Annotated in this window: 48 protein-coding genes, 1 tRNA gene and 1 pseudogene (1 of these 50 running past the window's edge); 18 read left to right on the forward strand and 32 right to left on the reverse strand. The window is 71.2% G+C overall.

Translation table 11 applies throughout. The annotated features are described in order from the left end of the window. The 5 genes and pseudogenes from ACYVKZ_RS04985 to ACYVKZ_RS05005 all read right to left on the reverse strand — a co-directional run. Positions 1-155: pseudogene (locus ACYVKZ_RS04985) on the reverse strand (methylmalonate-semialdehyde dehydrogenase (CoA acylating)); the annotation flags it as partial. 106 nt (positions 156-261) lie between these two features. Continuing rightward, complete coding sequence (iolD, locus tag ACYVKZ_RS04990) at positions 262-2199, reverse strand: 3D-(3,5/4)-trihydroxycyclohexane-1,2-dione acylhydrolase (decyclizing) (protein ID WP_460991089.1); 1938 nt, start codon at positions 2197-2199, stop codon at positions 262-264. Between the two features lie 14 nt (positions 2200-2213). Then, positions 2214-3179, reverse strand: coding sequence for a Cgl0159 family (beta/alpha)8-fold protein (locus ACYVKZ_RS04995; RefSeq protein ID WP_460990971.1), 966 nt, complete (start codon positions 3177-3179; stop codon positions 2214-2216). After that, positions 3176-4165, reverse strand: a complete 990-nt coding sequence (iolC, locus tag ACYVKZ_RS05000) for a 5-dehydro-2-deoxygluconokinase (RefSeq protein ID WP_460990972.1) — start codon at positions 4163-4165, stop codon at positions 3176-3178. The genes ACYVKZ_RS04995 and iolC overlap by 4 nt, the downstream gene beginning before the upstream one ends. A gap of 141 nt (positions 4166-4306) precedes the next feature. After that, a complete protein-coding gene (locus ACYVKZ_RS05005; protein WP_460990973.1) occupies positions 4307-4711 on the reverse strand; it encodes a tautomerase family protein in 405 nt (134 codons plus the stop codon). A gap of 195 nt (positions 4712-4906) precedes the next feature. Between ACYVKZ_RS05005 and ACYVKZ_RS05010 the strand changes: the two genes are divergently transcribed. From ACYVKZ_RS05010 to ACYVKZ_RS05020, 3 genes are all read left to right on the forward strand, one after another. Then, complete coding sequence (locus ACYVKZ_RS05010) at positions 4907-6196, forward strand: MFS transporter (RefSeq protein WP_460990974.1); 1290 nt, start codon at positions 4907-4909, stop codon at positions 6194-6196. Positions 6197-6283: 87 nt separating this feature from the next. Then, positions 6284-7039 (forward strand): flavodoxin family protein, encoded by a 756-nt coding sequence (locus tag ACYVKZ_RS05015; RefSeq protein WP_307008588.1) that lies wholly within the window; start codon positions 6284-6286, stop codon positions 7037-7039. 32 nt (positions 7040-7071) lie between these two features. Next, positions 7072-8031, forward strand: a complete 960-nt coding sequence (locus ACYVKZ_RS05020; RefSeq protein ID WP_460990975.1) for a DMT family transporter — start codon at positions 7072-7074, stop codon at positions 8029-8031. A gap of 19 nt (positions 8032-8050) precedes the next feature. Here ACYVKZ_RS05020 and purU read toward each other — a convergent pair whose 3' ends face one another. Genes purU through glyA form a run of 6 tightly spaced genes read right to left on the reverse strand, consistent with a single transcriptional unit; the run spans position 8051 to position 15442 of the window. Further along, a complete protein-coding gene (purU, locus tag ACYVKZ_RS05025) occupies positions 8051-8938 on the reverse strand; it encodes a formyltetrahydrofolate deformylase (protein WP_460990976.1) in 888 nt (295 codons plus the stop codon). 3 nt (positions 8939-8941) lie between these two features. Next, a complete protein-coding gene (locus ACYVKZ_RS05030) occupies positions 8942-9613 on the reverse strand; it encodes a sarcosine oxidase subunit gamma (protein ID WP_460990977.1) in 672 nt (223 codons plus the stop codon). A gap of 13 nt (positions 9614-9626) precedes the next feature. Further along, positions 9627-12584: a 2Fe-2S iron-sulfur cluster-binding protein gene (locus ACYVKZ_RS05035; protein WP_460990978.1), complete on the reverse strand. Its 2958-nt coding sequence runs from the start codon at positions 12582-12584 to the stop codon at positions 9627-9629. Continuing rightward, the gene (locus ACYVKZ_RS05040; protein ID WP_460990979.1) at positions 12581-12883 is read right to left on the reverse strand and encodes a sarcosine oxidase subunit delta; all 303 of its coding nucleotides are present in this window, start codon (positions 12881-12883) and stop codon (positions 12581-12583) included. The genes ACYVKZ_RS05035 and ACYVKZ_RS05040 overlap by 4 nt, the downstream gene beginning before the upstream one ends. Positions 12884-12905: 22 nt before the next feature. After that, complete coding sequence (locus tag ACYVKZ_RS05045; protein ID WP_066496360.1) at positions 12906-14123, reverse strand: sarcosine oxidase subunit beta family protein; 1218 nt, start codon at positions 14121-14123, stop codon at positions 12906-12908. Then, a complete protein-coding gene (gene glyA / locus ACYVKZ_RS05050) occupies positions 14123-15442 on the reverse strand; it encodes a serine hydroxymethyltransferase (RefSeq protein ID WP_460990980.1) in 1320 nt (439 codons plus the stop codon). The genes ACYVKZ_RS05045 and glyA overlap by 1 nt, the downstream gene beginning before the upstream one ends. A 121-nt stretch (positions 15443-15563) precedes the next feature. Between glyA and ACYVKZ_RS05055 the strand changes: the two genes are divergently transcribed. Further along, positions 15564-16226: a GntR family transcriptional regulator gene (locus ACYVKZ_RS05055; RefSeq protein WP_307008573.1), complete on the forward strand. Its 663-nt coding sequence runs from the start codon at positions 15564-15566 to the stop codon at positions 16224-16226. 115 nt (positions 16227-16341) lie between these two features. Here ACYVKZ_RS05055 and ACYVKZ_RS05060 read toward each other — a convergent pair whose 3' ends face one another. Next, the gene (locus ACYVKZ_RS05060) at positions 16342-17148 is read right to left on the reverse strand and encodes an IclR family transcriptional regulator (RefSeq protein WP_460990981.1); all 807 of its coding nucleotides are present in this window, start codon (positions 17146-17148) and stop codon (positions 16342-16344) included. A gap of 252 nt (positions 17149-17400) precedes the next feature. Here ACYVKZ_RS05060 and ACYVKZ_RS05065 point away from each other — a divergent pair, with 252 nt between their 5' ends. The 4 genes from ACYVKZ_RS05065 (at position 17401) to ACYVKZ_RS05080 (ending at position 25152) form a co-directional block, all read left to right on the forward strand. Next, positions 17401-21255, forward strand: coding sequence for a hydantoinase B/oxoprolinase family protein (locus ACYVKZ_RS05065; RefSeq protein WP_460990982.1), 3855 nt, complete (start codon positions 17401-17403; stop codon positions 21253-21255). A gap of 136 nt (positions 21256-21391) precedes the next feature. After that, positions 21392-22741, forward strand: coding sequence for an MFS transporter (locus ACYVKZ_RS05070; RefSeq protein ID WP_460990983.1), 1350 nt, complete (start codon positions 21392-21394; stop codon positions 22739-22741). A 160-nt stretch (positions 22742-22901) separates the two neighbouring features. Beyond that, positions 22902-23681 carry an N-carbamoylsarcosine amidohydrolase gene (locus tag ACYVKZ_RS05075; RefSeq protein WP_460990984.1) on the forward strand — a complete coding sequence of 260 codons (780 nt, stop codon included), beginning with the start codon at positions 22902-22904 and terminating at the stop codon, positions 23679-23681. Positions 23682-23793: 112 nt separating this feature from the next. Continuing rightward, on the forward strand, positions 23794-25152 hold the full coding sequence (locus ACYVKZ_RS05080; RefSeq protein WP_460990985.1) for an MFS transporter: 1359 nt from the start codon (positions 23794-23796) through the stop codon (positions 25150-25152). 106 nt (positions 25153-25258) lie between these two features. Here the strand turns inward: ACYVKZ_RS05080 and ACYVKZ_RS05085 are convergent, their stop codons facing one another. Both ACYVKZ_RS05085 and ACYVKZ_RS05090 read right to left on the reverse strand, forming a co-directional pair. Next, complete coding sequence (locus ACYVKZ_RS05085; protein WP_460990986.1) at positions 25259-25720, reverse strand: DUF2087 domain-containing protein; 462 nt, start codon at positions 25718-25720, stop codon at positions 25259-25261. A 177-nt stretch (positions 25721-25897) separates the two neighbouring features. Beyond that, entirely contained in the window at positions 25898-27403 is a 1506-nt protein-coding gene (locus ACYVKZ_RS05090; protein ID WP_460990987.1) for a PucR family transcriptional regulator, read from the reverse strand. Between the two features lie 166 nt (positions 27404-27569). Between ACYVKZ_RS05090 and ACYVKZ_RS05095 the strand changes: the two genes are divergently transcribed. From ACYVKZ_RS05095 to ACYVKZ_RS05115, 5 genes are all read left to right on the forward strand, one after another. Beyond that, entirely contained in the window at positions 27570-29132 is a 1563-nt protein-coding gene (locus ACYVKZ_RS05095; RefSeq protein ID WP_460990988.1) for a purine-cytosine permease family protein, read from the forward strand. A gap of 89 nt (positions 29133-29221) precedes the next feature. Then, positions 29222-30013 carry a creatininase gene (locus ACYVKZ_RS05100; RefSeq protein ID WP_460990989.1) on the forward strand — a complete coding sequence of 264 codons (792 nt, stop codon included), beginning with the start codon at positions 29222-29224 and terminating at the stop codon, positions 30011-30013. 109 nt (positions 30014-30122) lie between these two features. Then, positions 30123-31496 carry an MFS transporter gene (locus tag ACYVKZ_RS05105; protein ID WP_460990990.1) on the forward strand — a complete coding sequence of 458 codons (1374 nt, stop codon included), beginning with the start codon at positions 30123-30125 and terminating at the stop codon, positions 31494-31496. 56 nt (positions 31497-31552) lie between these two features. Continuing rightward, positions 31553-32803: a M24 family metallopeptidase gene (locus tag ACYVKZ_RS05110; RefSeq protein WP_460990991.1), complete on the forward strand. Its 1251-nt coding sequence runs from the start codon at positions 31553-31555 to the stop codon at positions 32801-32803. 185 nt (positions 32804-32988) lie between these two features. Next, complete coding sequence (locus tag ACYVKZ_RS05115) at positions 32989-33798, forward strand: IclR family transcriptional regulator (RefSeq protein WP_460990992.1); 810 nt, start codon at positions 32989-32991, stop codon at positions 33796-33798. 45 nt (positions 33799-33843) lie between these two features. Here the strand turns inward: ACYVKZ_RS05115 and ACYVKZ_RS05120 are convergent, their stop codons facing one another. The 10 genes from ACYVKZ_RS05120 to ACYVKZ_RS05165 all read right to left on the reverse strand — a co-directional run bounded on the left by ACYVKZ_RS05120 (position 33844) and on the right by ACYVKZ_RS05165 (position 44295). After that, positions 33844-34275: a nucleoside deaminase gene (locus tag ACYVKZ_RS05120; RefSeq protein ID WP_460990993.1), complete on the reverse strand. Its 432-nt coding sequence runs from the start codon at positions 34273-34275 to the stop codon at positions 33844-33846. Beyond that, positions 34272-35354 (reverse strand): zinc-dependent alcohol dehydrogenase family protein, encoded by a 1083-nt coding sequence (locus ACYVKZ_RS05125; RefSeq protein ID WP_460990994.1) that lies wholly within the window; start codon positions 35352-35354, stop codon positions 34272-34274. The genes ACYVKZ_RS05120 and ACYVKZ_RS05125 overlap by 4 nt, the downstream gene beginning before the upstream one ends. Positions 35355-35680: 326 nt before the next feature. Continuing rightward, complete coding sequence (gene sucD / locus ACYVKZ_RS05130) at positions 35681-36616, reverse strand: succinate--CoA ligase subunit alpha (RefSeq protein ID WP_460990995.1); 936 nt, start codon at positions 36614-36616, stop codon at positions 35681-35683. A 14-nt stretch (positions 36617-36630) separates the two neighbouring features. Further along, positions 36631-37806: an ADP-forming succinate--CoA ligase subunit beta gene (sucC, locus tag ACYVKZ_RS05135; RefSeq protein WP_460990996.1), complete on the reverse strand. Its 1176-nt coding sequence runs from the start codon at positions 37804-37806 to the stop codon at positions 36631-36633. Positions 37807-38024: 218 nt separating this feature from the next. Beyond that, the gene (locus ACYVKZ_RS05140; protein ID WP_460990997.1) at positions 38025-39500 is read right to left on the reverse strand and encodes an NCS1 family nucleobase:cation symporter-1; all 1476 of its coding nucleotides are present in this window, start codon (positions 39498-39500) and stop codon (positions 38025-38027) included. Between the two features lie 97 nt (positions 39501-39597). Beyond that, positions 39598-42123, reverse strand: a complete 2526-nt coding sequence (gene pcrA / locus ACYVKZ_RS05145) for a DNA helicase PcrA (RefSeq protein ID WP_460991090.1) — start codon at positions 42121-42123, stop codon at positions 39598-39600. Between the two features lie 101 nt (positions 42124-42224). Next, on the reverse strand, positions 42225-42470 hold the full coding sequence (locus ACYVKZ_RS05150; protein WP_460990998.1) for a hypothetical protein: 246 nt from the start codon (positions 42468-42470) through the stop codon (positions 42225-42227). Between the two features lie 23 nt (positions 42471-42493). Continuing rightward, positions 42494-43003, reverse strand: a complete 510-nt coding sequence (locus tag ACYVKZ_RS05155) for a DUF892 family protein (RefSeq protein WP_307008682.1) — start codon at positions 43001-43003, stop codon at positions 42494-42496. Between the two features lie 122 nt (positions 43004-43125). Then, complete coding sequence (locus ACYVKZ_RS05160; protein WP_460990999.1) at positions 43126-43338, reverse strand: hypothetical protein; 213 nt, start codon at positions 43336-43338, stop codon at positions 43126-43128. A gap of 123 nt (positions 43339-43461) precedes the next feature. Beyond that, entirely contained in the window at positions 43462-44295 is an 834-nt protein-coding gene (locus tag ACYVKZ_RS05165) for an inositol monophosphatase family protein (protein WP_460991000.1), read from the reverse strand. A 96-nt stretch (positions 44296-44391) separates the two neighbouring features. Between ACYVKZ_RS05165 and ACYVKZ_RS05170 the strand changes: the two genes are divergently transcribed. Continuing rightward, the gene (locus ACYVKZ_RS05170; RefSeq protein ID WP_460991001.1) at positions 44392-45033 is read left to right on the forward strand and encodes a hypothetical protein; all 642 of its coding nucleotides are present in this window, start codon (positions 44392-44394) and stop codon (positions 45031-45033) included. 48 nt (positions 45034-45081) lie between these two features. On the opposite strand, the gene ACYVKZ_RS05175 is transcribed toward ACYVKZ_RS05170, so the two are convergent. Beyond that, on the reverse strand, positions 45082-45924 hold the full coding sequence (locus ACYVKZ_RS05175) for a hypothetical protein (RefSeq protein ID WP_460991002.1): 843 nt from the start codon (positions 45922-45924) through the stop codon (positions 45082-45084). An 88-nt stretch (positions 45925-46012) separates the two neighbouring features. On the opposite strand from ACYVKZ_RS05175, the gene ACYVKZ_RS05180 reads away from it, so the two are divergent. Continuing rightward, positions 46013-46086 (forward strand) — tRNA-Arg (locus ACYVKZ_RS05180). A 1-nt stretch (position 46087) separates the two neighbouring features. After that, complete coding sequence (locus tag ACYVKZ_RS05185) at positions 46088-46534, forward strand: DUF6314 family protein (RefSeq protein WP_460991003.1); 447 nt, start codon at positions 46088-46090, stop codon at positions 46532-46534. 135 nt (positions 46535-46669) lie between these two features. Here the strand turns inward: ACYVKZ_RS05185 and ACYVKZ_RS05190 are convergent, their stop codons facing one another. The 4 genes from ACYVKZ_RS05190 to ACYVKZ_RS05205 form a co-directional block, all read right to left on the reverse strand. After that, positions 46670-47833 (reverse strand): alkaline phosphatase family protein, encoded by a 1164-nt coding sequence (locus ACYVKZ_RS05190; protein WP_460991004.1) that lies wholly within the window; start codon positions 47831-47833, stop codon positions 46670-46672. After that, positions 47830-49113, reverse strand: a complete 1284-nt coding sequence (locus ACYVKZ_RS05195) for an alkaline phosphatase family protein (protein WP_460991005.1) — start codon at positions 49111-49113, stop codon at positions 47830-47832. The genes ACYVKZ_RS05190 and ACYVKZ_RS05195 overlap by 4 nt, the downstream gene beginning before the upstream one ends. A 105-nt stretch (positions 49114-49218) precedes the next feature. After that, positions 49219-49629 (reverse strand): NUDIX hydrolase, encoded by a 411-nt coding sequence (locus tag ACYVKZ_RS05200; RefSeq protein WP_460991006.1) that lies wholly within the window; start codon positions 49627-49629, stop codon positions 49219-49221. 12 nt (positions 49630-49641) lie between these two features. Beyond that, positions 49642-51528 carry an ABC transporter ATP-binding protein gene (locus ACYVKZ_RS05205; RefSeq protein WP_460991007.1) on the reverse strand — a complete coding sequence of 629 codons (1887 nt, stop codon included), beginning with the start codon at positions 51526-51528 and terminating at the stop codon, positions 49642-49644. 168 nt (positions 51529-51696) lie between these two features. Between ACYVKZ_RS05205 and ACYVKZ_RS05210 the strand changes: the two genes are divergently transcribed. Both ACYVKZ_RS05210 and ACYVKZ_RS05215 read left to right on the forward strand, forming a co-directional pair. After that, a complete protein-coding gene (locus tag ACYVKZ_RS05210; protein ID WP_460991008.1) occupies positions 51697-52446 on the forward strand; it encodes a hypothetical protein in 750 nt (249 codons plus the stop codon). Continuing rightward, positions 52443-53141, forward strand: a complete 699-nt coding sequence (locus tag ACYVKZ_RS05215; RefSeq protein ID WP_460991009.1) for a hypothetical protein — start codon at positions 52443-52445, stop codon at positions 53139-53141. Before ACYVKZ_RS05210 ends, ACYVKZ_RS05215 begins: the two co-directional genes overlap by 4 nt. Before the next feature lie 172 nt (positions 53142-53313). Here the strand turns inward: ACYVKZ_RS05215 and ACYVKZ_RS05220 are convergent, their stop codons facing one another. The 3 genes from ACYVKZ_RS05220 to ACYVKZ_RS05230 form a co-directional block, all read right to left on the reverse strand. Further along, complete coding sequence (locus tag ACYVKZ_RS05220; protein WP_460991010.1) at positions 53314-56358, reverse strand: alpha-mannosidase; 3045 nt, start codon at positions 56356-56358, stop codon at positions 53314-53316. A 272-nt stretch (positions 56359-56630) separates the two neighbouring features. Next, positions 56631-57485 carry a formate dehydrogenase accessory sulfurtransferase FdhD gene (gene fdhD, locus ACYVKZ_RS05225; protein ID WP_460991011.1) on the reverse strand — a complete coding sequence of 285 codons (855 nt, stop codon included), beginning with the start codon at positions 57483-57485 and terminating at the stop codon, positions 56631-56633. Positions 57486-57598: 113 nt separating this feature from the next. Then, positions 57599-57671 carry the 3' end of a molybdopterin-binding protein gene (locus ACYVKZ_RS05230; RefSeq protein ID WP_460991012.1) on the reverse strand. It continues 1298 nt past the right edge of the window, so 73 of the gene's 1371 nt are visible here — the last part of the coding sequence; the start codon falls outside the window, past its right edge — the gene reads right to left on this strand; the stop codon is at positions 57599-57601.

The raw sequence follows: 57671 nt of genomic DNA on the forward strand, positions 1-57671 counted from the left end.
GCGTACGCCACCGCGGCCTCCAGGTCCGCCCGGTCGGCCAGGCGCAGCTCACCCGTCTGCTCCCCCGTGGCCGGATTGAACACCGGCTGCGTCCGCTCGCCGACGCCCTCGGACTCCTCACCATTGAGGAAATGCGGAATGGTCCTGACAGTCATCTCATGTGCTCCTGTTGGGGTACTTCTCAACGTTGTGGGGTCTCTGGCCGGCCGTTGAGGGGTCTCTGGCGAACCGTTGTGGGGTCTCTGGCCGACTGTTGAGGGGTCAGCCGAGGAGGGGCCGCTGGCGCGACTTGTGGTCGGTGTAGGTCTGGAAGGCCTGCTGGGTGGATTCCAGCTCGGAGGCGCCGGAGACGGGCACGTCCCACCACGACTCCGAGCTGGGGGCGTCGATGAGCGGGTCCGACTCGATGTGGATCACGATCGGGCCGATGCCCTCCGGGGCGGCCTTGGCCTTGCCGATCGCGGCCTCGAGGTCGGCGATGGCGTTGGGGCCGGGCTCGATGCGGTACACGGTGACGCCGAGGCTCTCGGCGTTCGTGGCGAGGTCGATCGGGAGCTTCTCGCCGTCGTCGAACGTGTGGTGCTCCCGGTCCAGGGTGCGGTACTTGGTGCCGAAGCGCTGCGATCCGAGCTGCTCGGACAGCGCCCCGATCGAGGCGTAGCCGTGGTTCTGGATGAGCACGGTGATGAGCTTGATGCCCTCGGCGACGGCGCTGACGAGCTCGGTGTGCATCATCAGGTAGGAGCCGTCCCCGACCATGACGACGACGTCCCTGCTCTCCTCGCCCCGGGCGGTCCCGTCGAGGGCGGCGCGCTTGACGCCGAGCCCGCCGGGGATCTCGTAGCCCATGCAGGAGTACGCGTACTCGACGTGGTAGCCGAAGGGGTCTCGGACGCGCCACATCTTGTGCAGGTCGCCGGGCAGGGACCCGGCGGCGCAGATCACGACGTCGCGCGGATCCATCGCACGGTTGACCGCGCCGATGATCGCGTTCTGGCTCACGAGGGGCTCGTGGTCCTGGGCGAACGCGGCGTCGACCGTGCCATCCCAGCGGGCCTTCTCGTCGGCGACCACGCGCTCGAGCTCGCCGCTGACGCGGTAGCCGCCCACCGCCGCAGTGAGCGCCGCGAGCGCCTTGCGGGCGTCGGCGACGATCGGCAGCGAGGTTCCGTGCTTGTAGGCGTCGATGGCGGCGACGTTGATGTTCACGAACTGCACGCCGGGGTCCTGGAACGCGGTGCGGGAGGCGGTGGTGAAGTCCTCGTAGCGGGTGCCGATGCCGATCACTAGGTCGGCGTGGCGCACGAGGGCGTTCGCCGCCGTCGTGCCCGTCGAGCCGACGGCCCCGAGGGCCTGCGGGTGGTCCCAGGCGAGGGAGCCGACGCCGGCCTGGGTCCACCCGACCGGGATGCCGGTGGCCTCGGCGAAGGCGCGCAGCTGCTCGGTGGCGAAGGCGTAGAGCACGCCGCCGCCGGCGATGATGACCGGGCGCTGGGCGGCGCGGATGCGGCGGGCGGCCTCGGCGATGTCCTCGGCCTCGGGTTCCGGGCGGCGGATGCGCCACTCGCGCTCGGCGAGGAACTCCTCGGGGACGTCGAAGACCTCGGCCTGGACGTCCTGCGGCAGGGCGATGGTCACGGCGCCGGTCTCGGCCGGGTCGGTCAGGACCCGCAGGCCGTGCAGGAGCGCGGAGAAGAGCTGCTCGGGCCGGTTGACCCGGTCGAAGTACTTCGAGAGTGGCCGGAACGCGTCGTTGACCGTGATGTCGTAGCCGTGCGGCTGCTCGAGCTGCTGCAGGACGGGGTCCGCGGCCCGGGTCGCGAATGTGTCCGAGGGCAGGAGCAGGGCCGGCAGGCGGTTGGCCGTGGCCAGGGCCGCGCCCGTGAGCAGGTTGGACGAGCCCGGGCCGATCGAGGTCGAGACCGCGAAGGTCTGGCGGCGGCGGGTGTGGCGGGCGTAGCCGACCGCCTGGTGGGCCTGGGCCTGCTCGTTGCGGCCCTGGTAGTACGGCATGAGCGCCGGGTCGGCGACCTGCCACTGCTTGAGCGCCTGGCCGATGCCGGCCACATTGCCGTGGCCGAAGATCCCGAACATGCCGGGGATGAGCCGCTCGCGATAGGCGCCGCCTCCCGGGCCGCCCACCGAGTCGACCGTGTACTGGCGGCCCAGGAACTCGACGACCGCCTGGGCGACGGTCATCCTGCGGGTAGTGCTCACTGGGAAGCCTCCTTCGGCTTGATCTCTTCGGTGTGCAGCAGCGAGGCCGCGGCGGCGACGGCGCCGGCCACGTCGCCGTCGGCCGGGTAGAGCAGGGTGCGGCCCACGGTCAGGCCCTGCACCCCCGGCAGCGCAAGCGCGCGGCCCCACGAGGCGAACACCTCGTGCTGGTGCCCGGCCGGGTCCCCGCCCAGGAGCACCGTGGGCAGGGTCGTCGCCGCCATGACCCGCTCCATCTCGGCCACGACGGGCAGCTTCATCCACGTGTACGCACTCGTGGAGCCGAGGCCCTCGGCGATGGCGACCGACTTGACGACCGCCTCCGCGGAGAGGTCGTTCTTGACCTTGCCGTCCACCCAGGCCGAGAGGAAGGGCTCGACCATTGCGATGAGTCCGCGGGCAGCGAGCGCGTCGATCGCCTTCGCGGTGTTCTCGAGGATCGAGGCGGTGGCCGGGTCGCCGAGCGCGATGCGGGTGAGCATCTTGCCTCCGTCAGCACCGAGCGCGGCGAGGGCCTCGGCCGTGTGGCCTGTGAAGCGGTCGTCGAGCTCGTTGACGAACCCGGCGAGGCCGCCGCGGTTCATCGACCCGAAGACGAGCTTGCCCTCGAGCGCCCCCAGGAGGAGGAGGTCGTCCATGATGTCCGGGCTTGCGAGCACGCCGTCCACGGCCGGGTTGGCCAGGGCGACCTGGAGCCGGTCGAGCAGCTCCCGCCGGTCGGCCATGGCCTCGGGCCGGCCCTGCGCGGCCAGAGCCCCCCGGGCAGGGTGGTCGGCGGCGACGATGAAGTTCTGCTTCCCGAGCACGGGGCCGGGGTGGCGGCGGCGCGCCTTCGCGGCGCGGGCGATCGCCTGCGGGTCCTCGAGCCGGAGCTTGGTGAGGTGCTCGTAGCGGCGGGGGTCGTCGTCGTGCGCGTCCCGCAGCGGTGCCGCGCCGGCGTTCGTCTCGGTCGCGGCGCTCACTGGGCCACCGCCTCGGGGACGAGCCGGCCTCGTTCGGCCAGCAGCGAGGTGACCTCGGCCGGCGTCGGCATCGCGTCGGCGCACGAGAGCCGGGAGGCGACGATCGCGCCGGCGGCGTTGGCGTAGTCGAGGACCTGGGCCAGCGGCCACCCGGCCAGCAGGCCGTGGCAGAACGCCCCGCCGAACGAGTCGCCGGCGCCGAGGCCGTTGAGCGTCTCGACGGGGACGGGGGCGGAGACCACGCGCTCAGAACGGGTCTTGGCCATGACCCCCTCGGGGCCGAGCTTGACGACGGCGATCTCCACGCCCGCGGCCAGGAGGCGGTCGGCCTGCTCGTCCGGGGTGCCGTGGCCGACGGCGACCGCGCACTCCTCCTCGTTGCCGATCGCGACCGTGACGTGCGGCAGGACGCGGACGACCTGTTCGCGGGCGGCGTCCTCGGAATCCCAGAACATGGGGCGGTAGTCGAGGTCGAGGACCGTGAACTGGCCCTCGGCGAGCCCGGCCCGGGGGCGGCCCTCGTGGGCGGCGACGTGCGCGGAGCGGCTGGGCTCCTGGCACAGGCCTGTCACGGTGGACCAGAAGATCCGCGCGTCCCGGACCGCCTCGAGGTCGAGCTCGTCGGCCCGGATCTGCAGGTCCGGCGCCGTGGGGAAGCGGCCGTAGAAGTAGAGAGGGAACTCGTGCGTGGCCGGCATGATCGCGCAGAACGTCGCGGGGGTCTGCAGCCCCGCTACCGGGGTGACGAACCGGTCGTCCACGCCGAACTTGGCCAGCTCGCGGTGCAGGTAGGTGCCGAACGGGTCGTCGCCGGTGCGGGTCACGACGGCGGCGGCGCGGCCGTGGCGGGCGGCGGCGACGGCGACGTTCGACGGCGAGCCGCCCAGGTACTTGCCGAAGCTCGTCACGTCCGCCAGGCCGACGCCGATGTCATTGGGATAGATGTCGACGCTGATGCGCCCCATCGTGAGAACGTCGTAGGTCACTTCGCGGTGCCTTTCCTCATGCGCCCGGATGCCGGGCCGGCTTCGCTGCCTGTGGCGTCGGCCACAGGTCCAACTCTGCTACAGATTCAATGTCCTGTCAAAGGTTTGTACTGACAACTTGCCATGCCACCCTGCGGGCGGTCATCGGGCGGGGACCGCCAGCTCGCCGGTGACATACTGGGCGCGGCCGAATCCGAAGGACCAGTCCCCCGCGGTGTTCTCGACGTAGCCGATGAAGACGTCCTCGCCCGCCACGCCCGCGTCGCCGAGGCTGCGGGCCACCGCGGCGAAGAGCGACTCCTTGGCCGCCTGGCTGCGGCCGCCCTGCGTGAAGATCTGGATCATGACCACGCCGCTCGAGCGCTCGAAGCCCAGGCCGGCATCCTGCGCAACGATCTGCCCCGGCGCATGCTCGGTGACGATGTGGAAGTAGTCGCGTTCGGGGATGCGGTACTCGGCGAGGATGGCCTCGTGGATGGCCCGGCTGATGCGGGCGAGCTGCTCGCGGGTGCGGCCGGCAGTGACGTCGATGCGGACGAGGGGCATAGAGGCGAATCCTTCACTGCGGGTAATTTGTCCTGACAAATCAACCGTACGCCTCCGGCGCCGTTGCGGCAATATTTTGTCCTTACAAACTCTCCGGCGGAGGGACTTTGTCAGGTCAAGGGCGTCACATGCGGCGCCCCCCGGGCCCGCCCGTGAGAAGGTGAGAGGGCTCCCTCCCCTGCCGAAAGGATCCCCGTGACCCGCCGGATCAGCCGCACCGCGGCGCTGGCACTGATCGCCGTCGGCCTCATGTCCCTCAACTCGCGGGCCCCCGTCGTCGCCCTCGGCCCGGTGCTGGGCGACATCCAGCGCGACACGGGTCTGAGCGCCGCCGTCGTCGGCCTCCTCGCCTCGATCCCGGTGCTGTGCTTCGGGCTCGTGACCCCGGCCGCGGCCTGGCTCATGGGCAGGATCGGCATCAACCGCGCGGTCCTGTACTTCTTCGGCGGTCTGGCGGCCGGGGTCGCCATCCGCTCCTTCGGCGGCGCGCCGGGGGCGCTGATCGGCACCGTGGTGATCGGCGTGGCGATGACGATCGTCAATGTGGCCACGCCGCTGCTCGTGGGGCGCGACTTCCCCCTCCGCGCCGCGCTCATGACGGGCGTCACGACCGCTGCCGTGAACGTGGGCACCACGCTCGCCTCCGCACTGACCGCCCCGCTCGCCGCGGCGATCGGCTGGCAGGGCTCGCTCGTGTCCTGGCTCGGCCTCACGGCGATCGCCGCGGGCGCCTGGTTCTTCGTCTTCCCGCCGGGCAAGGACGGCCCCCGCTGGTCCGACGCCGACTTCCCGGGCCGGCTCGCCCAGGAGGCGGTACGTCGCCGGGCGGAGCTCAAGGCCGCGCAGGCGCAGCCCGGAAGCGAGACGGGCCCCCTGCCGATCGTCCCGCAGCCCGGGGTCAGCCGGGCCAACCGGCGCATGATGTGGCTGTTCACGCTCACGTTCGCCCTGCACAACGTGGGCTACTACGCCATGACCCTGTGGCTGCCCAGCTACCTCGTCCAGACCCAGGGGATGACGCCCTCCGAGGCGGGCCTCGGCGCGAGCCTCCTGCAGGTGTTCGCGATCGCGGGGCCCCTCCTCGTCCCGGCCCTGGCCCACCTGTTCGGGTGGGGGCCGATGCGCCTGTTCGCCCTCGTGGCCGCGTGCTGGGTCGTGCTCCCCGCGGGGCTCCTCGTGGCGCCGGGCCTGTGGATCCTGTGGGCGGTGCTGGGCGGGATCGCGCAGGGCGGCACGTTCACGGTCGTGTTCACGGTGGTGATCAACCGGGCCCGCTCGCTCGATGAGAACCGGCGGATGACGGCGCTCATCCAGTCGGTCGGCTACGCAGTCGCCTCGACCGGCCCCATCATCATGGGCGGGCTCCACGAGGCGGCCGGCAACTGGCAGGCCCCCCTCGCCCTGGTCCTCGGCGCGCTCGTAGTGATGGCAGCCTCGGGCTTCCTCGCGATCCGCTCCCACGGGCCGGCGCCGCAGCGGGCCTGACCCGCGCACGACGCCGCCCCTCCCCTCCCGCCGCCGGCGCGCCTAGCATCGTGGCAGGGGAGGAACCCTGTGCGGAAGGAGACGGTCATGCTGCCGCCATCAGTCCAGGCGTTCATCGACGCCGAGATCGCGGCGAGCACCGCCGACTTCTCGGACCTCCGCGCCGTGTACCTCAACGGCACGCTCAAGCGCAGCCCTGAGCAGAGCCACACCGACGGCCTGATCGCCGTGAGCAGGCATGTCCTCGAGGGCGTGGGCGCCCGCGTGGACGAGATCCGGGCCGTGGACCACGACATCCCGCCCGGCGTCTACCCGGACATGCGGGGGCACGGGTGGGAGACCGACGCGTTCCCGGACCTGTACCGCTCGCTCATCGAGCCCGCGGACATCGTGGTCCTCGCGACGCCCACGTGGCTGGGGGACCAGTCCTCGGTGACGCGGAAGGTGGTCGAGCGGCTCTACGGGTACTCGGGCGAGGCCAACGAGCGCGGCCAGTGGGCGTACTACGGGAAGGTCGGCGGCGTGATCGTCACCGGCAACGAGGACGGCGGCAAGCACTGCGCCGCGCAGCTGCTGTACGCCCTCAGCCACATCGGCTTCACCATCCCGCCCCAGGCGGACGCGTACTGGAACGGCGAGGCAGGCCCCGGACCGTCCTACCTCGACGACAATCGGGGCGCGCGCAACCACTGGACCACGCGCAATGCGGTCTTCGCCGCGTGGAACATGCTCCACACGGCGCGGCGGATCAGGGATGCCGGCGGGATCCCCGCGCACGGCAACGTGGTCGCGAACTGGGACCTCTCCAACCCCGACCACCCCAACCCCGAGTACCGCGGATAGCCCGGGAGCCCAGGCAGGCGCACACTGAGGGGGTGAGCGCTGCAGGCGGCCGGGACGTGCGCACGGTGGCGGTGTTCGTCGCGGCGGTGGTCGTCACGGGCGGCAACGCCGTCGCGATCCGCTACAGCAACCGCGAGCTCGACCCGCTGTTCGGCGCCGCGGCTCGCTTCGCGGTCGCGGCCCTCGTCTTCGCAGCTGTCGCGGCCGCCGGCCACCGGGCCTGGCCGCGGGGAAGGGCCCTGGCCGGGGCGCTGCTGTACGGGCTGCTCAACTTCGGCCTGGCCTACGGCTTCATCTACGAGGCCCTCCGCGAGGTGCACGCGGGGCTCGCGCAGATCGTGCTCGCCTCCGTGCCCGTGGCCACGCTGCTGATCGCCGCCGGCGCCGGGGTCGAGGCGTTCAGCTGGCGCCGGTTCGCGGGCACGCTCGTGGCCGTCGCCGGCATCGCCGTGGTCAGCGGGGCGGGCACGACGGCGTTCTCCGCCTCCTCGCTCCTGGGCATCGCCGGCATGGCCGCAGCCGCGGTCTCCATCGGCGCTGGCGCCGTGGTCGTCAAGGTCTTCCCGCCGGTCCCGGGCGCCCCGCTCAACGCGGTCGGGATGGCCGTGGGTGCGGTGGCCCTGGCCGTGGCCTCGCCCCTGGCCGGCGAGCGCTGGAGGGTGCCGGTGCGCGGGGAGACGTTCGCGGCGTTCGGCTTCCTCGTCGTCTCGACGCTCATCCTCTTCGCGGCGTTCCTGTACGTGCTGCGGCGCTGGAGTGCCTCGGCGACCTCCTACCAGTTCCTGTTCGTGCCCATCCCGGCGGTCATCGTCTCCTCGCTGCTCGACTCCGAGCCGCTCACCCCAGCACTGTTCCTCGGGGGCCTGCTCGTGCTCGCCGGCAGCTACCTGGGCCTGCGGGCCGGACGGAGGGGCGCGCGGGGGGACGGCCGCACGGCAGAAGGCCCCCTCCCGGGGGACGCCGCCGCCAGGACGGACGTCCCCGGAAGGTGACCTTCGCGGGGCGCTGCGGCTACCGCAGCACCACGGTGCGGCTGCCGTTGAGGATCACACGACCCTCGCAGTGCCAGCGCACCGCGTTGGAGAGCGCCTTGCACTCGGCGTCCCGGCCCACCGCCACGAGGTCCTCGGGCGCGTGGGTGTGGTCCACCTCGATGACCTGCTGGGCGATGATCGGCCCCTCGTCGAGCTCGGCGTTGACGTAGTGGGCCGTGGCCCCCACGGTCTTGACCCCGCGCTCCCACGCCTGGTGGTAGGGCTTGGCGCCCTTGAACGAGGGCAGGAACGAGTGGTGGATGTTGATCACCCGGCCCGACATCTTCGTGGCGAGCTGGTCGGAGAGGACCTGCATGTAGCGCGCGAGCACCACGAGCTCCACCGCGTACGCGTCCACGAGCGCCAGGAGCTTGGCCTCGGCCTCGGGCTTGCTGTCCGGGGTCACCGGGATGTGGTGGTAGGGGATGCCGTGCCACTCCACGAGGCCGCGGTGGTCCTCGTGGTTGGAGACCACTCCCACGATCTCGATCGGCAGCTCGCCGACCCGCGCCCGGAAGAGCAGGTCGTTGAGGCAGTGGCCGAACTTGGAGACCATGAGCAGCACGCGCGTCCGCTCCCCTGCCGGGCGCAGCTTCCACTCCATGCCGAACCGCGCCGCGACGGGTGCGAACTCCGCGCGGAGGCGATCGCCGTCGTCGTCCGCCCCGGCGGCGGTGCCGCCGTCGGCGACGGGTGCCTCGAAGTGCACCCGCATGAAGAAGTGGCCCCCGCGGCGGTCCCCGAACTGCTTGATGTCCACGATGTCGCATCCGCGCTCGGCGAGGAACCCGGAGACCGCGTACACGATCCCGGGCCCCTCGGCGCAGTCGAGCGTCAGGACGTACTCGCGCGCCTGGCCCGCCATGGCCTACCGCACCTCCGGCGCAAGGTCCTCGCGGACCGCGAATTCGCGCATCGCGTCGATGAGCCAGCGGCCCACGTGGTCGGCGAAGGACGCGCGCGGCAGGACGCGGTACGTCTCCTCCCCCGTCTTCCACACGAGGACGGGCACGTGGTCCAGGACCGTCGCGATGGCCGTGCCGGCGGCGAAGTGCCGCGGGTGCAGGTCGAACGAGACGCCTTTCTCCAGGACCGCGCGGGCGTTCGGGCCGGTGAGCTCGAACGTGGTCCGGTTCGCGGAGAGGTCGACGACGGCTCCCGGGGTCCGCGCGCCGGCCTCGCCGAGGGCGGTGCCCACCCGGGCGGCCTCGGCGGCCCCGCGGTCCTCGGCGGCGGAGGTCGGCGTCTCATCGCCCACGGCGAGGAACTCGTCCGGCCCGATCCACAGGACGGTGTAGCCGGTGCCCGCGGTGGTCTCCCCGTGCGCGGCAGGCAGGGCGGCCCCGAGCGCCGACTCGAGGGCGGCGGCCCCCGCCGACCCGGGCACGGCGCGCAGGCCGAGCTGGGTCAGGAACGGGACCTCGCGGACGGCCACGGCGCGGTCTCCCGCGACGGCCGCCGCGGCGAACGCACCGGAGAGGTGGGCCGCGGGGCTGCGGCGCAGGGCCGGAGCTCCGGCGGTGGTCGGAGCGGCAGTCACTTCAGCAATCGTCTCAGCCATCACGGCGCTTCCCTTCGGGGTCAAAGAGGACGGTTTCACCGACCAGGACGTCAACGACCCGGTCCCCGGCGACGGCGGTGAGCGTCTCGCCGATGCGGTTGCGGCCGTTCTTGATGAGTGCGAGGGCGAAGGACCGCCCCAGCGCCGCCGAGTGGTAGCTCGACGTGACGTGGCCCTGCATGGGCACGGGCCCGTAGGCGGGGTTGAGGGCGATGCCATGCTCGACCACCTGGGTGCCCTCCGGGAGGCGGAAGGCCGGGTCGACGGGCAGCAGGGACACGAGGTGCTTGCGGTCCACGCGGGCGGTGTCGAGACGCGAGTAGGAGCGCTTGCCCACAAAGTCCTTGGCCTTGGAGACGATCCACTCCATGCCGGCGTCCTGCGGGGTCACGGTGCCGTCGGTGTCCTGGCCGACGATCGGGTAGCCCTTCTCGGCGCGCAGCACGTGCATGGTCTCGGTGCCGTACGGGGTGATGTTGAACTCGGCGCCGGCCTCGGCCACGTCCTCCCAGACCTGCAGCCCGTACCAGGCGGCGACGTTGATCTCGTAGGCGAGCTCGCCGGAGAACGAGATGCGGCACACGCGGGCCGGGATGCCGGAGGCGAGGACGGTGTCGCGCCAGGCCATGAACGGGAAGGCGTCGTTGTCGACGTCGAGCTCCGGGGCCACCTTGGCGATGACCGCGCGGGACTTCGGGCCGACCACGGCGACCGTGGTCCACTGCTCGGTCACGGACGAGAAGTTCACGTCCAGCTCGGGCCACTCGGTCTGGTGCCACTCCTCGAGCCAGTCCAGGACCTTTGCGGCGCCGCCGGTGGTGGTGGTCATGAAGTAGCGGTCCTGGTCGAGCCGCAGGGTGACGCCGTCGTCGAAGATCATCCCGTCCGGGCCGCACATGACGCCGTAGCGGCCCATGCCCGGGGCGAGCTTCTTGAACGCGTTGGTGTAGATCCGGTTGAGGAACTCGCCGGAGTCGGCGCCCCAGATCTCGATCTTGCCCAGGGTGGTGGCGTCCATGAAGCCCACGGACTCGCGCACCGCGGCGCACTCGCGCAGCACCGCCTCGTCCATGGTCTCCTCGCCCTGCGGGAAGTACCACGGGCGGAGCCACTGGCCCACGAACTCGAACTTCGCGCCGTGCTCCACGTGCCACGGGTGGATCGAGGTGATCCGCTCGGGGTCGAACAGCTCCCCGCGCTTGCGGCCGGCCACCGCCGCGAACGCGACGGGGGCGTACGGGGCGCGGAACGTCGTCGTGCCGATCTGCCCGATGCCGGGGGCGTCGCCGTCCCCCTTGAGCGCCGCGGCGATGACGCCGATCGCGTTCACGCCCGAGGTCTTGCCCTGGTCGTTGGCGGTGGAGATCGAGGTGTAGCGCTTGATGTGCTCGACCGAGCGCATGCCGGCGCCGGTCGCGCGGAGGACGTCGTGCACGGTCTGGTCACGCTGGAAGTCCACGAAGTGGGTGTTCCAGTCGGCCGGCCCGCCGGTCTCGCCCGGCACGAGCCAGAGCTGGCGCGTCGGGGCCGAGGCCACGGCTTGGTGGGAGGACACCGCGGTGGCGTGCTGGCCGGCCTCGGTGATGAAGCCCGCGTTGAAGGCCGCGACGGCGCCAGCGTGGGCGCCCTCGGAGACCACGTCCGACGTGGCGTAGGAGCCGCGGGCCGAGCCCACGACCTGCTGCGCCTCAACGGTGCCGGCGGGGACGAAGCCGGCGAGGTCCTCGTCCCAGCGCAGCTTGCCCTGCCGCTGGCTGAACAGGTGCACCACGGGGCTCCAGCCGCCCGAGACAGCCAGGAGGTCCGCCTCGATCCGCTCGCCCTCGCCGGTCAGCTCCCCGTCCGCAGTGAGGCCGCGGACGACGACGGCGCCCAGCCGGGTGCCGGTGCCCGCCTCGGTGCCGCTCACCGCGGAGCCGGCGAGGACGCGGATGCCGGCGGCCTCGGCCGCGCGGGCGGCCTCGGTCTTCTCGGCGCGGGCGTCGACGACGGCGCCGACGGTCACGCCCGCGGCGGCCAGGTCGAGGGCCGTGGCGTAGGCGGAGTCGTTGGTGGTGAAGACGACCGCGGAGGAGCCGGGGAGCACGCCGTAGCGGTTGAGGTAGGTTCGGGCGGCCGAGGCGAGCATGATGCCCGGGCGGTCGTTGTCCGCGAACACGATCGGGCGCTCGTGGGCGCCGGTGGCGAGGACCACCTGGGCGGCGCGGATGTGCCACAGCCGCTGGCGGGAGACGCCCTGGGCGCCCAGCTCGCGGGCCCGCTCCGTGCCGAGGTGGTCGGTGCGGGACTCGAGGGCCACGATGTAGTTCGAGTCGTAGGAGCCGAACGCGTTCGTGCGGGTCAGCACGGTCACCTCGTCCGCGGCGGCGAGCTCGGCGGCGGCCGCCGCGACCCACTCGGGAGCGGCGACGCCGTCGACCGTCTCGGCGGGGGCGGAGAGCAGCGAGCCGCCCAGCTCCGGCTGGTCGTCGACCAGGATCACGCGGGCGCCGGTCCTGGCGGCCTCGCGGGCTGCGGCGAGGCCGGAGGGGCCGCCGCCGACCACGAGGACGTCGGTGTGGACGTGCTTCTTGTCGTAGACGGCCTCGTCCTTGCGCGGGTCGAGCTGCCCGAGGCCCGAGAGGTACTGGGCGGCCAGGCCGTCGGTGAGCTCCACGATCGGGGCCGGGAGCATCGACTCGTCGACGCCGCCGGCGCCGCGCTGGAGGACCTTGAGCAGGGCGTTGGGCTCCTCGACGCCGGCGGCGAGGATGCCGCGGGGGCGGCCCAGGTACAGGGACGGGGCGGTCTCGATGACGCCGTTGGCGAGCAGGGCCGAGGCAATGGTGTCGCCGGCGAAGCCCGTGTACTCGGTCCCGTCCACGGTGAACGTCAGGGCCTTCTCGCGGTCGATCCGCGCGCCCTGCGCCTTCTCGGCCGGGAGACGGTGGCTCTGGGATGCGGGGCTCACTTCTGGCCTCCATTCGTGGCTGCTGCGGTGGCCGCCGCTGGTGCGGCGCCGGTGTAGATGCTCTTGAACTCGTAGGTGACCGTGTCGCGGACGGCGTTGAACCACTTCCGGCACCCGGCGGAGTGCACCCAGCGCTCGGCGAAGGCTCCCTTGGGGTTCTCCCGGTAGAACAGGTACCGCGACCACTCGGCGTCGGTCAGCTCGGCGGGGTTCTCGGGGTAGGCGATGTGGGCCTGGCCGCCGTAGTGGAACTCGGTCTCGTCCCGCGGCCCGCAGTTCGGGCAGGTGATGAGCAGCATGCTCGTGCTCCTTTCGGGTGCGTCAGTGGGCGACGGCTGCGGCGCCGTGCTCGTCGATGAGGGCGCCGGTCTCGAAGCGCTCGAGGGCGAAGGGCAGGTTGAGGGCGTGCGGCTCGCCGGTGGCGATCGTGTGGGCCATGGTCCAGCCGGCGCCGGGCGTGCCCTTGAAGCCGCCGGTGCCCCAGCCGCAGTTGACGTACATGTTCTCGACCGGGGCCTTGCCCACGATCGGGGACGCGTCGAGGGTGACGTCCACGATCCCGCCCCACGTGCGCAGCAGGTGCGCCCGGGCGAAGATCGGGAACAGCTCGACGGCCGCGGCCATCTGCTCCTCGATGACGTGGAACGCGCCGCGCTGGCCGTACCCGTTGTACGAGTCGATGCCGGCACCCATGACGAGCTCGCCCTTGTGCGCCTGCGAGACGTAGACGTGGACGTGGTTGGACATGACCACCGTGGGGTGGACCTTCTCGTGGAGCTCGGAGACGAGCGCCTGGAGCGGGTGGGACTGGATCGGCAGGTCGAAGCCGGCGAGCTTGGCGAGGACCGAGGAGTGGCCGGCGGCGCAGAGCGCGACCTTGCCGGTGTTGATGGTGCCCCGGTTCGTCTTCACGCCGACCACGCGGTTGCCGTCCTTGACGAAGCCGGTGACCTCGCAGTTCTGGATGATGTCGACGCCGAGCTCGTCCGCCTTGCGGGCGAAGGCCCAGGCGACGTGGTCGTGCTTGGCGATGCCCGCGCGCGGCTGGTAGGTCGCGCCGAGGACGGGGTAGCGGATGTCCTCGCTCGTGTTGATGATCGGGCAGAGCTCCTTGACCTGGTCCGCGTCCAGCCACTCGGCGTCCACACCATTGAGCTTGTTCGCGCCCACGCGGCGGACCGACTCGCGTACGTCCTGGAGCGTGTGCGCGAGGTTCATGACGCCGCGCTGGCTGAACAGGAAGTCGTACTCGAGCTCGTCGGGCAGGGCCTCCCACAGCTTGAGGGAGTGCTCGTAGATCGCCGCGGACTCGTCCCACAGGTAGTTCGAGCGGATGATCGTGGTGTTGCGGGCCATGTTCCCGCCTGCGAGCCAGCCGCGCTCGAGGACCGCGATGTTGGTCATGCCGTGGTGGGCCGCGAGGTAGTACGCGGTGGCGAGGCCGTGGCCGCCGCCGCCCACGATCACGGCGTCGTAGGAGGGCTTCGGGTCCGGGTTGCGCCAGAGGAAGTCCGGGTGTTCGGGCAGGAGGTCCGCCATCACTGGGCTCCGTTCTCGGTGGAGGCCCCGGACTCGGCCGGGGTCAGGTTCGGGTAGAGGGGGTCCTTGTCGGCCAGGACCGCCACGCGGGAGCGCAGCGAGGCGGCGAGCTCGTCGTCGAACTCGGGCGCCAGGGCGGCCGCGATGATGTCGGCGACCTCGGTGAACTCGGCGGCGCCGAAGCCGCGGGTCGCGAGCGCGGGGGTGCCAATCCGCAGGCCCGAGGACACCATCGGGGGGCGCGGGTCGAACGGGACGGCGTTGCGGTTGACCGTGATGCCGATGCGGTGGAGGCGGTCCTCGCCCTGCTGGCCGTCGAGCTCGGAGTGGCGCAGGTCCACGAGGACCAGGTGGACGTCGGTGCCGCCGTTGACGACGCCGATCCCCGCCTCGGCGAGGTCGGGCTGGGTGAGCCGGTCGGCCAGGATGCGGGCGCCCTCGAGGGTGCGGCGCTGCCGGTCGGCGAACTCCTCGCTCGCAGCGAACTTGAAGGCGACGGCCTTGCCCGCGATCACGTGCTCGAGCGGGCCGCCCTGCTGGCCCGGGAACACGGCCGAGTTGACCTTCTTGGCCAGCGCGGGATCGTTGGTGAGGATGATGCCGCCGCGCGGGCCGCCGAGGGTCTTGTGGGTCGTGGTGGTGGTGACGTGGGCGTGCGGGACCGGGTTCGGGTGCAGGCCGGTGGCGACGAGGCCGGCGAAGTGGCTCATGTCCACGAGCAGGAATGCGCCCACCTTGTCCGCGATGCGGCGGAACTCGGCGAAGTCCAGCTGGCGGCTGTAGGCGGACCAGCCCGCGATCATGAGCTGGGGCCGGTGCTCCTCGGCCAGGCGCTCGACCTCGGCCATGTCGATCCTGTGGTCCTTCTCGGACACCTGGTACGGGACCACCTTGTAGAGCTTGCCGGAGAAGTTGAGCTTCATCCCGTGCGTGAGGTGGCCGCCGTGGGCGAGGTCGAGGCCCATGATCGTGTCGCCGGGCTGGATGAGCGCGTGCATCGCGGCGGCGTTGGCCTGGGCGCCCGAATGCGGCTGGACGTTGGCGAACTCGGCGCCGAACAGGGCCTTGGCACGGTCGATCGCGAGCTGCTCGATGACGTCCACGTGCTCGCAGCCGCCGTAGTACCGCCTGCCCGGGTAGCCCTCGGCGTACTTGTTCGTCAGCACGGAGCCCTGCGCCTCCATGACGGCGGTGGGCGCGAAGTTCTCGCTCGCGATCATCTCGAGCGTTCCCTGCTGCCGGCGGAGCTCGGCGGCGATGGCCTCGGCCACCTCGGGATCGGCCTGGGCCAGTGGGAGATCGAGAAGGTTCTCCATCATGCCTCCTTCGGTCTGACATCGACGTTGATATCTGACTAATAATCAACTGATATATTAGTTCTGCGATCGATAGTATGGTGGGGATCACACAGAGTCAAGCAGTCCCGGAAGGAGGCGGAAGGTGACGGTCACAGCACTGGAGGACGCGGCGTCGGCGGTGTCGCTGGCGGAGCAGGCGTACCTGACTCTCCGCGACCGGCTGATCATGCTCGAGATCAAGCCCGGCGCGCCCATCAACGACACGGCGCTCGCCGCGGAGCTCGGCGTGGGGCGCACGCCCGTGCGCGAGGCGCTCAAGCGGCTCGAGGTGGACCACCTCGTCGTGTCCTACCCCCGGCGGGGCACGTTCGCGACGGCGGTGGACATCACCGAGCTCGCGGACGTCTCGGAGATCCGCGAGCAGCTCGAGCCGCTCGCGGCCCGGCGCGCGGCGCGGGACGCCTCGGCCTCCATGCGGCAGCGGCTGCGCGAGACCGCCGACGCGATCGAAGCGCTGCGCGAGCCCATCGACCAGCGCGAGCTCATGCGCTACGACATCACGGTTCACCGGCTCATCTACGCCGCGGCCGGCAACCCGCACCTCACGGACGCACTCATCCGCTACGACAACCTCGCCACGCGCATCTGGTGCCTGGTCCTGGACAAGGTCCCCTCGGTGGCCGGGCACATCCACGAGCACGCCCAGCTGCTGCGCGCGATCGCCGACGGCGACGTCGAGACCGCCGGGCGCATGGCGCTCGAGCACGTCACGAGCTTCGAGGCGACGATCCGCACCGTCCTCTGACCCTCCCCCACCCCCGCTTCTCCCCCGTTTCGGGTACGCATCTCGCGGCCCTTTTCCGGTTCCGGGTACGCATCTCGCGCCCCTTTTCGGGTTCCAGGTACGCGGGGGGGTCGGGTCAGGCCTCCGCGGCGCGCTTCGCCCCGTACCCGAGGCGGGCCGAGACGCCGGCAGCCGCCTCCATCACCGCCGCAGCGAGCTCGGCCGCGACCTCACCCTGCACGCGCGTGCGGGGAGCGGATGCCGTCACGCATCCGGCCATGCGCCCCCGGTAGTCCCACACGGGCGCGGAGACACCGAATTCCTCGGGGGTCGTCGCCCCGTCATTGACGGCCACGCCCGCCTTCTCCACCGCGGCGAGCTCTGCCGCCGCCGCAGCGTCGCTGTCGTAGGGCGCACCCACCAGCACGGCGCCCGAGCCGACCAGGTCGCGCACAGCGCCCTCGGCCAGACCCGCGAGGAACACCCGCACTGACGACGAGGCGAACTTGTTGTACCGGGTCCCGATCGACGCGGTGTGCTTGACCTGATGTGGGCTCGGAACCTGCTCGACGACAACAGCCTCCTGGCCGTTCCACACCGCGAGCGCGCTCGTCTCCCCCGTCCGCTCGGTGAGGTCCTCGAGGTAGGGAAGCGCCGCTCGCCGCACGTCGAGGTCGGCCAGGAGCGGTCCGGAGAGGGCGAGCAGGCCGAGCCCGAGCCGGTATCTCCCGGTGGCCTCGTCGCGCTGCACGTAGCCGGCATCGGCGAGCCCGGTGAGGATCCGCGAGACGGTGCTCTTGTGCAGACCGACCTTCTGGGCGATCTCCGTGACCCCGAGCACGGGCTTCTCGATCGAGAACGCCTCGAGCACGCCGAGGCCGTTGAGAAGGGACGCCGCCGCCCCCTGGGGTGCGTCATCACTGGTGCGCGGTCGTCCTGCCACGGTCCACTCCTCTTCCGGCCGGGTGCGTGGCTCTCATCTTAGAGTCCTGTGTCATCTCGGCGTGACCTCTTGTGCGGTGCTATCCAAGCAACTACTTTGGGAACACAGCAACAGCATATGTGATTCAGCTCACGTGCGAAACGTCTTACCTGTTCGAAACCAACGTTGCTAACCACCCAACTAGCTTGATGGTCGAGCAACAAAATCCCGTTTCCGCCGGCCCCAGGGCGGAGCGATCGAAAGGAAAGCCACATGAAGCGTATCGGCGTCGACGTCGGCGGCACATTCACCGACCTCTACTTCTCCGACGATGAAGCCGGGAGGGCTGTCATCGAGAAGGTGCCCTCCACTCCGCACGATCCGTCTGAGGCCGTCATCGAGGGCCTCCAGCGGCTCGTCGCGAAGGCCGGTACCGACCTCGCCGAGATCGACCAGCTCGTGCACGGCACCACGGTGGCGACGAACATCGCCCTGACGCACACCGGCGCCGAAGTGGGCATGATCACCACGGAGGGCTTCCGGGACATCCTGCACATCGCGCGGCACAAGAAGCCGCACAACTTCTCGCTGCAGCAGGACATGCCGTGGCAGACCAAGCCCCTCATCAAGCGCCGTCATCGTCTCACGGTCAAAGAGCGCGTCACTGCCCCGAACGGGGATGTCCTCGTCCCCCTGGACACCGACGAGGTCCGCGAGCGCGTCCGCCAGCTCAGGGACGCCGGCGTCGAGGCCATCGCGGTCTGCCTCCTGCACTCCTACCTGAACCCTGCCCACGAGCAGCGGATCGGGGAGATCGTGGCCGAAGAGTTCCCCGAAGCCTACCTCTCCCTCTCGAGCGACATCGTGCCGCTGTACCGGGAGTACGAGCGGTTCTCCACCACCGCGCTCAATGCCTTTGTGGGACCCAAGGTTTCCAAGTACCTCGCCCGGCTCGCCTCCCAGGTCAGGGCGCTCGGTTACCAGCGCGAGGTCCTCCTCATGCAGTCCTCAGGCGGCATGGTGCCGATCAAAGAGGCCGCCAAGAGGCCCGTCACGCTGATGATGTCCGGGCCGGTCGGCGGCCTGATCGGGGGCATGTGGGCCGGTCGCCAGTCCGGCTTCGAGAACGTCGTCACCTTGGACATCGGAGGCACCTCGGCGGACATCGGGGTCGCCTACCAGGGTGAACTGCGCATGCGCCACCTGCTGGACACCAAGATCGGCGACCACCAGGCGATGGTGCCCATGGTGGACATCGACACCATCGGTGCTGGCGGTGGCTCGATCGCCTATGTCGACGCCGGAGGGGTCTTCCGCGTCGGCCCCCAGTCGGCGGGCGCCGTTCCGGGTCCGGTCTGCTATGGCCGCGGCGGCACGGAGCCGACGTCGACCGACGCCCAGCTCATCCTCGGACGCATGCGCGCCCGCCGTAGTCTCGCCGGCGGCGACATGAAGCTCGACGTCGACGCCGCCCGCGCCGCGATGGCCAAGGTCGCAGACCGCCTCGACATGAGCATCGAGGAGGCCGCCCTCGGCGCCCTGCAGATCCAGAAATTCGGCATGACCCAGGCGATCGAGCAGAACTCCGTACGCCGCGGTTACGATCCGCGCGACTTCACCCTGGTCGCCGCCGGCGGTGCCGGTGCACTGTTCGCCTGCGAGATCGCGGCCGAGCTCGAGGTCCCGAAGGTGCTGATTCCGGCCCACCCCGGCATCATTGCCGCCACCGGCCTGCTGGCCACCGACGAGAAGTACGAGTTCGTCGCGACCCGACGGTTCACGTTCGCCAACGCCGACCCCGCCGCCATCCAGGCCTCCTACGAGGCGCTGGAGCGGGAGGCCAACGCGCAGCTCGACGCCGAGGACGTGCCCGCCGGGCGACGCAAGCTCGTCTGGCTCGCGGACGCACGCTACGAGGGCCAGGGGTACGAGATCCGCTTCGTGGCACCCGAAGGGCCTGTCGACCAGGCCTGGCTGGAGAAGGCCGAAGCCTCCTTCCACGACGCCCACTTCGAGGAGTACGGCCACCGCTTCAAGGACGGCGCCGTGGAAGTCATCAACATCCGCGTCGACGCCAGCGCCGTGATGGACGAGCTGCCGACGCCGGAAACCACCACGTCCGGTTCCCTCGAAGAAGCACTCGTGGAGACCCGCCCGGTGACGTTCGAGCAGGATGGCAAGCCCGTCACCGTGGACACCGGCTTCTATGACCGCGACAAGATGGGAGTAGGCACCACCTTCGTTGGGCCCGCCATCATCGAGCAGTACGACTCCACCGTTGTTGTCCCCCCGAGATTCTCCGGGACCGTGGACCCCGCCGGCAACCTCGTCATCGAGTGCCCGGCCGCTGCCCAGACCGCCGAGAAGCTCGCCACCCCGATCCTGATGCGTGTGATCGGCGGCGCGCTGAACTCCGCAGCGAAGGAAATGGCCTCGGTGCTGTTCCGCATGGCCTACTCCTCGATCATCCGAGAGTCCGAGGACCTCGGCGCGGGCCTGTTCGACAGGGACGGCAATGTGCTGGCCGAGTCCGACTCCACGCCGATGTTCATGGGCTCGATGCCCAAGATCGTCAAGGGCGTCATCTCGGTCCTCGGCGAGGACATCCATGAGGGCGACGTCATCCTTCACAATGACCCCTACCTCGGTGCCACCCATTCCCCCGACGTGGCGATCATCGAGCCGATCTTCCACGACGGCCAGCTCGTGGGCTTCGCCGGCGCCTCTGGCCAGCTGATCGACAACGGCGGCGCCTATTCCGGCCTGATGGTGGACATCCAGGACATCCAGTCCGAGGGCACCATCTTCCGCGCTGTCAAGGTCTACGAGAAGGGCGTGCGACAGGAATCGCTGATCCGCCACATCCTCAACAACACCCGGACGCCCACCTCCAACGAGGGCGACTTCCAGGCGATGATCGCAGCCTGCGAGCTGGCCAAGGCCCGCTATCTCGCCCTCATCGAGCGATACGGCTTCGACGCGGTGCGCGATGCCGGCCAGAGCTGGATCGACTACTCGGAGCGGATGCTGCGTCAGGAGATCGCCAAGATCCCGGACGGTGTCTACGAGACCGAGGTCGGCTATCTGGACGACGACGGCCGCAACTACGGCAAGAAGCTTCCAATCGCGGTGAAGGTGATCGTGCAGGGCGATGAGATCACCTACGACCTCACCGGGTCCTCCGAACAGGTGCCCACCGCCTACAACTGTGCCTTCGAGGGCACTACGGTCTCCGCGTTCACCTTCATCACGCGGATGATGTTCCTCGACGAGGTCGCGTTCCCGGTGTTCGTGCCGCAGAACGAGGGGATGCTCAAGCCGCTGAAGGTGATCGCCCCGGAGGGCACCATCTTCAACCCGAAGTACCCGGCTGCGACCTTCTCGCGGTTCTCCCAGGTCCAGCGCGCCGTCGACCTTGCCCTCCGGGCCCTCGCCCCGGTCATTCCCGACCGCGTCACCGCTGGCAACTCCGCCCACATCCACTTCATCTCCTACTCGGGATGGGACGAGAAGCAGGGCGAGTACTGGGTGTACCTCGAGGTCAACGAGGGCTCCTACGGCGCCCGCGCCACGAGCGACGGTCCGGACTCCGTGGACAACCTCATCGCCAACACCCGCAACAACCCGATCGAGGAGCTCGAGTGGCGGTTCCCGATGCGGACCGACCGCTACGAGCTGCGGCCCGAGCCGGCGGCCGCCGGTGAGTTCCGCGGAGGAATCGGCATTGTCCGGGAGAACACCTTCCTCACGGACACCGTGATCACCTGCGAGGGCGAACGCCACGAGTCGGACGTGCCGTGGGGCGCGTACGGAGGGCACGACGGCCTCAATGGCTCGCTCGTGAAGAACCCGGGCCGCGCCGGCGAGGAATCCTGGCCGTCCAAGGTCACGGGTCGCCAGCTGCTGGCAGGCGACTCCCTCCAGATCACCGTTCCGAGCGGCGGCGGCTTCGGCGACCCGCACCAGCGGGATCCGGAGAAGGTCCTCGAGGACGTCCTCGACGGCTTCACCACCCTCGAGGCCGCCGAGCGCGACTACGGAGTGGTGATCGACCCCGCCACCATGACGGTCGACGCCGCACGCACCGCAGAGCGCCGGTCCCCGGCGACCACCTACGCCACCGTCTAGTTCCGCAACACCCAGCAGTACCGCATCGAATCCAGTCACTGGGGCGGCCGGGGGGACGCACAGCGTCCCACCCGGCCGCCCTTTCCATGCCCATCCACACCTCCGGCTCACCAGCCACCTCACCCCAGGAGTACTCATGGAACCGATGGAAAGCACCCTCGACCCGACGAAGGCGTCCGAGCCGCCCGCCGCGCGCACGACGGCGGCGCACGCCACCGCGGGGCAGCTCACCCCGCGTGACGTCCGCATCGCCACGTGGATCTGCTTCTTCGCGTGGACGTTCGCCGTGTACGACTTCGTCCTGTTCGGCAACCTGCTGCCGGTCCTCGCTGCCGAGGTGGGCTGGGCCCCGGCGCAGTCCACGGCGGTGAACACGTGGGTCACCGCGGGCACGGCGCTCGTGGCGTTCGCCGTCGGCCCCCTGGTGGACCGGATCGGGCGCCGGAAGGGCATCCTCATCTCCGTCGTCGGCGCGGCCATCGCCTCGCTCCTGACCGCCGTCGCGGGCTGGGCCGTGGGCATCGTGGGCGGGATCGGCGTCGTCCTGCTCATCCTCGTGCGCTCGGCCGCCGGCCTCGGCTACGCCGAGCAGTCAGTCAACGCCGCCTACCTCAACGAGCTCTTTGCCCATGCCTACGCCGATCCGGCCAAGGCACGGCGCCGCGGCCTCATCTACTCCCTCGTCCAGTCCGGCTGGCCGATCGGCTCGGTGCTCGCGGCCGCCTCGATCTACCTCCTGTTCCCTGTGGGCGGCTGGGCGCTGTGCTTCGTCGTCGCGGCATTCCCTGCCATCTTCATCGTGATCGCGGGGCGCTGGCTCAAGGAGAGCCCGCAGTTCGAGGCGCACCGGCACGCGAACACGAACGGCTCCCCCCTGGCCGAGGCGTTCCGGGGAGAGTCGCTGCGCTCGACCGTGGTGATCGGCCTCTCGTTCCTCCTGAACTGGGTGGGCGTCCTCGTATTCGCAATCCTCGGGACGTCCCTCCTGAGCGCCCCGGACGGCAAGGACATCCCGTTCACGAACGCCCTTGTGATCCTCGTGGTCTCCAACGCCACCGCCTTCGCCGGCTACGTGTTCCACGGCTGGCTGGGCGACCGGATCGGCCGGCGCAACACGATCGCCATCGGCTGGGTCCTGTGCGGTGCCTCCTTCACGGCGATGCTGCTCGCGCCGTCGGGGAACTTCGGAATCGTCGTCGCGCTCTACAGCGCCGGCCTGTTCTTCCTCATCGGCCCGTTCTCCGCGCTGCTGTTCTTCAACGGCGAGAGCTTCCCCGTCCGGACGAGGGCCACGGGCGGCTCGATCATCAATGCCAGCGGTCAGGTCGGGGCGATCATCAGCAGCTTCCTGGTCACACTCGCCCTGGGCGCCGGGTGGACGTGGAGCACGGCGGCCTTCTGGATCGGCTGTGTGCCCATCTTTGCCTCGGGGCTGCTCATCCTCGCGGCCCGGAACATCAACCCGCGTACCGTCCGCCAAGACTAGGAAGAGGCCGGGAGAGAAAGTTCGCCGAACCTCTTGCCTGTTGCGTTATCAGCAAATAGATTGGTCACACAGCAACGAATGAGAGCTGGATCACATGCTCTCTGCGTGTTGCTAAGAAAGCAAACCACCCTCATACAGAGCAAATTCGAAGGAGTTCACCATGAGCCAGGACACCGCAGTGGGCCAGGACATCGAGACCCGTCTTGCCGCCGTGCTGGAGGAGGCGTTCGAAGCCGGCACCGGCATCTACAACGAGCGCGGCTTCAAGCGTCGGATCGGCTACGGCAACCGCCCCGCCGTCATCCACATCGACCTCGCGAACGCCTGGACGCGTCCGGGCCACCCGTTCAGCTGCCCGGGCATGGAGGAGATCATCCCGAACGTCCAGCGGATCAACGAGGCCGCCCGCGCCAAGGGCGTCCCGGTCTTCTACACCACGAACGTGTACCGCAACCGCGACGCCACGTCCGGGACGAACGACATGGGCCTGTGGTACTCCAAGATCCCCGTGGAGACCCTTCCGGCGGACTCCTACTGGGCCCAGATCGACGACCGCATCGCGCCCGCGGAAGGCGAGGTCGTGATCGAGAAGAACCGCGCCTCGGCATTCCCCGGGACCAACCTCGAGCTCTTCCTGACCTCCAACCGCATCGACACGCTGATCGTGACCGGCGCGACCGCGGCCGGGTGCGTGCGCCACACCGTGGAGGACGCGATCGCGAAGGGCTTCCGCCCGATCATCGCGAGGGAGACCATCGGCGACCGAGTCCCGGGCGTGGTGCAGTGGAACCTCTACGACATCGACAACAAGTTCGGTGACGTGGAGTCCACGGATTCGGTGGTGGAGTACCTCAATGGCCTCCCGAGGTTCGAGGACACGGTCCCGAAGACCCTCTCGGATCCCCAGCGCGAGGTAGAGGCCCCCGCAGATCCGGCCTGACCCGTACCGTCCAGCGCCCGCCGTCTTCGCCCGACGGCGGGCGCTGCGCATACTCTGGCGTCGAGCACCTCGGACGCCCCGCGAACGATCCCACCCTCCCCGGGAGCCCCCCATGAACCCCGCAGCCCCTTCAGCCCCTGGCGGCCAGACCGCCCCCGTCCCCCAGTCGGTGCTCCGCAAGGTCACCGGCGCGGCAGCCGCCGGCACGGTCGTCGAATGGTTCGACTTCGCCGTGTACGGCTTCCTCGCGACCCAGCTCGCGCACGCCTTCTTCCCCGCAGGCGACAACGTCGTCGGCCTGCTCCAGACCTTCGCCGTCTTCGCGGTCGCGTTCGCGCTCCGGCCCATCGGCGGGGCCATCTTCGGCGTCCTCGGCGACAGGATCGGCCGCAAGCGCGTGCTGGCCCTGACCGTCCTCCTCATGTCGGGCGCCACCATGGCCATCGGCCTCCTGCCGACGTTCGGCGCGGTCGGCGTCCTCGCGCCTCTCCTCCTGACGCTCGCTCGGAGCGTCCAGGGCCTCTCCGCCGGCGGCGAGTACGCCGGCGCCGTCGCGTACGTGATCGAGCACGCTCCCGCCGACCAGCGCTCGCGCTACTCCTCCTGGATGCCCGCCGCCACGTTCGGCTCGTTCTCCGGGGCCGCCCTGCTGTGCTGGGGGCTCACGGCGGGGCTCGGCGCCGCCGCCATGAACGCGTGGGGCTGGCGCATCCCGTTCCTCGTCGCCGCGCCTCTGGGGATCGTGGCGTTCTACATCCGGCGCCGGCTCGACGAGTCACCGGTCTTCCAGGCTGCCCTCGAAGCGCAGCGGGGCAAGGAGCACGCTCCCCTCCGCCGGACGTTCGCCCTCCAATGGCGCCCGATGCTCGTCCTGGGCGGGTACATCGCCCTCACCGCCCTCAGCTTCTACACGTTTTCCACCTACATGACCACGTTCCTGCGCGAGGTCGTGAAGATGCCGGCCGACCTCGTGCTGTTCAGCAACGTCATCGCCCTCGGGTTCGCCGCGGCCCTCGCCCCGGTGCTGGGCCGGGTGTGCGACCGGATCGGGCGCAGGCCCACCATGGTCGCGTCGTCGCTCCTGCTCGGTGGCCTCGCGATCCCTGCCTACCTCCTCGCCTCCGGCGGGACCTTCGGCGCGGCCCTCGGCGGGCAGGCGCTCCTCGCGCTCGGGGCCGTGACCGCGAACGTCGTGACGGCCGTGCTGCTCTCGGAGGTCTTCCCGACCGAGGTGCGCTACACGGCGTCGGCCGTCACCTACAACGTGAGCTATGCCGTCTTCGGCGGGACGGCGCCGTTCGTGGCGACGTGGCTCATCGCGACCACCGGCAACCCCCTGGCCCCCGCGATCTACCTCACGGTCATCGCCGTCGGCGCGCTCGTCGCGGCCTGGCTGCTCCCGGAGACGGCGCACCGATCACTCGACGGAGGCACGACGGCGCCGCACCGCTCCGTCTCCCAGCGCGCCTGAGCGCCGCTCGCCTCGCGAGACGCCCCGGTGCCGGGAGGACGCCCTCAAGGGTCGTCCCCGGCGACGGGGCGTCTCTGCATGTCCGACGCACGCCGCGATCGGGGCATCAGCCCTCGTTGGAGCGCCAGTACGCGCGGCCGTCGGCCTCCCTGCCCACGATCCCCTCATCCACGAGCGCGCGCCGCACCCCGGGGATGTCGAGCACGCGTTCGGAGAGGCGCGCATTGAGCTCGCGTTCGGGGACGCGCTCGTCCTCGCCGAGGACGTCGGCGGCGAGCTCCCGCAGGAGCTGGATGCGGCGTCCGCGCTGGCGCGGGAGGAGGTCGACCTTCCCCGCCGGCCTGGCCGGCACCGCGGCCCTGGCCCGGGCCAGCAATGAGGCGAGCGCAGCCTCGTCGATCCGCAGCGCACCGCCCGGCAGCTCCTCGAGCACCCCGGCGGCGCGCAGCAGCCGGTCCGCTGACGGGTCCGGCGCCACCCCCTCTTCGCCTGCGAGCGCCACGCGGGCAAAGCGCGCGCGGGCGCGGTCGTTCGCGAGGGCGGCGAGGAGTTGGATCACGTGCTGCATAGCTCCACTGTGCACCCAGGGTGCAGGGCGCGCCCGCCGGACGTGCCGCCAAAGGCAACGGCGCCCTGCGGGAGGCCGCAGCCGCCGTCGTACCCGGAACGGGAAAAGCACGACGAGATGCGTACCCGGAACGGGAAAAGCACGACGAGATGCGTACCCGAAACGGGTGGCGGCGGGTCAGGGGCGGGGGTCGTCCCGCAGCTGGGCGTTGCCCCGGACCAGCTTGACCGCGAAGGCGAGCGCGCCGAGCTTCCCCCGGCCCCGCGGGTCGCCCCCGATCGCCGCGAAGATGCGCCGGAGCCGCTTGTGCAGCGACTGGCGCTCGAGGAAGAGGATGTCGGCCGCGTCGGTGGCATTGCACCCGGCGGTGATCCAGACGTCCAGCGTACGCACCAGTTCGCCGCCCGTGCGCTGGTCGAGCCGGATGAGCTCGCCGAGCGACTCCTCGACGAGCGCATCGACGGCGCCGCGCGACAGCGAGCGCTCCGCCATACGCTCGACCAGGAAGTCGGAGGCGTCGTAGATCGCGTCCGTCCACTTCGAAGAGCGGCCGATCCTCCACGTGGCCCGCGCCTCCGCCAGCGAGAAGGCCGCCTGCCGGATGGTCGGGGCCGTCGGGCCGAGGGCCCCGGTGAGCCCCTTGCCCTCCACGGAGTCCCGGAGCATCCCGAGGAGCCGCTCGCGCTCTCCGTGGCCGGCGCGCGCGGGCAGCGCCAGGAGGATGTCGACCCACGCCCCGTCGACGATCAGCAGAGCCGTGGGCAGCGCGGTGCGGGCCCGCTGCTCGAACTCCGCGGCCCCGTCCGCCGGGCGGCGGATCACCGCCATGGCCAGGGGCTGGTCGGGCGCTACCCCGGCCGCCTGGCAGAGCTCGATGAGGCGGTCCCCTCCGCCCCCCGCCCCGATGAGGCGCAGGAGCTCGTCCTCCGCAAGCCTGGCCAGGCTCGGCCGGTGCTGCTGGGCCAGGGCCAGCGCGACGATGCTCCGCACCCGGGCGAGGGCGGTCTCGAGCAGCTCACCGTCCGCCTGGGGGCCGCCCACCAGCTCGAGCCGCGCGGCGCCGATGCCGCCCACCGTGAGCTCGGTGTCGGGCCCGTGGGCGTGCGGCGCCGGGTCCGGACCGGCGGCGGCGAGCAGCGCCCCGCGCGTGTCCACCACCCGCGCGTGCACCCCGAGGGTCTCGGCGATGAGCCCCACGAGCGGCCCCAGCACCGCTCCCGAGCTCGCAATCCTCTCGGTGAGCGCCTGTGAGAGGCCGTCCGCCACCTGGAGCGCGTGCACCTGCCCCGAGACGATCCTGCGGTTCACGGCCTCCGCCACGTCGACGAACGGCACCACCTGGCGCAGCTCGATGAGCGGCAGCCCGGCCTCGTCCGCGGCGGCCACGAGCTCGGCGGGGAGATGCCGCCCGCTGCCGGCAGTCTCGACGGCGAGCGCGGCAACGCGCCGGGAGGCCAGGCTCCAGACGTACTCCGCCTGCGCCCCGGGCTTGAGCGCGAGCAGCGCCGCGCCCCCGGTGAGGAGGAGCTCGCCTCCCGAGAGGAGGGGCGCGATCTCGAGGACCTCGCTCGAGTGGACCCACCGGACCCGCGCGCCCTCGACTGCGCGCTGGCCGCCCACCACGACGGGGGCCCCGCTGGCGAGCACGCCGCCGGCGAGGATCTCGATCAGGGGCAGGGACATGGGGGCCTCACTCTCGGCCGGGAGATAACACGGGTAGACAGATTGTCACCCACAAGCCCTTGTCTGGGCGACACAACGTATCTAGGTGGTGACGCGCCGCACATCTACGCTTGAAGGCAGCCGGCTACTCGCTCCCCCAGCGAACACTACGAGAAAGTAGTCTCACATGAGCCTTCGCACTCAGAGCAAGACTGAGGACGCCACACACGTCGTCGAAGACGTGCTGCAGCCCGTCCCCGAGTCTGCTCGCACCACCAAGGTCTCCGGGCAGTTCTGGATCTGGGCTGGGGCCAACGTCGCCCCCATCAACTGGATCCTCGGTGCCCTCGGCATCAACATGGGCCTCGGCCTCGCCGACACGATGACCGTGCTCGTCCTGGGCAACGTCATCGGCATGGTGGGCTTCGGATTCTTCGTCCTCCTCGGGCAGAAGACCGGCGCCACCGGAATGCTCCTGGCCCGCGGGGCCTTCGGCCGCCGCGGCGCCTACCTCCCCGCGGCGATCCAGGCCCTCGTCGCCGTCGGCTGGTCCGCCGTGAACACGTGGGTCATCCTCGACCTCGTGATGGCGCTCTTCGGCATGATCGGCTGGGTCGACCCGACCCAGCAGAACCTGGCCTGGAAGATCGGCATCGCCGCCGTGATCATGGGCATCCAGGTCACCATCTGCTACCGCGGCTACGGCGCGATCGCGAAGTTCGAGCGCATCACCATGCCGCCGACTCTCCTCGTCCTCGTCGCGATGTCCATCATCGCGTGGACCCAGCTGCCCATCGACTGGCACTACGCGGGCCCGGCCGGCGCGATCCTCACCGGCGGCGAGCGCATCGCCGCGATGTCCGGGATCATGACCGCGATCGGCATCGGCTGGGGCATCGGCTGGTTCACCTACGCCCCCGACTACTCCCGCTTCGTCTCCAAGAGCATCCCCAAGAAGAAGCTCTACTTCACCTCGGTCCTGGGCCAGTTCCTGCCGGTCGTGTGGCTGGGCCTGCTCGGCGCGAGCCTCGCGACCATGAACGGCACCGCGGACCCGGGCGAGCTGATCGTCAAGAGCTTCGGCGTCATGGCGATCCCGGTGATCCTGCTCGTGATCCACGGCCCGATCGCCACGAACATCATCAACCTCTACACGTTCGGCGTGGCCGCCCAGGCCCTCGACATCCGCATCGGCCGGCGTGCGCTCTCCATCGTGGTGGGCTGCCTGTCCATGGTCGCGGTGATCTTCTTCCTCTTCGCCGAGGACTTCGCAGCGCTCCTGGACAGCTGGCTCGGCGCCATCGTCGCGTGGGTCGCGACCTGGGGCGGCATCATGGCGGTCCACTACTTCGTGTTCGAGCGCAAGCACAAGAACTTCGGCTACCTCTTCCTGGACCCGAAGGACACGCGCCTCAAGGCCGTCAACCCGATCGCCCTGGTCTCCTTCCTCGCCGGCCTGATCATGACGTGGCTGTTCATGTACGGCGGCGATCCGCTCCTCCAGGGCCCCATCGCCACCGCCATGGGCGGCGTGGACCTCTCCTGGCTGGCCGGCACCCTGACCTCGGGCCTGCTCTACCTCGCCCTCGGCTACCCGCGGTTCAAGAGCCGCATCCACCACGGGGTCCCGCTCGGCATCCGGGCGGACGTGAGCGACGAGGAGTACCTCGCCTCCCACGGCGACGCCTCGATGCACGACGGCGAGCACCCGGCGTCGTCCGCCGACTCGCCCGCCGCCGTGGCGCCGTAGCCCCCTCGCGCACCCCATCACCGCCGGCGGCGGGCCCGCCCGCCGCCGGCGCCCCAGACACACCCCCGAACACGTTCCCAGGAGGAGCCATGCCCAGCAGCGTCTTCATGGAGGAGATCGACGCCTTCACCTACCGCGAGGCCATCGCGGCGGGTGCGCCGATCATCATCCCGGTGGGCTCGATCGAGCAGCACGGCCCGCACCTGCCGCTCAACACGGACGTCGTCCTGTCGCGGGCCATGAGCGAGCGGCTCGCCGAGGCCGTGGGAGGGCTGGTCGCCGCACCGATCGTGTACGGCTACAAGTCGCAGCAGCGCTCGGGCGGCGGCAACCACCTCGGCGGGACGACGAGCCTGGACGCGGCCACGCTCATCTCGATCGCCCGCACCCTCACCCTCGAGTTCGCGCGGCACGGTGCCCGGCGGCTCGTCTTCCTCAACGGCCACTTCGAGAACTACCAGTTCCTCTACGAGGGCGTCGAGCAGGCCACCTCGGAGCTGGTCCTGCGGGGCCAGGACATCTCGGCGCTCCTGTTGTCCTACTGGGACTTCGTGGACGAGGACACGATCGAGCAGATCTACCGCGGCGCCTTCCCCGGGTGGGACGTGGAGCACGGCGGCGTCCTCGAGACCTCGCTCATGCTCCACCTGCATCCCGAGCGGGTGCAGCTGGACCGGGTCATGGACCTGCCCGCCGCGCAGCTGCCCAAGTACGACGTCCTGCCGGTGCGGGCAGAGCTCACCCCCGCCTCTGGGTGCCTGTCCTCCGCCGCGGCTGCGTCGGGCGAGGCCGGCGCCCTGCTCCTCGAGCGGACCTCCGCAGCGCTCGCGGCGGAGGTGGACGCCGAGCTGCGCTCCAGCTCGCCCCTCGCCGTCATCTAGTTGCAACTGCCGCAACATCGGTGCGACTTATTGACCGTGACCCAGACCACACGTAGTCTGGTGCAACCGAGTTGCGGTAAACGCAACCCCAAGCTTCTGGTGGTTTCCCATGAGCACTGAACACTCCCCCCGCCTGGCATCCCCGACCAGCGCCGGGCACGAGGCAGACGTGCCGCTGAGCGGACAGCCCTCCCCGGCAGGGTCCGACGGCATCGGCAAAGACGCCCGCCGTCGGGTCCTGTGGGGCAGCTTCATCGGCAACTTCGTCGAGTGGTTCGACTACGCGGTCTACGGCTACCTCGCCTCCACGATTGCCGCGGCCTTCTTCCCGGACTCCGACAAGCAGACCGCACTGCTGGCGACCTTCGCAGTCTTCGCGATCTCGTTCTTCGTCCGGCCCCTCGGCGGCTTCGTGTGGGGCCACATCGGCGACCGCCTCGGCCGCCGCACGGCCCTCTCCTTCTCCATCCTCATCATGAGCGGCGCGACGTTCTGCATCGCCCTCATCCCGCCCTACGCCATGATCGGCGTCGGGGCCCCGATCATCCTCCTCGTGATCCGCGTGATCCAGGGCTTCTCGGCCGCAGGCGAGTACGCCGGCGCCTCCGCGTTCCTCGTGGAGTACGCCCCCGCCCACCGCCGTGGCCTCTACGCAGCGGTCGTCCCGGCCTCCACGGCGGCCGGCCTCCTGCTCGGCTCGCTCCTCGCGGCCCTGCTCTCGATCGTCCTCACGGATTCGGAGATGGCGGCCTGGGGCTGGCGCCTGCCGTTCCTGCTCGCGGCCCCGATGGGCCTGATCGGGCGGTACATCCGGACCAAGCTCGAGGACACCCCCGTGTTCCGCGAACTGGCCCAGGAGGACGAGGTCACCCACGCCCCGGTCAAGGACATGTTCGTCAAGCACTGGCGCTCGCTCATCCTGGCGGTCGGCGCAGTGCTGCTCAACGCCGTCGGCTTCTACGTGATCCTCTCCTACATGCCCACCTACCTCTCCACGGAGCTGGGCTTCGGGACCACGGAGTCCTTCTTCGCCACGACGATCGCGCTGCTGACCTACATCGGCTTCATCTTCCTCACCGGGATGGCCTCGGACCGGTTCGGCCGCAAGCGCGTGCTCCTGTCCGCCTCGATCCTGTTCATCCTCCTCACGGTCCCGGCGTTCATGCTGCTGGACTCCGGCAACTTCGCGGTGATCCTGCTCGTCGAGGTCTTCCTCGGCGCGATGCTCACCCTCAACGACGGGACCCTGCCGAGCTTCCTCGCCGAACTGTTCCCGACCCGCATCCGGTACTCCGGCTTCGCCGTGAGCTTCAACCTCGCCAACGCCGTCTTCGGCGGCACGGCCCCGTTCATGGCGACCCTGCTGATCGGGCTCCTGCACACCAAGCTCGCGCCCGCCTGGTACCTCGTCGCCGCCGCGATCGTCTCCCTCATCGCCGTCCTGTGCGCCAAGGAGACCTCCCGCCGGCCGCTGGCCCACTGACCTTTCCGACCTTCCTCACCTCTACGCACACACAACCCCTGAAAAGGAGACCCACCATGTCCGTCGACACGAACGTCACGAACGTCACCGAGCTCGAGCGCCTCAAGGTGCTCCACAACGGCACCAAGGGAAAGCTCACGTTCTCCGACGCCGAGTTCGAGCGCCGCCTCGCCGGCCTCCGCCAGATCATGGCCGCCAAGGACCTGGACGCGGTCATCCTGACCAGCTACCACGGCATCAAGTACTACTCCGACTTCCTCTACACCACGTTCGGACGCAACTACGCCCTCGTCGTCACCGCCGACGACTCGGTCACGGTCACCGCGAACATCGATGCAGGCATGCCGTGGCGCACCTCCTACGGCGAGAACATCGTCTACACGGACTGGCGCCGCGACAACTTCTTCTTCGGCCTGCAGGAGGCCCTGCGCCAGCGCGGCGTCAAGGCCACCCGCCTCGGCGTCGAGGACGACTTCCTCCCGGGCCTGACCCGCGAGAAGATCGCCGCCGCGTTCCCGGGTGCCGAGCTCCTCGACGTCTCCCAGGACGCCATGCGCCAGCGCATGATCAAGTCCGCGGAGGAGATCGAGGTCATCAAGCACGGTGCCCGCATCGGCGACCTCGGCGGCGAGGCCATCCGCAACGCCATCCGCGAGGGCATCTCCGAGTACGAGGTCGCGCTCATCGGCACGGAGGCGATGGTCCACGAGATCGCCAAGACCTTCCCGGACCGCGAGGTCCGCGACACGTGGGTCTGGTTCCAGTCCGGCATCAACACCGACGGCGCCCACAACTGGGCCACCACCCGGAAGCTCCAGCGGGGCGACATCCTCTCCCTGAACTGCTTCCCGATGACCTCCGGCTACTACACCGCCCTCGAGCGCACCCTGTTCCTGGGCCAGCCGGACGAGCGCTCCCTCGAGCTGTGGAACATCAACGTCGAGGTCCACCGCCGCGGGCTCGAGCTGATCAAGCCCGGCGCCGTCTGCAAGGACATCGCCGCCGAGCTGAACGAGATCTACGTCTCCCACGGGCTCCTCGCCAACCGCACGTTCGGCTACGGCCACTCGTTCGGCGTCCTCTCGCACTACTACGGCCGCGAGGCGGGCCTCGAGCTGCGCGAGGACATCGAGACGGTCCTCGAGCCGGGCATGGTCGTCTCGATGGAGCCGATGATCACGGTCGCCGACGGCCTCCCGGGAGCCGGCGGCTACCGGGAGCACGACATCCTGGTGATCGGCGAGGACACGGTGGAGAACATCACCAAGTTCCCGTTCGGCCCCGAGAAGAACATCATCGAGGCCTGATCCGCCCCGATGCCCCGGTTCCGGGGCCGGTCCGTCACGGGGGCCGGCCCCGGTGAGCACGACGGCGCCGCACCTCGCCTCACGCGGGGTGCGGCGCCGCCGTCGTGCGCCCCGCGGGGCGCCACCAGGAGAGGACACCACGATGACCGAGCCCACACCGGCGCCCCGGCGCATAGGGTTGAGCCATGACTGAGAACGGCAACGGTGAGGCCGGCGAGGGGCGCGCGGCCTCGCCCATCTCGAACGCCGTGGCGGTGCTGCGCTGCTTCAGCGTCGACGAGCCGCTCCTGGGGGTCACCGAGATCGCCGCCCAGGTGGGCCTGCACAAGAGCTCCGTGTCCCGGATCCTGAGCACCCTCGAGTCCGAGGGGCTCGTGGAGCGCGACGAGCCGACGCGCAGGTTCCGGCTCGGGCTTGGCATCATCGCGGTGGCCGGCCCGCTCCTGGCCGACCTGGACGTGCGCCGGGTCGCCTACCCTGTGCTCCGCGAACTCGGCGAGAAGACGGGCGAGACCTCGGCGCTCCTGCTCTGGAACGGCCACGAGGCCATCTCGGTCGAGCAGATTCCGAGCCGCCACCAGGTCAAGCACACCACGACCCTCGGGACCCGCTACGCGACGGCGCTGTCCGCCTCGGTGCAGGTCTTCCTCGCCACAGAGACGCCCGAGCGGGTCCACGAACTGCTGGACACCGGCGCCGTGCAGCTGCCGCAGGCCGACAGCAGCGCGCTCGACGCCTACGCCGCGCGCCTCGCCGACGCCGCCGCCAAGGGCTACGCGGTCAACTACGGCGAGACCTCCCCGGACGAGGTGGGCGTGGCCTCCCCCGTCTACGACCACCGGGGCGATGTGGTCGCGGCGGTGCTGATCTCCGCGCCGCGCTTCCGGGTGTCCCCCGAGCGGCTCGCGGAGATCTGCGAGGCCTGCGCCCGCGCCGCCGTGGACGTGACCCGGCGGCTCGGCGGCAACGCGGGAGGCCGTGCGGCCGCGGGCTGACGCGCGCAAAGCCCGGCCCTGTCCCGGCCTGCTCGGCTCCCGGGCCTACTCGGCGATGTCCTCCGCCCACAGCTCGGCGTGCTCGCGCTGGAAGTCCGCCATCATCTCGGCGCAGCGCGGGTCATCGAGGACCTCGACCTCGACGCCGCGGGAGCGCAGCAGCTCGAGCTCGCCGCCGAACGTCCGCGCCTCCCCGACCACGACCTTGGGGATCTTGAACTGGATGACCGTCCCGGTGCACATCGCGCACGGAGCGAGCGTCGTGTACAGCACGGTGTCGCGGTAGGTGCGCTGGCGGCCCGCCGCCCGCAGCGCGGCCATCTCGCCGTGGGCGATGGGATCGCCGCTCTGGACGCGCTCGTTGTGGCCGACGGCGATCACCTCGCCGTCGCGGACCAGGGCTGCGCCGATGGGGATCCCGCCCTGGGCCAGGCCCTCCCGGGCAGCCGAGAGGGCCGCCTCGAACCCTGCGCTCACTGCTGGGCCCCGTGCTCGACCCCGGCGGGGACGAGCATGACCTTGGTCGAGCGCCGCTCGTCCATCGCCCGGTACGCCTCGGCGGCGTCCTCGAGCGGCAGCACCGAGTCGAACACCAGGCCGGGGTTGATCGCGCCCGAGAGGACGTCGGCGAGCAGCTCGGGAAGGTACTCGCGGGTGGACGCCGCGCCGCCGCCCACCGAGATGTTCTTGGAGAACATGGTGCCGATCGGCAGCTCGGCACCGCCGGCGGGGACGCCCACGAACCCGAGGCTGCCGCCGGGCCGGGTGCAGGCGAAGGCCTGCTCCATCGACTCCTTGGTGCCGACGCACTCGAGCACGGAGTCGGCGAGGACGCCCCCCAGGATCGAGCGGACCTTCTCCGCGGCGTCCTTGCCGCGCTCCGCGACCACGTCCGTGGCGCCGAACTGGCGGGCGATCGCCGCCCGGTCCTCGTGCCGGGACATGGCGATGATGCGCTCGGCACCGAGCCGCTTGGCGGCGAGGACCGCGCACAGGCCCACCGCGCCGTCGCCCACCACCACGACGCTCCGCCCGGGGCCCACGTGGGCGGCCACGGCGGCGTGGTGGCCGGTGCCCATGACGTCGGAGAGGGTGAGCAGGCTCTTGGTGAGGGCCTCGTCCGGGTCGCTCACGCCGGGGACCGGGACGAGCGTGCCATTGGCGAGGGGAACGCGGACCAGCTCCCCCTGGCCGCCGTCCACGGGGAGGCCCTGCTCGTCGGAGCCGCCCCACGCGGCGCGGTGCTCGCAGGCGACCTGCACGCCGTTGCGGCACGGCGGGCACTCGCCGCAGGAGATCGCCCAGGGCGCCACGACGAAGTCGCCGACCTTGACCGCGGTCACGTCATCGCCGACGGCCTCGACGATCCCGACGAACTCGTGCCCGATCGGGTGGGGCTCCTCGGTGGCGCGCACGCCGCGGTAGGGCCACAGGTCCGAGCCGCACACGCAGGCCGCGGTCACGCGCACCACGGCGTCGCCGGGGAGGCGGACCTCGGGCTCGGGCCGGTCTTCGACGCGGATGTCGCGGGTTCCGTGGATCATGGTGGCGCGCATGGGGGCTCCTTGCGTTGCGTGGCTGCGTTCAGGTCCAACCTACTCCCGCTCTCCCCGCCCGGCCGACCCACCCCGTCTGGGGGTCACCTCCTGGAAGTCACCTCCTGAGGGCCACCACCTGAGGGTCACCTTCTGGAAGTCGCCTCCGCGGAGTCCGACCTGGTTTCGGGCCGCCTGGCGGCGCGCCGTCCCCGACACGCCGCGTGCGGCCGCGGCAGCGCGCGAACAGTGGTCGGGCTCCGCTCGGGCCTCCACCGAGCACGACGGCGGCCGGCCGCCTTCCGTGCGGGAGGTGGCCGGCCGCCGTGGTCCTCAGGTGAGAAACCTCAGAGGTTCGAGTCAGCCAGGTGCACCGGGTAGACCGAGCGGAGGAGGTGGGCGGTCTCGGACGGCGTCTTGCCGACCTTGACGCCCGCGGCCTCGAGGGCCTCCTTCTTCGCCTGGGCCGTGCCGGAGGAGCCGGAGACGATGGCGCCGGCGTGGCCCATGGTCTTGCCCTCCGGGGCGGTGAAGCCCGCGACGTAGCCGACGACCGGCTTCGTGACGTTGTTCTTGATGAACTCGGCCGCGCGCTCCTCGGCGTCGCCGCCGATCTCGCCGATCATGACGATCGCCTTGGTCTCCGGGTCGGCCTCGAACGCGGCGAGGGCGTCGATGTGGGTGGTGCCGATGACCGGGTCGCCGCCGATGCCGATGGCGGTGGAGAAGCCGAGGTCACGGAGCTCGTACATCATCTGGTAGGTCAGGGTGCCGGACTTGGACACGAGGCCCACGCCGCCCTTGCCGGTGATGTTGGCCGGCGTGATGCCCACGAGGGCCTCGCCCGGGGTGATGATGCCGGGGCAGTTCGGGCCGATGATGCGGGTGGTCTGGTTGCCGGCCGCGTCCTTCGTGGACTGGGCGAGGGCCCAGAACTCGGCGGAGTCCTGCACGGGGACGCCCTCGGTGATGACCACGACGAGGCCGATCTCGGCCTCGATCGCCTCGACCACGGCGTCCTTGGTGAACGCCGGCGGGACGAACACGATGGAGGTGTCCGCGCCGGTCTCAGCCATGGCCTCCTTGACCGAGCCGAAGACCGGGAGCTCGACGGCGTTGCCGTGCTGGTCGCTGTGCGAGACCGTGGTGCCGGCCTTGCGCGCGTTCACGCCGCCGACGATGTTGGTGCCGGCCGCGAGCATGCGGGCGGTGTGCTTGGAGCCCTCGCCGCCGGTGATGCCCTGGACGATGACCTTGTTGTCCTTATTGAGGAAGATCGACATTTTTCTCTCGTCCCTTACTTCGCAGCGCCCGAGTTGGCGAGCTCGGCGGCCTTGTCGGCGCCCTGGTCCATGTTCTCGGCGAGGGTCACCAGCGGGTGGTTGGCCTCGTGGAGGATGCGGCGGCCCTCGTCGACGTTGTTGCCGTCGAGGCGCACGACGAGGGGCTTGTTCGCCGAGTCGCCGAGCTTGTTGAGGGCGCCCACGATGCCGTTGGCCACGGCGTCGCACGCGGTGATGCCGCCGAAGACGTTGACGAAGACGCTCTTGACCTGCTCGTCGCCGAGGATGATGCCCAGGCCGTTCGCCATGACCTCGGCCGAGGCGCCGCCGCCGATGTCGAGGAAGTTGGCAGGCTTGACGTTGCCGTGCTTCTCGCCGGCGTAGGCCACGACGTCGAGCGTGGACATCACGAGGCCCGCGCCGTTGCCGATGATGCCGACCTCGCCGTCGAGCTTGACGTAGTTCAGGTCCAGGGCCTTGGCCTTGGCCTCGAGCGGGTCCTCGGAGTCCTTGTCGACGAGGGCCTCGTGCTCCGCGTGCCGGAAGCCCGCGTTCTCGTCGAGGGAGACCTTGCCGTCGAGCGCGATGATGTCGCCGGCGCCCGTGCGGACGAGCGGGTTGACCTCGACCAGCGTGGCGTCCTCGCCCTTGAAGACGTCCCACAGCTTGACGATGACGTCCGCGACCTTCTCGCGCAGCTCGGGGGCGAAGCCTGCGGTCTCGACGATCTCGGCGGCCTTGGCGGCGTCGATGCCGACGGCCGGGTCGACGGGGACCTTGGCGAGGGCCTCGGGGCGCTCGACGGCGAGCTGCTCGATCTCCATGCCGCCCTCGACCGAGCACATGGCCAGGTAGTTGCGGTTGGCGCGGTCGAGCAGGACCGAGAAGTAGAACTCCTCCGCGATGTCCGCACCCGCGGCGATCATGACGCGCTTGACGGTGTGGCCCTTGATGTCCATGCCGAGGATGTTGGTGGCGTACTCGAACGCCTCGTCGGCCGTCTTGGCGACCTTGACGCCGCCCGCCTTGCCGCGGCCGCCGACCTTCACCTGAGCCTTGACGACGGTGACCCCGCCGATCTTCTCGGCCGCGGCCTTGGCTTCCTCGGGGGTGTGCGCAACGATGCCGGCGAGCACGGGAACCCCGTGCGCCTCGAACAGATCGCGCGCCTGATACTCAAACAGGTCCACGGTTCAGGTCCTCTACGTCGAAAGTAGTTCTGACTCGGAGCACGCACGAGTGTGCCGTGGGGAGCTCCCCTCGGCGGGCCTGATGCTCCAAGGGGCAACTCTAATCCCTTGCAGCGGCGCGAGCTCCCCACGGGCTCCGTTCGTGACCAACCGCACAGCTCTACGATTCGTAGAAATGGGCCGCCGTGCGGTAGGCCCAGCCGCCCGGGGGGCCGTGGTCAGATCCTCGCCTCCGGCGACGTTCCGGCCGCCGGCTCCGCCGCGGCCGCCGCCGCGACCGCCTCCGCGATGGAGGTGTCGTGGCGGGAGATCGCCCAGTGGACGACGGCGGCGATCGCGCCGCCGATGAACCACGAGAACGGCGCGAGGTAGTCGAAGGCGGGGACGAGCGCGACGACGACGGCGGGCACCGCCGAGACGATGAACGAGGCCACGGCCTTCGGGTTCCAGCCGCTGCGGTACGCGTAGTGGCCGCGCTCCCGGAAGAGCTCGCCGACCGCCACGTGCTGCCTCCTGAGCACGTAGTAGTCCACCATGATGATCCCGAAGAGCGGCCCCAGCAGGGCACCGAGACCGCCCAGGAACAGGTTCACGACCACAGGGCTGTTGAACAGGTTCCACGGGGTGATCACGAGCGCGATGAGCGCCGCGATCAGACCGCCACGCTTGAAGGTGATCTTCTCCGGCCACACATTGGCCAGGTCGTAGGCCGGCGAGACGAAGTTCGCGACGACGTTGATGCCGAGCGTTGCGACGGCGAACGTGACGGCGCCGAGCAGGAGCGCCCACACGCTGTCGATGCGGCCCACGATCTCGACCGGATCGTAGATGTGCTTCCCGTAGACCTGGTACGTGCCGGCCGTGACCACCACGGACACCACCGAGAACGCGATGAAGTTCACCGGCAGGCCCCACAGGTTCGCCGTCCATACCGCCCGGCGGTCGGGCGCGAAGCGGGAGAAGTCGCAGAAGTTGAGCAGGAGCGTGGAGAAGTACGTCACGGTCAGCGCGATGGCCGCGGCGAACGCGTGCCCGACCCCCCACGTGGCCGTGCCGCCCTGGAGCTCGAGCGAGACCCTCCAGCCGGCCTTGAGCAGGATGTACACCACGAGGAGCCCCATGACGACCCAGACGGCGGGTCCCGCCCAGTCCTGGAAGCGGCGGATCGTGTCCATGCCGTTGCGCAGGAGGACGAGTTGGAGCGCCCACATGAGGAGGAAGCCGAGCCAGCCGAGCGTGGATTCGCCGAGGAAGTTGTTCTCGGTCAGCCCCTGGGCGTCGGGCCAGATCTTCAGCGCGATGATGATCACCGCCCGGGAGGCGAGCCAGGTCTGGATGCCGTACCACGCGATCGCGACCAGCGCCCGGATGAGGGCGGGCAGATTGGCCCCGATCGTGCCGAAGGAGATCCGGGCCAGCACCGGGTACGGCACTCCCGTCTTCTGGCCCGCATACCCGGAGAGGTTCATGAGGAAGAAGACGAGGACGATCCCCACCACGAGCGCGAGGAAGACCTGCCATGCGCCGAGGCCGATCGCGAAGAGCCCTGCGGCGAACGTGTAGCCGCCGAGCGAGTGGATGTCCGACATCCACATGGCGAACAGCGAGTAGAAGCCCCACTTCCTGTGCTCGGCGGGCGCGAGGTCCTCGTTGTAGAGGCGGGGACTGTACCCCGCGGGAATCGACTCGGCCACCGTTCCGCCTCCTTGCCCACGGCTCCCCCGGCGGTGCCCCCACGCCGTTCGACGACAGGGTAGATCCGCCGGGCCCCGGGCTCAACGGGCGGGGCGCTCAGCCGACCTTGGTCAGCGGCGCGTAGCGCAGCAGCAGGCGCTTCTCGCCGACGTCGAAGCTCACCTTCGCGACCGTCTTGTCCCCGGCGCCCTCCACGCCGATCACGGTGCCGTTGCCGAACGCCGTGTGGTTGACCTTGTCCCCCACCGAGACCGCGATGACCTCCTTCTGCGGCTGCACGCGCCCCTTGGCCGCGGCCGCCGAGGGCGGGGATGCCGGGGAGATCGAGGAGAAGTTCGCGTTCCGGCTCGTCCCGGCTCCCCAGGAGGAGCCGCCGTAGCGGCCCGCGGACCGGTCCCACCGGTCGTTGGCGTTGCCCACGGCGGGCGGCCGCTTGGACCCCTCGCGCTTCCAGTCGATCAGCTCGGCCGGGACCTCGCCCAGGAACTGGCTCGCGGGGTAGTACTCGCTCTGGCCCCAGAGGCTGCGGACCTCCGAGCGGGTGAGGTAGAGCCGCTTGCGGGCGCGGGTGAGGCCCACGTACGCGAGCCGGCGCTCCTCGGCCAGCTCCTCGGGGTCGGTCGCCGAACGGCGGTGCGGGAAGACCCCGTGCTCCATGCCCGTGAGGAACACGACCGGGAACTCGAGGCCCTTGGCCGTGTGCAGGGTCATGAGCGTCACGACGCCCTGCCGCCTCGCCTCCGCGACCGCGGCGTCGACCTCGGCCTGGGAGGCGCCGTCCGGGGTATCCGGGATCTGGTCCGCGTCGGCGACGAGGGAGACCTGCTCGAGGAACTCCTCGAGGCTCCCCTCGGGGTTGTCGCGCTCGTATTCGCGCACGACGGCGACGAGCTCGGCGAGGTTCTCGACGCGCGACTCGTCCTGGGGGTCGGTCGAGCTCCGCAGGCCCGCGAGGTAGCCCGTCTGCTCGAGCACGGCCTCGAGGGCCTCGGCCGCTCCCGAGCCTTCCGCCACGGCCGCGAGGTCGTCGAGGAGCTTGACGAAGCCCTTGACGGCGTTGAGCGAGCGGGTGGCCATGCCGGGGACCTCGTCCGCGCGCCGCGCGGCGGCCATGAAGGAGAGGCGCTCCCGCTCGGCGAAGGCGGCGATGGTGCCCTCGGCCCGCTCGCCGATGCCCCGCTTCGGTTCATTGAGGACGCGGCGGAGGTTGACGTCGTCGTCCGGGTTGACCAGCACGCGCAGGTACGCCAGCGCGTCCTTGATCTCCTTGCGCTCGTAGAAGCGGGTGCCGCCGACCACCTTGTAGGGCAGGCCCACCCGCATGAGGATCTCCTCGAGGCTGCGGGACTGGGCGTTGGTGCGGTAGAACACCGCGACGTCGCCGGGCCGGAACTCGCCCGTGTCGGTGAGGCGGTCGATCTCCTTGGCGATGAAGCGCGCTTCCTCGTGCTCGTTCTCGGCTGCGTAGCCGATGACCTTCTCGCCGTCCCCCTCGGAGGTCCACAGGCGCTTCTCGGGCCGGTTCGGGTTCCGGGAGATCACGGCGTTCGCGGCGGAGAGGATCGTCTGGGTCGAGCGGTAGTTCTGCTCGAGCTTGATGGTGCGGGCCTCGGGGTAGTCCTTCTCGAACTCCACGATGTTGCGGATGTCCGCCCCGCGGAAGGCGTAGATGGACTGGTCGGAGTCGCCCACCACGGTCAGCTCCGAGGCGTCCGGGCCCTCGCCGACGATCTCCCGCACGAGCGCGTACTGGGCGTGGTTGGTGTCCTGGTACTCGTCCACGAGGACGTGCCGGAATCGCCGCCGGTAGGTCTCCGCGAGCGCCGGGAAGGCCCGGAACATGTACACCGTCTCGGCGATGAGGTCGTCGAAGTCCATCGCGTTCGCCTGGCGCAGGCGCTGGGTGTAGCCCTTGAAGACCTCGGCCACGCCGGCCTCGAACGGATCGTTCATGTTCGCGCGGCCGGCGAAGTCCTCGGCGTCGATGAGCTCGTTCTTGAGCGCCGAGATCTTGTGCTGGACGGCCTTGGGCGCCACCTTCTTGGGGTCCAGCTCGAGGCCCTTGTGCACGAGGGTGATGAGCCGGAGGGAGTCGGCGGAGTCGTAGATCGAGAAGTTCGAGTTCAGCCCCACGGACTTCGCCTCGCGGCGGAGGATGCGCACGCACGAGGAGTGGAACGTGGAGATCCACATCCGCTGCGCGCGCTCGCCCACCAGGGCCTCGATGCGCTCGCGCATCTCGGCGGCGGCCTTGTTGGTGAAGGTGATGGCGAGGATCTCGCCGTGGTGGGCACGGCGGGTCGCGATGAGGTAGGCGATCCGGTGCGAGAGCACCCGGGTCTTGCCGGACCCGGCGCCCGCGACGATGAGCAGGGGACCTCCGGCGTGGGTGACGGCCTCGAGCTGCTCGGGGTTGAGCCCCTCGAGGAGGTGGGCCGCCTGCGCCTTGGCTTCCCTGCGGGCGTCCTCGGCCGGGTCGGAGGCAGGCAGCCAGCCCTCGGGCAGGTCCTCGGGGGCGCCGGTCTCCTCTTCGGGCGCGGGCCGGAGCTCCTCGGGGTCTGGTTCCTCCGCCCCGCCGGGCAGGCCGGACTTGGGCAGATGGGCGTAGGGATCGAAGAGCATATCCATGATCCCTCTATTTTAGGCCGCGCGGCTGACACTTCTGGGGGGACGGCGAGCGCTGGCGTGGCCGGGACGGTCGGCGCCCCGGCCACGCCCGGCGCTCATGCGCCCGGCGTGCGGCGCACCCCGTAGCGGTGCCCCTCGCTGTCGGTCTCGATGTCGATCCCGTCGAGCTCGCGCGCCTCCTTGAGGTCTTCGGGGTTGTGGCCGTGGCGCTCGGGCTCGGTGGCGATCCGGCGATTGGCCGGCCCGTACAGCCCGCGCAGGTGGCCCATGGTCCTCATGAAGGACTCGGACTTGGTCTCGCGCGTGCCCGGCTCCGGCTGGCCCGGCTGGTGGTGGTTCATTTGCGCACCTCCCTCCCTGTGCCTCAGTCCGTCTTGGCCTGGACGGTCTCCGCGCTGGCGAAGACCTCCCGCATGAGCTCGAGGACGCGGTTGCGCGCGGCAAGGAGCTCGACGAGGCACTTCTCCAGCTGGTCGGCGAGGTGCGCGCTGATCCACTCCCGTGCGTAGACGGTGAGGGGCTCGTAGACGGCGATCGCGCTGTAGACCACCTCGAGGGCCAGCGGCAGGACCGCGAGGTCCTTGATGCCGTCGGCCGTCTTGCGCAGGACCGTGTGCGCCTCCTTGTCGAGCCCGTCGGCGGCGTGGCCCGGCGGGACGGCCACGTTGCGCTCGAGTTCGGCGAAGCAGTCCTCGAGGACGGCGGCGTGGAGCCGCGCCTCCTCGCTCAGGTCGAGCATGAGGGCCGCGACCTCGCGCCGCTGCGACTCCTGCTCGAGGACTCCCAAGGTGACGATCGAGCGGCGGCTCGTCCCGCGGGCGATTCCCAGGCGGTACACGAACAGCTCGTGGGCTTCGGAGAAGTACTCGAACATGGCAGGACCTCCCTCCCGGCGGGCCAGCGGCGGGCGCGGAGCCCTGGCGGATCCTTCGACGACGTCCGTCCCAGTCCTGCCTTCATTCTCCGCCCCGGCACGGGCCGGGGCAATGAAGAGTCCTACCCGTCGAGGCCCCGGATCTGCTCGGCGACGTCCGCCGGATCCGCCTCCTGGACGCCTGCCGGGTCCGGCTCGACGACGACTTCCTCCCCGTCGATCAGGCCGTCCTCCTCGTCCCAGACCTTCTCGTCCGGTTCCACGGAGAAGTCGAGCGAGGGGTCCTCCTCCTCGCTCAGGCTGCGCGCTGGATCCTGGTTGTCGATGCTGGCCATCGTTCCCCTCCGTGCAGGCCTCGTTCCGGGCCGCCCCGGTCCCGGGGCTCAGTCCAGCACAGCACCGGGCCGCTGAGGGGTCAAGGGTGCCGCCGGCAGCGGGCTGCGGCCCCGCGGTGCGCCTCAGCCGAGCCGTGCGGAGGAGAGCGCCGCCACGATCTCGCGGACCGCCGTCGCGCCCCCCGCCGCGAACCAGGTGAGCCCGTTGATCTCGACCGTCGCGGTGGTGCCGCCGGCGGCGGTGACGATCGCCTTGCCGGGGAGCCAGTCCCATTGGGGGCAGGAGTGCTGGAACCAGGCGCCGATCTCGCCCTGGGCCACGCGTGCGAGGTCGCACGAGCCGGAGCCGAGGATGCGGATCGACGCCGACCGGACGGCCGCGGCGTGCCACGGCATTGCCGAGAGCGGCTGCTCGAGCCAGCGGGGCTGGATGGAGGTGGCGACCCCCAGCATGCCCAGGCGCGCGTCGGCCGGTCCGCCGAGGGGCTGGCCGTTGAGCGTGGACGGGGTGTCCGCCCCTCCGATCCACAGCTTGTCCTCCTGGGGCTGGAAGATCGCCCCGAGGAGCGCCTCCGGGTCGGCGTCCCCGTTCGAGGCGGCCCCGCGCAGGGCCAGGGCCGAGCACCAGTAGCTCGAGCCGGAGAAGAAGTTGTAGGTGCCGTCCACCGGGTCCACGACCCACGTCCGGCCGGAGGCGGACCGCACGTCCGTGCCCTCCTCGCCGAAGACCCCGTCCTCCGGCCGGCAGCGGCGCAGCTGGGCGAGGATGTAGGCCTCGGCGGCCTTGTCCGCGGCGGTCACGATGTCCGAGACGGACGACTTGCGCTGGGCCTCGAGGCCCTCGCGGCGCATCTCCAGCGCCAGCGTCCCGGCCGTGCGCACGAGCGCCTCGGCCAGCTCGGCGTCGGTCAGGTTCGGGTCGAGGTCGGGCAGGGCGCGGTCGCTGGTCTCAGGCACACGCCCAGCCTACCTGCGGGCCCGGCACCCACGGGGGCGGCCCACGGTCCACCCCGGCGGTCCGTCCGCGCGGGGACCGGGACGGATAATGGACCCATGTCCAAGACCCCGGCCCAGCGGGCCCGCAAGCACGGCGAGCGCGCCGCCGCTCCGAGTGCCCGCCCCGGCCAGCCCGTCAACCCCACCACGAGCCGCACGCCAGAACAGGCCCGGGGCAACGCGCGCCTGATCATCATCGCCGCCCTCGTGGCGAGCGTGTTCATGTTCTGGTACTACCACCTGCTCACGCTCTCGCAGATGACCCAGCTCTCCGGCGGCCTCGCCATGCCGGACTCGCTCGTGGGCGGCTTCTCCCCGGACTACGCGCACCGGCTGCAGGGCGCGCTCGACGACGCCGCCCGCGGCCAGCTCAGCTACGTGCACAAGACCGCGGGAACGCTCTTCCCGCTCATCTCCGGCTTCACGTTCCTGCTCGTCTTCGGCACGTGGCTGAAGGGCAAGGCCCTGCGCTGGGCCTCGTTCGCCGTGGTGGTCGTCTTCGCGATCGTGCGGCTGTGGGGCAACATCGCGGTGGACGGCGCCGTCGCCCCCGGCGCGGACGCAGGCGCCGCGGTGCTCGCCTCGGTCCTCGTCGTGGCGGGCTGGGTGCTGCTCTTCGTCATGCTCCTCGGCGCGGGGGCGGCGGTGCTCGCCGCGCGGCGCGGTCGCACGACGGCGCGGCGCACCTCGGGCGGCTGAGCGCCTCCGCGTGCCGGCGGCAGGGGCGTTGCGGGTGCGGAGCGGGGGTCAGGCGCGCACGCGGCGCAGGGCCCGGGCCTGCCGGGCCGGGACGCCGAGGCGGTAGGCGATGACCGCGCCCACGAGCGCGATCCCGGCCGTGATCGGGTAGCCCATGAACCGCTCGAGGGTCCCGGGCTCGGGCACGTGGAGTCGGACCGCGCCGCCCACGATCGTCGCGACGAACGAGGCGCCGCCGCACAGCAGCACGGGCCACGCGGCAGCCGTGCGCCCGATCCACAGCAGGCCGAGCACCACGAGGGCCGTCGAGCCGCCCAGGAAGTAGGCGCCCGCCGCGGCCAGGTGCACGGCCTCGATCGAGTCCTGCGGGACGAGCCCCACCACCGCGACCCCCGCGCCGGCGAGCCCGAGGAGGACCCGGACCGCGAGCGTCGCCGCCCAGGGCACCGCGGCCGCCGGGTGCCCCGACCGGATCGCCGCGGCGACGCCCCCGCGGGAGGCGGGGGCCGGAGTCGTGCGCGGAAGGCCCGCGGTGCGGGCGGCGAGGGCCCGTGAGAGCCGCGCCTGTGCGCGGACGGCGCGGTCCTGGGCCGCGACGCGGAGCACGGCCGAGGTGATGAGCAGGGCCGCGATCACCATGCCGACGCCCTGGAGGACGAAGGAGACGTTCATGAGGGTGTGCAGCGGCGAGCAGACCTCGCGGGTGCCGTGGAGGCCGCAGCCGACCTGGCCGAGGTCGCTGATGAAGTTCAGCCGCCGGCTGTACGGCGCGGGTCCCCGCCAGGCCGCGATCGTGGCCGCCTCCGCCGCGAAGAACTGCAGGATGCTCACTGCCGACCACGCGCCGAGGTAGTGCCGGATCCGGTCGGTCGATGCCTCTGCTGCAGCCACGCGCCCAGCCTAGCCACGCCTGCAGTGTGCGGCGCGGCCGCCCCGCCAGCCGGTATGCTTGTCAGCGTGCCCGGCGCGATCCGGGCCGGCCCCCGTAGCTCAGTAGGATAGAGCGGCCCTCTCCTAAAGGGCAGGCCATCGGTTCGATTCCGGTCGGGGGCACTTGTCATATCCGGTCCCCGAGCTGCGCGCGTACCTCCTCGGGGCGTGGGCCGTGGAGCGCGAGCTCCTGGACCGCGCCTCCGGCGCCCGCGGCAGCTTCAGCGGCACCGTGGCCTTCGAGGCCGCGGACGACGGCGGCCTCCGCCAGTGCGAGCGCGGCACCGTCCGCTGGGGCTCGCACGAGGGCCCCGCCGGGCGCGAGTACGTGTGGCGCCCGGGCTCCGGGCCCGGCGCGATGGAGGTCTTCTTCCCCGACGGCCGGCCGTTCCACGCCGTGGACCTCACCGGCTCCGCCGGCGACGGCGCCCACTGGTGCTCCCCCGACGACTACCGGGTGCACTACGAGGCCATCGGCCCGGACGAGCTGCGCTACATGTGGGACGTCCGGGGGCCAGCCAAGGACCTGCTCCTGACGAGCATCCTCCGCCGGCTCCCCGCCCCTGACTGACCGTGCCGCCTCACCTCCCGCCGTGAGGGGTCATGTCCCTGCGATGAGGGGTCATGTCCCCGCCGTGAGGGGTCATGTCCCTGCGATGAGGGGTCATGTCCCCGCCGTGAGGGGTCATGTCCCTGCGATGAGGGGTCACACCCCCTTGTTGTACACGTCGAGCCCGAAGCGGTCCAGGCCCGGCGTGCCCGCGTACCCGAGGTAGGACAGGCCGTTGAGGTCCTCGATGCTGGCGAGCAGGCTGTAGTGGTTGTACGGCGTCGTGGACCATGTGCCGCCGGCGGTGAACGGCGAGAGCACGAGTGCCCCGACGCGGCCGCCGCCCATCCCCGTGATCCCCGGCAGCGCCGCATTGGGCCCGGGCCCCTCGCCGCAGCACGCGCTCGCGTCCTGCTGCGGGCCGTCCGACTCGTCGAAGGTGATGACCAGGACCCCGTCCTTCTTGAACGCGGGCGAGCCGGTGATGACGGGAACCCACTGCTTCAGCCACGCGTCGGCCGAGACGAGGCCCCCGGGCTGCCCGTCGACGCACGGGGAGTCGTGCCCGTCGTGGCACAGGTTCGGCGTGATGAAGGAGACGTCCGGCGTGGTCGAGGCCGAGGCGAGGTCGCCGCTCAGGGCGGAGAGGTCCACGTCCTTCGCCGCGCAGTCGGGCGAGCCGGTGATGCCGGCGAAGTAGACGAACGGGTTGTGGCGGGCGGCGTACTGGTCGCCGACCCGTGCCTTCTGGGTATCGTCCACCGCGCCGAGCTGGGGATGGCGGCAGGGCGTGCCCATGTCCTCCATGTAGCCCTTCCAGCTCTTGCCCGCCGCGGTGAGCTGGTCCGCGACCGTCTTCACGCCCGAGGGGTAGACGCACCCGCTGCCGACGGCCTGGCCCTGGTCCGCCGTGCCGGTCTGGACGAACGGCGAGTAGGTCTGGCAGTCGGCCTGGGTCTGGCTGTTCGGGCCCTGCCCCGACACCTCGGAGACGTAGTTGTCGAGCGAGTTGTGGCCGGTGCCGTAGTAGCTGTTGAGCAGGACGCCCTGCGAGCGCAGCGTCTGCGAGAGGTAGGGCGCCTGCGAGGACGGGCCCCACGTCTCCTCGTAGCCCTTGTTCTCGAGGTTGATGACGAAGACGTGGGAACTGGACGGCAGGTACTGGGAGGTCGGCCCGGCGGCGTGGGCCGCCTGGTCGGCGCCGCCGCGCACCAATGCGACGGCGGCGAGCACCAGCACGGCGACGGCCGTGAGCACGACGGCGAGCGGCCGCCGTCGTGCGACGGCAAGGGCGCCCGGGGCGGGGTTTGCGCGGGTCATGAGAGCTTCCATCCTTCCGAGATGGCTCGGTCCTTGAGCGGCTTCCACTCGTCTTCGGGGTCGCCGCCGGGCAGGGGTGTGCAGGCCGGGCCGGCGGCGAACGGCGGAACCGTGTAGGCCGGGGCGCTGAGGTTCGGGGCCGAGGCGAGGTCCAGCACCTCGGCGATGTTGGCGGCGTTCGCGTCCCGCTGGGTGAGGGCCTGCAGGTTCCACCGCCACTCGATGGCCTTGAGCACCGAGGTGTGGTCGTACGTGCCCGAGGCCACCGCGCCGCGGCGGGCGAACGGCGAGACCACGAGGGCCGGGACCCGGAACCCCCGCAGGGACGTCTTCGGGCTCACGTCCGGCGCGGTGGTCGGGGCCACGTGGTCGTAGAAGCCGCCCCACTCGTCGAAGTTGACCACGAGCATCGTCCGCGGCCACGCCGGAGACTTCGTGACGGCGTTGTAGACCTCGTTGAGGAAGAGCTCGCCGGAGCGGAGGTCCGCGTGGGGGTGGTCGTCGCCCGAGGTGCCGGAGCTCTCGTCAGTGAACCGGGGGTCCACGAAGCTCACCGACGGCAGGGTGCCGGCCGCGCAGTCACTGAGGAACTCGGAGTACTGCGCGGAGATGGGCAGGTACTTGGTGCCCCAGAGGGCCACGAACGGCACGTCGGAGTAGTAGTACTTCCCGGAGACGCCGGCAGCGGCCAGACGGTCCCAGATGGTGGGGATCGTCGCGTTGGCGGTCGAGTTGTGGATGCGGTCCGTCTGGGCGGAGTGCTGGTAGAAGCGGTTGGGGTACGTCTCGGCCATGACGGCGGCATAGTAGTTGTCGCACACCGTCCAGCCGGGCGCTGCCTGGGCGAAGAACTGCAGGTCCGCACCGGTGTAGTACCCGATCGCGAAGTCGTCGTTCTCGCCAGCGCGCAGCCAGCCGTCGCACTTGCCGTTGTTGTACTCGATGAGCCCGCCCTCCTGGGAGTGGTCGGGATCGGGGTGGCTGCACCCCTGGTAGTCGGTGAGGTGGTGCGTACCGTGCGGCACCCCATAGCGGTCGGTGTAGGTGAGGCCGCCCTGCTTCCCGTTGGCGCCGGGGAGCCAGCCGAGGAAGTGGTCGAACGAGCGGTTCTCCATCATCACCACGATGATGTGGTCGATCCCGGAGGCGCTGGGGTCGGCGGGCAGGGCGGCGGGCGCAATGCTTCGGACGGACGACGGCGACGCGGCCCCGGTGAGGGCTGCGGCACCCAAGGCGGCGAGGGACGCTGCCGAGAGGAAACTGCGGCGGGAGGTGGTCACGGCCCACCAAGTTACCGTGCAGTAGCGCTTCTCAGGGCCGGCTTTCCCGACTGTTCACCAGCGGTTCACAGAACTCCCACCCGGCTCCCAGAGAGCGCGCGCCCCTCACGGACGCCGGGCGAGGAGCGGCAGCACGTGGTCCGTCAGGAGCGGCGCGAGGTCCGCCTCGGGCTCTGCCGCGGGATCGATCCAGCGCAGTTCGGCGATCTCTGCGGCGGCGTGCACGGCTGCCGGATCGTACGTCCCGGGCGCGGTGAAGACGGTCGCCTCGATGTCCCACCCGGCCTCGTTCGCCGCCCGCGCGATCCAGACGCCCAGCGGCTCGAGCGACTCGGGGCCGACGACGATCCCCACCTCCTCCTCGAGCTCGCGGCTCGCGGCGTGGGCCGCGGACTCCCCGGGCTCGGGCTTCCCGCCCGGGTGCATGAAGCGGTCGGTGCCGCGCTTGCGGACCGTGAGGAGGCGGCCGTCGCGCGCGAAGACGCAGACGGCGGAGACGACGATGCGGGCTTCCACGGTCCGGGGCTCCTAGGCGTAGTCGTCGGCGGTCGCCGAGGCCTCGGCGAACTGGGTGGTGTAGAGCTCGGCGTACCGGCCGCCCGCTGCGAGGAGCTCGGCATGGGTGCCCCGCTCCACGATCTGGCCGTCCTCGACCACGAGGATCTGGTCCGCGGCGCGGATCGTGGAGAGCCGGTGCGCGATCACGACGGCGGTGCGCCCCTCGAGCGCCTCCCCGAGGGCTGCCTGCACGGCCGCCTCGTTGGTCGAGTCGAGGGCCGCGGTGGCCTCGTCGAGGATCACCACCCGCGGGGCGGCCAGGAGCAGGCGCGCGATGGTGAGCCGCTGCCGCTCGCCGCCGGAGAGCCGGTACCCCCGCTCCCCCACGATCGTGCCGAGGCCGTCCGGGAGCGAGCGCACCATGTCCTCGAGCCGCGAGCGCCGCAGCACGTCCCAGAGCTCCTCCTCGGTGGCCCCGGGCCGGGCGAGGCGCAGGTTGGCGGCGATGCTCTCGTGGAACAGGTGGCCGTCCTGGGTGACCATGCCGACGGTGCCCCGCATCGAGTCGAAGGTCGTGTCCCGCACGTCGACGCCGCCGATCCGCACCGCGCCCGACTCCACGTCGTAGAGGCGCGAGAGCAGCTGCGCGACGGTGGACTTGCCCGCCCCGGAGGAGCCCACGAGCGCGAGGGTCTGGCCCGGGTCTACCCGGAAGGAGACGCCGTGGAGCACCTCTTCGCCGCCGCGGGTGTCCAGCACCGCGACCTCCTCGAGCGAGGCGAGCGAGACCTTGTCGGCGCTCGGGTAGCCGAAGCGGACGTCGTCGAACTCGACCGAGACGGGACCGGCCGGCAGGGGCCGGGCATCGGGCTTCTCGCGGATGAGCGGCGTCAGGTCGAGGACCTCGAAGACCCGCTCGAAGCTCACGAGCGCGCTCATGATCTCCACCCGGGCGCTGGAGAGGTTGGTGATCGGCGCATAGAGGCGGGTCAGGAGCAGGGCGAGCACCACGACGTCGCCCGGTGCGAGCTGTCCCGCGATCGCGAGCCAGCCGCCCACCCCGTAGACGAGCGCGAGGGCGAGCGAGGAGACGAGGGTCAGCGCGGTGATGAACGTGAAGGAGAGCATCGAGGAGCGGATGCCGATGTCCCGCACCCGCCGGGCGCGCAGCGCGAACTCGCGCGACTCCTCGTCGGGGCGCCCGAAGAGCTTGATGAGGGTCGCGCCCGGAGCCGAGAACCGCTCGGTCATCTGGGTGCTCATGGTGGCGTTGTGCCCGGCCGCCTCGCGGCGCAGGTCCGCGACACGCGCTCCCATCCGCCGGGCCGGGATGAGGAAGATCGGCAGGAGGACCAGCGCCAGGACAGTCACGAGCCAGGACTTCTGGGCCATCACGGCCACCGTCAGTACCAGCGCGACGGCGTTGCTCACCACGCCCGAGAGCGTGCCGGCGAAGGCCGCCTGGGCGCCGATCACGTCGTTGTTCAGGCGGCTCACGAGGGCGCCAGTGCGGGTGCGGGTGAAGAACGCGATGGGCATCGTCTGGACGTGGTCGAACACGGCGCGGCGCAGGTCCAGGATGACGCCCTCCCCGATCGTGGCCGAGAGCCAGCGGGTCAGGAGCCCGAACCCCGCGTCGGCGAGCGCCACGGCGGCGATGAGCACCGCGAGCCAGACCACGGTGGAGACCGAGGAGTGGTTGACGATCGCGTCGACGACCTGGCCGGCGAGCACGGGGGTGGCGACGGCGGTCACCGCCGCGACGATGGAGGTCAGGACGAAGGCGACGAGGCGGCCGCGGTGGGGTGCCGCGAACGTGAGCACCCGCCGCAGAGTCTCCCTGCTGAACGGGTTCCGGCCCTCGGTGGCGCGGGAGATCTGGTGCAGCGAACTCCACGCCGCGGTCTGCATGCTCATGGGATTCTCCTGAGAACGTGAAAGGCCCGCCGACTCGCGATTGGGGGGTGCGCGAGCCGGCGGGCTTGATTCAGCATAAGCCAGGCCGTCCAGCACGTAAAATCGACACGCACAGGCGATGCGTGGGCGGGGACCGCCCCGCCGCTCGCCGCATGACAGGGGGGGTACATGCCGGTATCAGCGTTGGTGTTCCGGGACTGGCTGCAGGAGCTGGCCCCGGGGAACACCGCGGCGGACATCTGCCGCCGGGCCGGCCTCAAGCGCAGCACACTCGCACAGCAGCTCGTGCGGGGCAAGGTCGCGGAGACGACCGTCGTCGCCGTCGCCCGCGCGTACGGGGAGAACCCGGTGCTCGGCCTCGCCCGGTTTGCCCCCTACGGGGACCTCGCGTCGAGCACCGCCACCCCCACCGACGCCGAACTGCTGAGCCAGGTCTCCACGGCCCGGCTGCTCGAGGAACTGCTCGTGCGCGGCGGCGAGCTCCCCGCCGTGCCGCCGGCGTCGCATCCCGGTCCCGCACGGGCCGAGAGCGAGTGCTCCTCGTGCGAGCCCGACGTCCGCCAGTGGGTGGACGCGATCGACGACGGCGACCTCCGCCAGCGCGTCAGCGAGGCCAGCGGCATCGCACCGCAGAACCTCTCGGCGCAGCTGCGCGCCAACCGCCTCAGCCCCGAGCTCGCGGTGAGCACCGCGCGGGAGGCCGGAGTGGGCCTGCGCAACGGACTCGTGATCACGGGACTGGTCACCGCGACCGAGGCGGGCTGGCCGGTCGAGGCCTGGGAGCAGGCAGTCGGCCGCCTGCCCGACGCCGAGCTCGCCTTCATGGCCGCGGAGCGGCTCGCCGCCCTCGGCCGTGCCCTGCGCCGGACGACCACGGACGCCCGCGCCGTGCGCCGCGTCTGGGAGCACCTCGGATGACGGCCCTTGCCTGGGTGACGTTCGCCCTCGCCGTGGTCCTCGCCCTCGTGCGCCTCCCCTCGGTGCTGCGGGGCGAGAACCGCCTCATGATGGCCCTGTTCGCCCTCCTGGCGCTCGCGGTCCTGCTCAGCATCGGGGCTCCGTACCTCGCCATCGACGCGGCCCTCGGCGGCATCAACCTCGCGAACCTGCTGCTCAGGTTCCTCATCTACGCCATTGCCCTCCTCCTGGCGGTCCGGATCTCCCGCGCGTTCTCGGCCCGTGGCGCGCAGCACGCGCTGCTCGGGCCGTGGGGCCTCTCCGCCCTCGCCCTCGTCGGGGCGGGCACGGTGGTCTCGTTCCTCCTCATGGGGCTCCTCCCCTCGAGCGTCGGCCTGCGGGCCGGGGACGACCAGACGTGGTTCGACGTCTACGGCGAGCTGGGCCGGGTCTACCCGGGGTTCACGGGAGTCATCCTGCTCCCCAGCCTGCTGCGGGCGTTCCGGCGCTCCGCCCTCGTCCCGCTCCGGGCGGCCGCCGGCCTGCTGGCCGCCGGCTACATCGTGCTCGCCCTGACCATCCTCTTCCCCCTCATGCCGGACGGCTGGCTCCCCCTCCAGCAGGCCATGAACTACAGCTCGATCCTGTTCCTCCTCACCGGCCTCGGCACCATCTGGATCGCGGGCGGAATCGCCAGACGACGCGCCGGTGCGTAAAAAATCCACTCATAGGAGGAACCCGGTTCACATTTTCATTAGTCCGTGCCACAATGATGAATGTGTGAACACGACCTGTCAGGGGGACAGGGTTTGTTCTTCATTGGGGGGATGAGTGGCGGCGGCCTTCGGGCCGCCACCACTCAGTCTTTTTAAGCCCCGAGACCAGCGTTCAGGCCCTCCGCAGCCGCAGGGTGACCAGCTGGAAGGGCCGCAGGGTGAGGGGCATCACCCCGCCGCCGACCCCCCTCGGCCTGCCGGCCCCGAGCGGCCGCTCGAGCAGGTCAACGGCCTCGATGCCGGCACAGTCGAAGCCCGCACGCACCGTCGCCGACGCCCGCGCCCCGAACGCCTCGTAGAGCCGCACCACCACATCGCCCGTCCCGTCCTCGGCCAGCTTGACGGCCTCCACCACGACCCCGGGGTGGTCGACCGCCACGAGCGGGACGACGTCGCGCCCGCCGCGCACGGCGCGCGGTGGGAGGTTCGCGTCGTAGCCCGACCGAACGGCCTCGGCGATCCCGGCGTTCGGCGTCACCGTGACGGTGAAGCTGTGGACCCCGGCGTCCGCGCCGGGATCGGGGAAGAGCGGCGACCGCAGCAGCGAGAGCCGGACGGTCGTCGTCGTGCCCCCGTCCTCGCGGACCGCGCGGGTGATGTCGTGGCCGTAGGCGGTGCAGTTCGCGATCGCCACCCCATAGCCGGGCTCGGCCACATGGACCCAGCGGTGGGCGCACACCTCGAAGCGCGCCGCGTCCCAGGACGTGTTGACGGGAACGGGCCGGAAGACGTGCCCGAACTGGGTCTCGGCGGCGCTGCGGTCGGCACGCAGGTCGAGCCCGAAGCCAAGCTTGAGCAGTTTCTGGCGCTCGTGCCAGTCCACCTCGGTCTCGATCCGGAGGCCCGCCGCGCCGGGGGCGAGCACGAGCCGCTGGAGCACCGTCGAGGAGCCGAAGGCCCGGCGGACCTCCAGCGCGGCCTCCCCCGGCGCGCCGTCCACCGGGGCCACCGAGGCAGCCTCGTCGAGGCGCTCGACGGTGTGCCGGTAGAACTCGTCGACGTCCCACGCGTCCCACTCGTTGGGGGTGTCGCGATGGAGCTCGAGGAGGTTGCCCGCCGCCCCGGGCGCGACCGCGTCCCGGCCGCTCGCAGCGTCCACGAGCGAGACGAGGAGGCCGTGCGCGTCCACCTCCGCCCGGACGGTGCCGTTGTCGAGCACCCAGCCGCCGCCCGCCGTCGTGCGCAGCACCGCGGTGGCCGCCGGCCCGGCCGCGCTGGCTGCCCTGACGATGCCGCCGCCGAGCGCCGGCACGCCGGCCCGGGCGTGGGGGGCCGCGTTGAGCAGGATCTCGTTCTCGCCGGGCCCCACGAGGGCCGCGGCGGCGTCGGCGATGAGGGCCTCGAGGCCGCGCTCGACCGCGGCGTAGTTCCGCTCCGCATCCCGGTGGACCCAGGCGATCGCCGTACCGGGGAGGATGTCGTGGAACTGCTGCAGGAGCACGAGCCGCCACAGGCGGCGCAGCTCCCCGGCGGGGTAGTCGGCCCCGGCGTGGACCGCGGCCGTGGCGCACCACAGCTCCGCCTCGCGCAGCAGGTGCTCGCTGCGCCGGTTCCCGGCCTTGGTGCGCGCCTGGGCCGTGTAGGTGCCGCGGTGCTTCTCGAGGTACATCTCCCCCGTCCACACCGGCGGGTGCACGTACTCGGCCTCCGCCTCGACGAAGAACGCGGCCGGGGTCCCCACGGTCACCCTCGGCGAGCCCTCGAGGTCTTCGTACCGCCGGGCCGCCGCCATCATCTCGCGCGTGGGGCCGCCGCCGCCGTCGCCGAAGCCGAAGGGCACGAGGGACATCCCGGCGCGGCCGTGCTCCCGGAAGGTGCGCTCGGCGTGGGCGAGCTCGCCGGCGCGCAGCTCGGCGGAGTACGTGTCCGCGGGCGGGAAGTGCGTGAACACCCTCGAGCCGTCGATCCCCTCCCACAGGAAGGTGTGGTGCGGGAACCTGTTGACCTGGTTCCAGGAGATCTTCTGCGTCAGGAACCACCGGCTCCCGGCCGCCCGGACAATCTGCGGAAGCGCCGCCGAGTACCCGAACGAGTCCGGGAGCCACGCCTCCTGGCAGTCCACCCCGAACTCCTCGAGGAAGAACCTCTTGCCCTCCACGAACTGCCGGGCCATCGCCTCCCCGCCGGGCATGTTGGTGTCCGACTCGACCCACATGCCGCCCACCGGCACGAAGCGTCCGTCCGCGACCTTCTCCTTGATCCGCTCGAAGAGCTGTGGGTACCCGTCGCGGATCCACGCGAGCTGCTGGGCGGACGAGCACGCGAACGTCAGGTCGGGGTCCTGGTCCATGAGGGCGACCACATTGGCGAACGTCCGCGCGCACTTGCGCTGCGTCTCACGGACCGGCCACAGCCAGGCCGAGTCGATGTGAGCGTGCCCCGTGGCGACGATCCGGTGGGCGCTGGACTCGGCGGGAGCGGCGAGCACCCCGGCGAGGGCAGCGCGGCCCGCGGCAGCCGTCCCGCCGACGTCGTACGGGTCCACGGAGTCGGCCATGCGCTCGAGGGCCCGGAGGATGAGGTGGCGCCGCGGCCGGTCGTCCGGCAGCTCGCGCATGAGTCCCCAGAGTGCCTGCACGTCCTGCACGAGTTCCCAGACGGCGATGTCCCGCTCCGCGAGCAGGATCGGGCCGAGGCGGTAGAGGGGCGCCGGCCCGGCGGTGGCACGCTCCCCGAGCCCGGTGGGCTGAAACGTCCAGCCTTGGGCGACGTCGGGGTTGGCGGCCGCCTCGACGTAGAAGTCGACGTCGGGGCCGCCGCCCAGCGCGGCCAGCGGAACGTACTGGTTGCGCGGGTTGAGCGCCTTGACGATCTCGCCGCCGGGCAGCCACGCCAGGCCCTCACACTGGAACCCCGGCAGCTCGTCCGTGTAGCCCAGGTCCACGAGCACCTCGACGTCCGCCCCCCCGTGGCCCCAGCCCTCGGGCACGCGCCCGGTGAGGTGCAGCCACAGGGTGGACCAGGCCGGTCCCCAGGGATCCCCCGGTCCGGTCGGCCGGAAGTCCTGGGCGAGGGCGTGCTCGAGCGCGACGGGCTCCCCCGGGGCATCCCACCTCTCGGCGGCGAGGGGCACGGTGTTCCGGTAGACGGCAGGCGTGAGCCGCTCGCGGAGGAAGCGGTAGATCCGGGCTTCGGTGATCAGCCGATCGTCATGCACGGAATGTCCAATCAGTTGATTAATCCTGGCCCCACGCTACTCCATGCCCCCCGGCGAGTGGAACGCCCCTCCCCCCTCTGCGTTTCGGGTACGCTTCTCGTCGCAGTTTTCGTGCTCCGGGTACAGGGCGGGGCGCGGGACGCGCGTCCTCGGGGCCCACCCGCTGGCACGACCAGAGCCATCGCATCCACGAAATGGACAGCCTTGGACCGAGGACGCTGTACCCGGAATGGCCAAAGGGCGACGAGATGCGTACCCGAAACGGGAGGGGGTCAGGCGGAGAGCCGCTCGTGGCCCGCGTAGACGTTGAACCCGGAGCCTCGGCTGAAGCCGACGAGGGTCACCCCCGCGTCCTCCGCGAGCTCGACGGCGAGCGTGGACGGCGCGCTCACCGCGGCGAGCACGGGGATCCCGGCCATGGCGGCCTTCTGCACGAGCTCGAACGAGGCTCGGCCGGACACCTGCAGGACCGTGCCCGACAGGGGAAGGCGGCCCTCGCGCAGCGCCCATCCGACCACCTTGTCCACGGCATTGTGCCGCCCCACGTCCTCGCGGAGGCACTCGAGCTCGGCACGGGTGCCGCCGTCGTGCACCGAGAAGAGCCCGGCCGCATGGACGCCGCCGGTCTTCTCGAACAGGGCCTGCGCCTCGCGCAGGCGCTCGGGCAGCCCGGCGAGGAGCTCGGGAAGGACGGCCACGGTGTCCTGGGCGGGGCTGTGGCGCGAGGTGCGCCGGACCGACTCGATGGAGTCCGTGCCGCAGATCCCGCAGGCACTCGAGGTCACCACGTTCCGTCCGAGGTCCGGGACCGCGACGCCGGGGCGCAGCTGGGCGTCGACCACGTTGAAGGTCTGGCGCCCCTCCTCGTCCTCGCCGGCGCAGAAGCGCTCCGACACCAGCTGGTCCGCCTCCCAGATGACGCCCTCGGAGACGAGGAAGCCGGCGACGAGGTCGAAGTCGTCGCCCGGCGTGCGCATCGTGACGCTGTAGGTGAGCGTCCCGGCCGGGCCGGTGAGGCGGATCTCGAGGGGCTCCTCGACGGCGAGCACGTCCTCCTTGTGCCGGACCGGGTACTCGCTGCCCAGCACGTACTTGTGCACCTTGCGGCGCTGGCTCAGCCGGCCCACGGCGCCCTCCTCACATCGTTCGAGGCATGTGCCCCAGCTCCATTGTCCCGCCTGCTCCGCGGCGTCCGCGTCCCGGCGCCGTCCGAAGGGGCCGCCCGTGGCCCTTCGGCTCCTCAGGCGTCGAGCGCGCTCCAGTCCACCGGGTCCTTGGAGGCCACCGGGCGCCGCTTCGGCCTCGCCTTCTGC

This window comes from Sinomonas soli (genome assembly GCF_054782415.1).

Bases quoted from the DNA above. Each gene is read 5' to 3' on its own strand.
- ACYVKZ_RS05170 (WP_460991001.1), top strand. From the start codon at position 44,392: ATGTCCAAGACCCCGGCCCAGCGGGCCCGCAAGCACGGCGAGCGCGCC.
- ACYVKZ_RS05100 (WP_460990989.1), top strand. From the start codon at position 29,222: ATGCCCAGCAGCGTCTTCATGGAGGAGATCGACGCCTTCACCTACCGC.
- purU (WP_460990976.1), bottom strand. From the start codon at position 8,938: ATGGCGGGCCAGGCGCGCGAGTACGTCCTGACGCTCGACTGCGCCGAG.
- ACYVKZ_RS05095 (WP_460990988.1), top strand. From the start codon at position 27,570: ATGAGCCTTCGCACTCAGAGCAAGACTGAGGACGCCACACACGTCGTC.
- ACYVKZ_RS05205 (WP_460991007.1), bottom strand. From the start codon at position 51,528: ATGAGCATGCAGACCGCGGCGTGGAGTTCGCTGCACCAGATCTCCCGC.
- ACYVKZ_RS05115 (WP_460990992.1), top strand. From the start codon at position 32,989: ATGACTGAGAACGGCAACGGTGAGGCCGGCGAGGGGCGCGCGGCCTCG.
- glyA (WP_460990980.1), bottom strand. From the start codon at position 15,442: ATGATGGAGAACCTTCTCGATCTCCCACTGGCCCAGGCCGATCCCGAG.
- ACYVKZ_RS05215 (WP_460991009.1), top strand. From the start codon at position 52,443: ATGACGGCCCTTGCCTGGGTGACGTTCGCCCTCGCCGTGGTCCTCGCC.
- ACYVKZ_RS05080 (WP_460990985.1), top strand. From the start codon at position 23,794: ATGAACCCCGCAGCCCCTTCAGCCCCTGGCGGCCAGACCGCCCCCGTC.
- ACYVKZ_RS05015 (WP_307008588.1), top strand. From the start codon at position 6,284: ATGCTGCCGCCATCAGTCCAGGCGTTCATCGACGCCGAGATCGCGGCG.
- ACYVKZ_RS05150 (WP_460990998.1), bottom strand. From the start codon at position 42,470: ATGAACCACCACCAGCCGGGCCAGCCGGAGCCGGGCACGCGCGAGACC.
- ACYVKZ_RS05090 (WP_460990987.1), bottom strand. From the start codon at position 27,403: ATGTCCCTGCCCCTGATCGAGATCCTCGCCGGCGGCGTGCTCGCCAGC.
- pcrA (WP_460991090.1), bottom strand. From the start codon at position 42,123: ATGCTCTTCGATCCCTACGCCCATCTGCCCAAGTCCGGCCTGCCCGGC.
- ACYVKZ_RS05210 (WP_460991008.1), top strand. From the start codon at position 51,697: ATGCCGGTATCAGCGTTGGTGTTCCGGGACTGGCTGCAGGAGCTGGCC.
- sucD (WP_460990995.1), bottom strand. From the start codon at position 36,616: ATGTCGATCTTCCTCAATAAGGACAACAAGGTCATCGTCCAGGGCATC.
- ACYVKZ_RS05005 (WP_460990973.1), bottom strand. From the start codon at position 4,711: ATGCCCCTCGTCCGCATCGACGTCACTGCCGGCCGCACCCGCGAGCAG.
- ACYVKZ_RS05110 (WP_460990991.1), top strand. From the start codon at position 31,553: ATGTCCGTCGACACGAACGTCACGAACGTCACCGAGCTCGAGCGCCTC.
- ACYVKZ_RS05070 (WP_460990983.1), top strand. From the start codon at position 21,392: ATGGAACCGATGGAAAGCACCCTCGACCCGACGAAGGCGTCCGAGCCG.
- ACYVKZ_RS05075 (WP_460990984.1), top strand. From the start codon at position 22,902: ATGAGCCAGGACACCGCAGTGGGCCAGGACATCGAGACCCGTCTTGCC.
- ACYVKZ_RS05160 (WP_460990999.1), bottom strand. From the start codon at position 43,338: ATGGCCAGCATCGACAACCAGGATCCAGCGCGCAGCCTGAGCGAGGAG.
- iolD (WP_460991089.1), bottom strand. From the start codon at position 2,199: ATGACCGTCGCCCAGGCGGTCGTCGAGTTCCTGGGCCGCCAGTACACG.
- ACYVKZ_RS05040 (WP_460990979.1), bottom strand. From the start codon at position 12,883: ATGCTGCTCATCACCTGCCCGAACTGCGGGCCGCGGGACGAGACCGAG.
- ACYVKZ_RS05085 (WP_460990986.1), bottom strand. From the start codon at position 25,720: ATGCAGCACGTGATCCAACTCCTCGCCGCCCTCGCGAACGACCGCGCC.
- ACYVKZ_RS05105 (WP_460990990.1), top strand. From the start codon at position 30,123: ATGAGCACTGAACACTCCCCCCGCCTGGCATCCCCGACCAGCGCCGGG.
- ACYVKZ_RS05190 (WP_460991004.1), bottom strand. From the start codon at position 47,833: ATGACCCGCGCAAACCCCGCCCCGGGCGCCCTTGCCGTCGCACGACGG.
- ACYVKZ_RS05125 (WP_460990994.1), bottom strand. From the start codon at position 35,354: ATGCGCGCCACCATGATCCACGGAACCCGCGACATCCGCGTCGAAGAC.
- ACYVKZ_RS05155 (WP_307008682.1), bottom strand. From the start codon at position 43,003: ATGTTCGAGTACTTCTCCGAAGCCCACGAGCTGTTCGTGTACCGCCTG.
- ACYVKZ_RS05065 (WP_460990982.1), top strand. From the start codon at position 17,401: ATGAAGCGTATCGGCGTCGACGTCGGCGGCACATTCACCGACCTCTAC.
- ACYVKZ_RS05045 (WP_066496360.1), bottom strand. From the start codon at position 14,123: ATGGCGGACCTCCTGCCCGAACACCCGGACTTCCTCTGGCGCAACCCG.